This is a genomic window from Vibrio sp. 1F253 (assembly GCF_041439295.1).
In the GTDB taxonomy this organism is placed as follows: Bacteria; Pseudomonadota; Gammaproteobacteria; order Enterobacterales; family Vibrionaceae; genus Vibrio; species Vibrio tasmaniensis_A.
This window is the reverse complement of record NZ_JBGONU010000012.1, coordinates 57,672-107,771: the sequence shown is the minus strand read 5'-3', so window position 1 is coordinate 107,771 and position 50,100 is coordinate 57,672. Positions and strand designations below refer to the sequence as shown.

Genomic DNA, 50,100 nt, shown 5'->3' with positions numbered 1-50,100 from the left:
AATGACTAGGCTACTTCCCCCTCGCCGCGATTAAAACGCTTTTATCTCGAACAAAGTTTAACCGCGAAAGGTCAACACGCCCTAAACAAGTGTTCCTTATTGCTGACCTCTTCGTAATGTCAATTTTAAGTAAAGACGCTTGCGATCACACTTCGTAGGCCCAATAGTAATAATATTCACCATAACTGGAACGCTCTTATGTTTAACTCACTTACCTCGTTATTTAAACAATTAGTTGACGGCTCTGATTTAGGCAAAACGCCCACTGCCTCACCTAACTTAGCCATCGCCAGCTTATTATGCGAAATCGCTGGTGCAGACCACGCGATCAACGAATCAGAGCAACAAGCCAAACTGCACTTACTTCAGCGTTTACTGAACATAACCGAAGAAGAATCAAAAGCTTTATTAACACAAGCTGAGCCTCAAGTTGAACAATCTGTTTCTCTGTACGATTTCACTTCTCAACTGCGAGAGCTTTCGCAGCCGGTTCGCATAGAATTAATCAAAGCTATGTGGGAAGTCGCGCATGCGGATGGAGAGATTGACCCACTTGAAGATTCAGTGATCCGTAAAACCGCAGAACTGCTCTACGTTGACCACAGTGACTTTATCAAAACTAAGCTGAACGTCATCGGTAAAAGCTAACCAAAGGCTCTTTACTAGCATTAAGCCTCTGTATTAGCGTAATCGATCGCCATGCATGATGCCTTTGAGCTCTAACGGCGTGCCCTTCTTAGTGACATAAAGGCCGCGCTGATTTGATACCAACACACTGCGCTTGCCTTGTGTTTGTTGAATGTATAAGTGCTTGATATTGAATGTCTGCTTATCTTGGGCTTGATCCTGGTCCAATTGATAAAGGTAGTAGTGATTCCCCCAGCGCAAGAATACACCAAACATCTGCTTAGTTTGAGCGACATTGCCATCCATGTCATAACCAATGTACTGCATTTTGACTCGACCATTTTCCAATCGGAGAGAGATTCTCTCCCACCCGACCATCGGGTATTCTGCGGAAAATTTATAAGTACTTTTGGTTGCGAGCCCAGAGATCAAGCCTACATTTAGAATCACAAAAAGCGTCAATAAGATAGGCATCCAAAATTTACGATTCATACTTATTGCCCTCGCTCATTGTCATTGTCGCCTTCGCAAGAGACAGTTTTAAACTGATGGCTTATCTCTTTCCAATGTCCATTTATCAAGGCGACGGCTTGGATATTTTGACACCCAACGCCAATGCGATGCAGATAGAGCGAATCAACACCGAGCTCTGACACGGCATCCAACTCTTTTATGACGGCTTCATCAAAATTCAAGCTGTCGTGATAAACATCCATACCTCGGTAGGCACTCTTATCTATAAAAAATGCAAACTGATAAAACAGCATGAGAAGAAGCGCGCTGACTACAATTCCGGCAATACGAGATTGGTGACGAGTGAGAAAACTCTTAACCCTTCGCTGTTTATGAAGTTCCCGTTGTTGGGGTAATACAGACTCGCTTTTACTGTCATCACTGCGATCACTGTCAGTATTAAAAACCTCTAGCTCAACGGTTTCATTAGGAACATTAACTTGAGCTACTTGAGTTTGAATAGCAGAAATGGGTGTTGATAGATAACCACCAAGCTGTTGAGGCCTGCTAAAACTGTACCCTTGCTTCTGAACCGTTAAAATTTTGCACTCACAGTTCAGTTCATTCAACGCTGTACGAATGTTCTTTATCGCTACGTTTAGCGAGCTTCCTGTCACCACCCGCCCAGGCCAGCAATGTTCAAGAAGGAAGTCTCGGCCAATCGCTTTCGGGCTATTCATCACCAAATGTTCAAGGATCAAACTTTCGGATGAAGACAAGGTGACCTGCTTGTTAGAGCTCGAATTAATGAGAGTATTGTTATTCAATTCGATACCCGAAGCGTCTAAGGTGATCTTATCAGGGCTATTGGCGTTCATTTCGGCGAGGCGTTCATAAATAAAAGGTCATCAAAAAGGTGTTTATTTGGTCGAGCTAATACCAAACCATACATGGAAAAGAAGAGTAATAAGTTTAGTCAATAATTAAGCCAAATATAAGCTCAGCAAGTAACAAGATAAAATAACAACAAGGTGAGCCAGTCACGAAAACTCACTCACCTATGAACATAGCCAAGTTTAACTCTAAACTTGTCATGGTCCTATATTAAGACCTCGTCGTTACGCAATCTGAAAACGAGGTCACAATTCTGTTCTAGCGAAATTATAGTTCCAGTTTGAATCCAAGTTCACTAATCATAACTTCAGCGAAGCCTAACTTTACTGCATTCAACTGACTGGCAACTCCGCGAGCTTGTTCTTCGTTTTTAGCCAATATCGCCATTGAGTAAATGGGTCTGATCATCGCTTTTTGGTTTGGCTTCTCTTGAGCTATTTCTTGATGTTTTAAGTAAGCAGAAGTAATCACGCCTTGAGCGCTCCAATCGACAACCATTTGTAAATCTTGGCTGATAATCTCATCGACAATGAATTGATTCTCAGGCTCTGTCCAAGCGAGTTCGACTGCGTAGTTTTTGAAAGCGACGTCAGTGTTTAACCACTTATTACCGATGTCTCTCATTTCAGTCACCTCGACAAGCTCTTTGAATTGGAATGGTAGGTTACCAATCAACTCTCGAACGTGCTGTTCACTGTCCGCTTCAATCACAAACTTAATCATCGGAAATTTCTTGTCTCCGATAAAGCTTTCCGATACGAACATATCGTGTACCAAGCCCGCGTCAATTAAGTTAGCAAATGCTTTTTTCTGATGAGGCATCGCCTCAAATACCGCTTGAGCATCGTCGGTTTTCCAAGCGACTGACACACCGTATGCCGCAGCATGGGCATGGGTTGAAAAAAGAGTCGCTGAAAGTAGAAAGCTAAAAATAGCTAAAAAGGTTCCTAGAGTTGTTTTCATTATGTGGTTTCCTGATTAGTCGCGAATGATTTCATACAAGTTAGGGTCAGCAGAAACCCCTTCGATTTTTAAAGGTGGTAGCTCTTTTCTCATCACTTGTATTGCATCATGGAATTGCTTCTTGCTCTCCCATTCAGCGACATTGATAAAGCGGTATGTCGCGTCCGAGCTTAAAGAGCGGTGCAGTTTGGTCGATAGGTATCCGGGTTGCTTCATCAATACGTCTCGCGCATTTTCCCAATACGTTAATGTAGCGGCCTCATGGGCCGGCTCGACTGAAAAGGTATTTATCAATACAATGGGTTGTGCCGAAACCAACGCACTTACGCTTAGCGCCCCCAGTGCCAATCCATACTTAATAATGTTCTTCATCCTATTCTCCTTGTTTTGGGTGAGCTAACGCTACCACCTAGCCCTCCCCAATCAAGGTCGAGACCTGCGATTTAATATTAATTAAAAAGCTAAATTTCAAACCAATATTATTCACTCGTAAAATAAGCGATGTAGCCATTCACTATTGATAAACCACTTGTTGAAATTAGGTTTCTTGGGATAGTCATTGCCCTTAACGTGAATAGTCATTACCCTCAAATAACAGGCACAAAAAAACCACCTAATAAGTAGGTGGCTCTTCATTTTAATAACTCACAAGATTCAGGCTAACTTTAAGTGTTTAACCTTTCAGTATTTAACCAAGCGCCTCTCTGAAATACAAACGATTACAACATAGTCAGCGCAAGCTTTGCCAAGTTATAAGCGTCAACATAACCAGAGTGCTGACGACCTTCCCACTCAATGTTTTTCGCTTCTTGAGCTGCACGGTGACCAATACGTTTTTCTTTCAATCGATTCTGAACTCGATAAAGCGTGGCGATATTCAAGAACTCGCTGAACGGAGGTTCGATGCCTTTCTCAATACACTCTTTGTGTAAGATAAGGTCGTCACGTCCCCACGCTGCATAGATTTTTTTTGGTCCACCGAAGTTCCTAATCATCGACTTGATGACAGATTCTAATGGACGACCTTGCTTTTCGATTTTACGAGGTGTTATGCCCGTTAGCTCGGCGCAGAACAGAGAGACTTCGTCTTTCTCTGGCTTAACGTAGTATTGTGCTCGCTTGACGATAGTGCCAGATGCTAGATCAATTTCAGCAAGACCAACTTCAATGATCTCGCCTGTTGTTCCCACACCGTCTTCGCTCCAACAGCACATTTCCAAATCGAAACATACCACTCGATTGTGATTCATACGTCGCCTAATTCTCTCGTCAAAAATTTTGTCAAATTGTACATGAGCCCAATACAGAACTCGACCCTAGTTGCATCAAGTGCTCATTTAGCCTGCAATTGTAACGCGATTTCGGCCATTTGACTTACTTAGGTAAAGCATACTATCGGTTTTTTGAAGGAGTTCTTCGATGTCTTCTTTACTGCGGATGGTAGCACCGATACTTAGAGTACAACTCAATAGTTGACCTTTATGCTCACAGTGATACTCGCTCACCGTATCCAAAATGCATTCTAAATAACGAGCCAGTGCGTCGTGTTCAATGACGCTCGAAATGATACCAAACTCATCTCCTCCCATACGGAAGACATGATCGCCCTCTTTCAAACTGCCTGAAATCAACTGAATTACATGAACCAGTAAGGCATCACCAGCCGGGTGGCCAAATTGATCATTAATCCCTTTAAATTTATCGACATCAAATCCAATCAAGCTAAACGGCTTGTCACCTTGTATCGCTTTATCGAGCACCTTATTAAAGGCTCGTCGATTATAAATCTCTGTGAGGCTGTCATGATTGGCAAGAAAACGGAGTTCTTCCGTTCTTTCATCAATCATTTTATACAGGCGTACTTTTTCTTGGACTTGCAGTTTAACGATATAAGAAAGCAACAGTGAAATAGTCGTGCCCACGAGGGCAATCCCGGCCAACACCAGGTAACCATTAAACGAAATGCATGAGTCTATCTTGAAGTCGACAACCCATTCACGGTTAGTGAGTGTGATTTTCTTGGTGATATGTTGTCCAGTCACACCCTCATAACCTTTCGTTTCGAACAAGACAGGTGCATCTTCGGCTTCAAAACCGACATCACTAACGCGGACATAAACATTCATATCCCCAACCGTCGAAGCCAGCAAGTTCTCAAAATAGTATGTGGTGCGAACCACACCAATTACAACGCCGAGTAAGTTGTCCCTCTCTCCCTCAAAGACAGGGTGATACACCAACATGCCACTCTTTTTTGTGCCTTTATCTAGCCCATCTTGTATCAAGCGAACTTTGTCTGAAATATTCGCCTTACGTGTCTGTTTGATATTATCTAGAACGAGATCAAATCGCTCTCTAGAAGAGTAAAAGCCAAGAACTTTGTTGTTTGGTTCTGTGTTGGGGAAAATATCGCTAGCAACGAAAGCTGGCTGACCATCCAAAATGTAGCCATAGGTTTTTGCTTGGTTCTTAGGAATGGTATACAGCTTAAAGAATGGGTACTTTTCTTTCATTTTCGCAGTGTGCTCAGCTATCTCGTCTGCGGGCACTTTTTGCATCCACTGCAAGGCAATTAAACTCTTTGAATCATCTATGGTTTGCTTAGCAAAGCGATCAAACTTATCCCAATTTTCAGGGTCATTTGCGTAGAAAAAATTAGCACCAGACCCAATATATGCCACATCATTATCTATAAAGGCTTCCAAGCTCAATGTCTGGTGAGTAGCAAAACTATCCAAATTCATATTCAGCGCACGCTTTTGATTAAGCATGACTAATACAAAGCACAAAACAGTAATCAAAAAACTGACCGAAAATACGACCAACGGGAGAGTTTGTCTCTTCAACCCTGTTAGTGGGTCAGTAGTTTGGGGCATGCGGGTTCCAAATAGGCTCTATTGAATGAAAAGTATATAACGGACGGAAATAATGCTCCATTCATGTTTAGTCCTAAATGTCACATTAAACGGGCATTTTGTAAATTTTACTGCCCCCCATGACCAATAACCAGACAAATCTCGACTAAATTTCAAGCTAACACACTAAAAAGCCACTTGTTTGAAAACATTAAATACACCTCTTAAGCCTTGAATATGCTAGTATCCACCCATATTTATAGCTTGAAAGCGACCGTTTCAGTCTCGTGCTACCGAGTTTCTTTCCAATCTGTATATTCCTTTAAACCGACGAATATACCGTTAAATCAATTTTAAAGAGAAATCACTATGATCGTTGATTTGAACCTAATCCCACAAACGTTTGATATGCTTCACGCAGGCCTAACTGCATCAAGCGTTTTACTACTGCTTATTGCCGTTTCTCGTAAAACCCAAGTGGTTGAGAAAGTCGTAGAAAAGCCAGTAGAAAAAATCGTTGAAGTTGAAAAGCCAGTTGAGAAAATTGTCGAAGTAGAGAAAGTTGTTGAAGTTGAACGTGTAATCGAAAAAATCGTAGAAGTTGAATCTAAGCTGGCAACAGCACCAACAGATTCTGCAATGCAGCTACTGTCTATCATGCAGCAAGAAGCTCGTTTAATTGACTTCCTAAAAGAAGACCTAACTTCATTCTCTGACGAAGAAGTTGGCGCAGCAGCACGTGTAATTCACACTGGCGGTAAAAAAGTGTTAGCCGATTACGTGACGCTTTCTCACATCCGTACTGAAGATGAAGAAACGCGCATCACGGTTGTTGAAGGTTTCAACCCTCAAGAAATTCGCCTAACAGGCAACGTAACGGGCAATGCACCGTTCAATGGCACATTGGTTCACAAAGGTTGGAAAGCAACTGACATGAACCTGCCTAAGCTTGCTGAGAACTACGATGCATCTGTGATTGCACCGGCAGAGGTGGAGCTATAATGGAACACCAAACTCAGCCATCATCACACGAGTCATTTGCACAGACGCATTCACAAGAGCTATCTTCTCAAGAGCAACAGCAAGCGCCTAAGTTCAGTGTCGGTATCGATTTAGGTACTACACACTGTGTTTTGTCTTTCATCGACACAACAAATGAAGACGCTCGCGTTGAGGTGATGCCAATCCCTCAATTGACGGCTCCAGGTACCGTAGAAACTCGCAGCCAACTTGGCTCGTTCCTATACCAGCCGCACGAACATGAAATGAATGCGGGCTCTCGCGTTCTTCCTTGGTCTTCTGAACCTAAAGCGCTAGTCGGTGCGATTGCTCGTAACCTAGGTTCGAAAACCCCTATCCGTTTGGTCGCAAGTGCAAAATCTTGGCTATGCCACGGTGGTGTTAACCGTCGTGATGCGTTCCTTCCAGCAGGCAGCCCTGAAGAAGTTGAAAAGGTATCTCCGCTTAAGACAACTGAGTTGTACCTTGAGCACCTTAAAGATGCTTGGAACCACGCTAACCCAGAACACAAACTGGCAGACCAAGATGTAACGATCACCGTTCCAGCTTCGTTTGATCCTGCGGCTCGAGACCTAACGGCTGAAGCTGCGCGTAATGTTGGTTTTACTCACCTAACGCTTCTTGAAGAGCCACAAGCAGCTCTTTACAGCTGGATTGATAACAGCAACGATACTTGGCGCGATGAAGTGAACGTTGGTGACATCGTTCTAGTTGTCGATATCGGTGGTGGTACAACCGACCTTTCGTTAGTTGAAGTAACACAAGACGAAGGCAACCTAAGTCTGAACCGCATCGCGGTAGGTGAGCATATCCTACTTGGCGGCGACAATATGGACTTAGCGTTAGCTTACCGTCTGAAAATGAAGTTAGCTCAAGAAGGTAAAGAACTGGCTCCTTGGCAGGTTCAAGCGATGACTCATGCGTGTCGTGATGCGAAAGAAGCATTGCTAAATGATGCTGAACTTCAATCTGTGCCCATCGTTGTTCCAAGCCGCGGCTCTAAGCTACTTGGCGCAACACTGAAAACAGAACTGACTCAGCAAGAAGTACAACAAACATTGGTTGATGGCTTCTTCCCACAAGTCGCTGTAACGGATCACCCGGTACAGAAAACTCGTGGTGCACTGACTCAAATGGGTCTCCCTTACGCTCAAGATGCGGGTATTACTCGTCATATTGCCGCATTCCTTTCTAAGCAAGCCAATGCGCTTTCTGGAAATAGCGAAGCCGCTCAACAAGATTTCAACCCGTTTGCAAACATGCCCGGTATGCCCGGTACAGAAGCGCCAGCGGCAGACTTCATCAAACCAACAGCGGTACTGTTCAATGGTGGTGTTCTAAAATCTAACCTGCTTGCTGATCGTCTTTCAGACACGATCAATGAATGGCTAATTAATGCAGACGCTGAATTCGCTAAACAGCTTTCAGGCTTAGACTTAGACCTAGCGGTTGCAAGTGGCGCTTCTTACTACGGCGCAGTACGTCGTGGTCAAGGCGTTCGTATCCGCGGTGGTATCGCTTCTTCTTACTACGTAGGAATTGAAAGCGCGATGCCAGCTATCCCAGGTATGGCTCCTCCAATGGAAGCACTGTGTGTTGCACCATTTGGTATGGAAGAAGGCTCAAGCGTTCAAGTTCCTAGCCAAGAGTTCGGTCTAGTGATTGGTCAGCCAGTACACTTCCAATTCTTCGGTTCAACAACACGTCGTGAAGACCAAGCAGGTACGCACCTTGATCACTGGGCTCCAGAAGATCTTGATGAGCTTCCTGAAATCCAAGTGACACTGCCTGTTTCTGAAGGTCGTCGCGAAGGTGAAGTGGTTCCGGTGACTTTGGCGTCTCGTGTTACTGAATTAGGCACGTTATACCTAGAAGCGATAGCCACTGACAATGGTCAGAAATGGCATGTTGAGTTCGACGTTCGTGAAGACTCGAATAACGACTCAAACGTAGAAGCATAATGAATCAACGGCACCTTAGCGGGTGCCGTTACTTTATCAATGCGATTCCCTAGCCCTGTATTAAAAGCATTCCAAAGACAATAATAAGACCAAAATTATCCATTAACTGGTCATCACTTTGGCAGAATAAGGTTTTGTATGGCATCTCCTCGTTTTTTAGTCGGCATTGACTTAGGCACAACCAATACTGTTGTCGCTTACTGTGAAATCAACGACGACCTACAACATGCTCCCGTTTCTCTTTTCGATATTGACCAACTCATCGGCCCCGGTGAAGTGGTTCGCAAGCCTCTACTTCCATCATTTCGTTATCATCCCGCACAAGGTCAGATCTCCCCTTCCGATCTCACCATGCCTTGGGAACCGAGCTTAGTTGAAGGCGATATTCAAAATGTCATCGTTGGTGAATGGGCTCGCGAACTGGGCGCAAAAGTCGAAGGCCGCCAAGTATCCAGTGCAAAGAGCTGGTTATCTCACCAAGCGGTTGATCGTAACTCCGACATTCTGCCTTGGGCAGGCGCAACTGACGTCGATAAGGTGTCTCCTGTTGTCGCAAGCGCAAGCTACCTTAACCACATCCGTCAAGCATGGAACTACCGTAACCCAAGCAATAAGCTTGAAGACCAAGACGTTGTAGTCACCGTTCCTGCTTCATTCGATGAGACAGCACGTAAGCTGACACTCGAAGCGGCAGCACTTGCTGGTTTAGGTAAGATTCTATTGCTCGAAGAGCCGCAAGCCGTTTGTTATGACTGGTATGCCCGTCACCAACAAACCGCTACAGACGAACTTCAACAGATCCCGCTGATTCTAGTGTGTGATGTTGGTGGCGGTACTACCGATTTAAGTTTGATCGAAGCGAGCTTCAAATCGGATAACGGTGGCAATCAAGAGCTCGCACTCGACCGTATCGGCGTTGGCGAACACTTGATGCTCGGGGGTGATAACCTCGATTTAGCTCTTGCCCACCTTGCAGAGCAGCGCTTCAATCAAAACAAAAAATTGAATGCTTCGAGCCTAACCAAGCTTATTCAGCAGACTCGCGCCGCAAAAGAGAGCCTGCTTTCTGCTAATGCGCCAGACGATGTGAAGATCACCATGCTGGGCAGCGGTTCAAAACTGCTTGGCGGAACGAAGAGTATTGGTTTAACCAAACAAGAAGTTCATCAGATTGCACTAGAAGGTTTCTTCCCGCTTTCAGAGTTTACGGAAGTACCCGACAAACGACGTAGCGCGGTTGTAGAGTTCGGTCTACCCTACGCAGCAGATCCTGCTGTAAGTAAGCACGTTGCCGAATTCCTAGCGACCCACCAGCAAGTATCTAAAGCCGCATTGGAAAAGTCAGACTCTGTTGAGTTTGACGATACCAAACCTGCAATTCCTGTTGGTGTACTACTCAACGGTGGTGTGTTCAACAGTGAGCTTGTCACCGAACGTATTACTCAGTTACTTGGCAATTGGAACGGTGCACCAATCACCGTCTTAGATAACCCTCACCCTGACTGGTCTGTAGCCCTTGGTGCTGTAGCTTTTGGTAAAGCACGCCGTGGTGCACAACTGAAAATCGGTGGTGGTGCCGCTCGTTCTTACTTCTTGCATTTACAAGAGAAGAACAAGATGGGTAAAGCTCTTTGTCTGCTTGCTAAAGGGACTGAAGAAGGCCAAGAGATACGCTTAAACAGCCGTCGTTTCTCGCTGACTTTAGGTGAGCCAGTACAATTTAATCTACTGACTTCAACCCACGATCAAATTGCTCATGACACCGCTATTCAAAATGGTGTGATGGTCAATGTCGACGCTGACTTGTTCTCCCCTCTTCCACCGTATATTTCAACACTGGAAGGTTCAGGTACTGCAGAGCTCCAAGCCAACCAAAAAGAACGCGTCGAAGTATTGCTCGCGTGTCAATTAACAGAAGTCGGCACACTGAAAATGGAGTGTGTGAGTACAGAAGATGACTCTAAACGTTGGTTGCTCGAGTTTGAAGTCAGAAACAAGCAAGGCGATGAGTCTGATACCGCTAAACTTCACCCAAGGCTGGATGAATGTAAGGAATTGATTTCTCGTCTGTACAGCGGCAACAAGAAGAGTGCTGAATCGAAAGAGATCAAAACACTATCGAAAGATCTTGAGAAACGACTCGGTAAGCGTGATGAATGGGACTTCACGACCCTTCGCCATCTGTTTGATACCTTTTCATTAGGTCGTAAACGCCGTCGTCGTTCAGAAGCACACGAGAAGAACTGGCTGCGTTTGGCGGGTTACTCGCTGCGTCCAGGCTTTGGCGATCCGACTGACTCATGGCGTATCGAACAAATTTGGGGCCTTTACCAACAAAACATTCAGTTCCAGAACCACCAAGGTTGGACGGACTGGTGGGTATTCTGGCGTCGTGTTGCGGGTGGCCTGAATCAAGAACAGCAAGAAACCATCTTGGCTGATATCGCGAAGTACCTTCACCCAGGTGCAATGAAGAACCCTAAGACAGCGAAAGATGCGCAAGACAATGGCTATGAAGCCATGGTGAGATTGGCAGCGTCCCTTGAGCAACTCGAGGTGGAAGATAAAGTTCTATTGGCTACATGGTTCTTGAGCAAAGCAATTAACCATAATCAGTTCGAACAGGCTCACTGGTGGGCTCTGGGTCGCTTAGCGTCTCGTACACCTTTATACGGAAGCCAACACAGCGTCATTCCAAGAGAGCAAGCAGAACAGTGGTTACCAAAGCTGCTTGACCAGAATTGGCAGAAAGAGCAAATGATTGCTTTCGCGGCAGTGATGATTTGCCGCAAGACAGGTGACCGACAGTTCGATATCTCTGATGACTACCGTGCTCAAGTTCTTGATAAATTAAAGCAAAGCAAGGTACCTGATTCATGGCTAACGCTAGTGAGTGAAGTCACTGAACTTTCTGAGAGCGAGTCTAAACGCGTATTTGGTGATGCATTACCAAGCGGGTTAAGCCTGATTAATAACTAGGTTTAAAAACGATTAGCTTTAGTTGTTAATGAGTAAAGAAGCTAACGAGAAAAGAAAAAGCCACTCTCGATTCGTTGAAAGTGGCTTTTTTATTGGTGGCTTAAGGCTGGTATGTTTAGTCGACTTATCGCATCTTGGTTAAGAGCCTTAGCCGTATTGCAGTTCATCATTGTTAATGTTTCGTACCTGTTGGGTTGATAGGAAAATCCGTATTTTCATAAATATCAGATAACTTTTTCGGTTTCTTCTCTTTAGCTCCTTGGTTCAATTGATTATGAGTTTCGCTTAAAAGCCATTCCTCATGCATTTTTGCTGAATCCAAAAACTCTGGATCTTCCATTGCTTCCTTGCGAAGTTTATTTACACGTTCGAGAGTATCCCAAATCATAATACTTCACCTCCACTAAGGCAGTAATATTAAGATAGCTCAAACACACAAAACTTCAACTAACCCAATGAGATAGCGATCTCAATTTCGTAATTTTCCCACTTTAAAAAAGTGGAAGCGCTCATTTTCAATTGAGCTCAGACAGTGGGTATTCCCCATGATCTTCAAAGATCATCAGGTATAAAAAAAGCGAGCTTAATGCTCGCTTCTTGTCTGTCTATCTGTTGATCGGATCGCCAACACTCGCACGATTAAATCAAACCAACTTAAGCACGGTTACCAATTTTAACCGTACCATTTGTAGCAAACCAAAGTGCTTCTGAACGACGGCGACCGAGTAAGATAGGGCCATCATCGTAGAACAAAAAGTTTTTCCAATGCTTCTTGAAAACCGACCATTTGGTTTCAAGAATATTGTATTTTTCGTAGCAAAAATAAACAGTTACGTCATCTTGCCAATCAATGAAGTTAAGGATTTCTTCTGGCATTTCAGGCTCATCGGCTTCCCAATTTGCCATCCAGCTGATCTCTTCATTCCAGTTCGACGCTTTGCTTGGCCAATCTTGCGAACTTAGTCTTTCTGCATCCGGGCTTTGAGGGCTCACGTTTTCTTTCCAAAACTGAGATGCTCTCGCCTGTGTCATTGGTTTTATCTTTTCCAAATCTTCAGCGGGTAGTGGCATTGACTGGTGAGTGAAAATCCATTTTCTTTGGTATTCTTCCAAAGTTGTATATGACATCAAAATTCCTCAAATATCTTCTCAGGCTTATGGGCTTACCATGCCTATATGTTCTTTCGATACAGCGATGACTTCATTTTATTTATGTTCTCCGCTGTATCTAAATTCAATGTTTGACACTCACACGGAGCGTTTATCTTGCCAGTTTGGGTTTACCAGTGCCGTCAACACGTGATCTTCCCATTTACCGTTTATCTGTAGATAATCTTTGGCAAAACCTTCTCGAACAAAACCAAGATGCTCTAATACACCCGCACTTCGTTCGTTGTGAGGCATGTAGCCCGCCATTAAGCGGTGCATGTTCTGCACGTCAAACATGTAGTCTTTAGCCATGCTCAAGCCTCTGCGCATGTAACCGTGGCCCTGTGCACTTTGCGCCAATGAGTAACCGACATTACAAGCGTAGAACGGGAAACGAGACAAATTACTGAACGATATGGTACCTAACATTTCATTTGAATCAGCATTAATCAACAAGCAATAATAGCCTAGCCCCAATTTATGGAGTTCGTTTAACTTAATCAGCCGTTGAGCCCAATCCGCTCTGTCAAAGAACGCATCCTCTCGGGTAGGTTCCCAAGGCTTAAGGTACTCTCTGTTCACCTGAAAGTACTCACTAATCATGCTCGCATCATAGATCTCAGCCGTTCGTAAAATTAGGTTGCCATCACGTTTATCAATACGTTGCTGCGTACTCGAATCTTCCATAGTCTTGTTCTTATTCTTTTGTCTCTTTTTCGTTACCGCCTCACTCTTACCGAATTTAGCAGTCTAATATCATCAGCTCTTTCTGATACCGTAATCACGAAGCTTATTCGCAATTGAGGTGTGAGATACATTCAAACGTTTAGCAAGCTTACGGCTTGATGGGAATGACTGATAAAGCTTCTCTAAAATCTGAGATTCATAGTCTTTCATGATCTCGTCTAGCGAGCCGTCTAAGCTTAAATTCGCCATTCCAGCAGTCATAGTGTCAAGCTGTGGCAGGTGGAATTGCTCAACCGTTAACGTATCTGAATCCAACTCTGTTAGTGCACGTAGAACCATGTTGTCTAACTGACGAATATTGCCTGGCCATTGGTAGTTACCTAATTGGTCGATTAGTTCTTGAGTCAACTTTGGTTTTAACATACCTAACTGCTGTGCGTACTTTGCAACGAATAGCTCCAGTAATGGCGCAACATCGTTTGAACGTTCACGCAAAGCAGGAATCGACAAAGTCAGTACGTTCAAGCGGTAGAACAGATCTTCACGAAACGAGCCCGAGTCGGCTAATTCAGAAAGGCGATGGCGCGTTGATGCGATAATACGAACATCCGCGTGCATCTCTTCTTCTTCACCAACACGACGGAATGAACCATCTTGTAGGAAACGCAGCAGTTTGATTTGTAGATGCGGGCTCATTTCGCCGATTTCATCTAAGAATACCGTACCGCCATTCGCTTGTTCAAAGATGCCTTTATGACCTTGCTCATGGTTGAATGAGCCCGGTGCATGTCCAAACAATTCCGTTTCTGCTACGTCATCAGGCATTGATGCACAACTTAGAATCAAAAATGGAAAAGAAGATCGATTTGAACGGTTATGACACGATTTCGCCAGCATCTCTTTACCCGTACCTGTATCCCCTTCAATAAGCAGAGGTTGATCTAGCATGGCCAGTTTCTTAGCTTGACTGATCAAGGCTTTATGGCGATTAGAGACACCAACAAAGTGTTCAAAACCTAGGTTATTCTGTTCAGGGATGGCGTCTGGCGCGTTCATTTCTTGGTTACAAGAACGAATCGTCATTACTGCACTCGCCAGTACCGCCTCGTTGACATCACCACCTAGATAAATAGGCAGAATTTCAATAGAGAAATCTAGACCATCTAGCACCACGACTTCACGGTGACGCGTTACATCGCCTTCAATCCAACGAGCGAAGTTGAAGCTAGGAACGAACGTCGCTAGTGGCTCACCGATCACTTCTTCTTCTTGTTTGTTGAAAAGGTTCAATGCAGCGTGGTTTGCCATGTCGACTGAGCCTTTAAGGTCAATCGCAATCACAGGATCAGGTAGGTTTGCCAGCAGGGCAATCAGTTCTGTGTTATGCCTTTCGCTTGGCATAAACTGGATTTTACGTACATCCTTCACACCTGAAATTCGGCGAATTTCAGCCATAAGTTCACTAAAAGCATCAAAATTAATATCCGGGCAATTTAGGTAAATAATACCTTTAACATCAATTTCGATTCCTCTTAAATCAATGCTTTTTGAGGCCAAGATATCGAGCAACTCACGCGTTAAGCCGAGTCTGTCTTCACACAATACTTCAAGACGCACAAATAGTCCTATTATAGGTGTCAGGATAAGTTGACAGTAGTGTGAATTAAGCTCTAAGTTCAGTCAAGAAGAAGAGTAAACATATGTTTACTCTTCGCTCGCAAATCACTCAACTTCCTTGTGTATATAGACTTTATAGGAAGGTAATTCGCTTTATTTCCTACATTTCAATTTTAAGCACTTCGCTTTACTTTAAGGTAATGCGCTTTATTTCAGAAAGAACGGCTTTGCGAAGGTCGGAGAGTTTTACTTTTCGCTCATTATGCCAAGGCATAGGACGCAGCAATGTCATGGCTTTTAAGCCCAGTCTCGCAGTGAGGATACCGACACCTAGGCCCTGCCCTGCTCGAGCTGAGACTTTGCCTGCAAGATCCATCGAGACGAGGTCCATACTCGCATCAATCGCGAGTTCACTGGCTCCTGCAGCGGCCATGTTGATTAACACCAGTTTAAATAGCTTTATACGAGACCAGTAGCCAAGCTCAATGCCATACACATCAGAAAGCTTGTCTATCATGGTGAAATTACGCCACGCCACCAGCAACATATCAGCAGCAGCCAATGGACTCACTGCAACCAAAGCCGCCGATTCGGTCGAGAACTTAGTGACGATTTGAGTCGCCACTTTATCTTGCTGAGCAACAACCAACGCATCGTACATATCCAACACTTCTGCATCACTGTGTGCTGGGTTAATGCTGTTTCGCCACTTATCGTACGAAGGTGACTCAGCAATAATACCGCCCTGCTTGGCAATGTTTTCACAGAATGCTTTGCCTTTACCAACACTCTGGCTTTGTAACAGCTCTTCACTCTGCTCTTGTACACTGAAATGATCTTTCAGCGAACGCAGCTTCCACAACTCTTTGCCTATTGCGCCTAAACCTAATGAAGCAATGGCAGCGATGAAACCTGCCCAACCTAAAGCTAGCCAGTCAGCGGTTTGAATAGCTGTAATGACAGAGTCAATCGCCTGCCATCCGACTAGGCCAGAGAAAGCGACAAGTAAGCCCGTTCCAAACCACTTCTTCTTTTTGCTCGGTCGAATCACTTGTTTCAATTGCAGCTCAGCGTCTCCATCAAGGTCGGTTTCCACTTGTGGTGCAACGGGCACAAACTTCTCTTGTTCCGTGAATAACTTTTGAGCACCCAAATCTGGGGTAACTTCATTCTTATCCGGCTCATCGAACGAGGTCTTTAAAGGTTCATCAAAGACCTGTTTCGTTTTTAATTCACTCATTTTGATTACCTCAATTACTTCAACTTGTCGCCAATGAGATACTCTAAAACCTTGTCGACTCTCAGATGCTGACAAGGCTCGTCAGAGTGCTGCTCCATCGGCCTAAAGCTCGTAAAATCAAACTGGTTGGTTTCCCAATACTGTTTGTTTGGCAGTTTACGCGGCACCTCTCCCGGATACATGGTTTGAGGGACATTATCCAAAGTCACACCTTGCAACGCCGGAACATTGTCTGAGCCTGACGAGATATAACCCGCGCTGGTCGCTTGAATAGACGCAATGCTCATGCAACTCATGTCGATGTGTTCAAACGCCGCCTGTTGCCAAGCAGGGTGTACCATCTGCTGTAACAGCGATACCAAGTTCGGATGTTGATCCGGTGTCACATGGTCAGCCTTAGTGGCAGCAAACAAGATCTTGTCAATCTTCGGCGCAAACAAGCGTCTTAGCATATTGCTTCGCCCGTACTTAAAGCTCTTCAATAACTGTTCTAACGCACCACGCATGTCCATGAAAGAGTCATAGCCTGCGTTAAGTGGTTGTAAGCAATCCACCAGCACGATTTGTCTGTCGAACGTCGCAAAGTGATTCTTGTAGAACGCTTTGACGACCTTCTCTTGATACTCTTCATAACGCGCTTTTAAAACCGCATAGTTGCTGGTTTTTGAGAACTTACCCTCGGGAGCAGCGCAGGGAAAAAATTGCAGCACAGGCGCGCCTTCAAGCTCACCCGGCAATACGAATCGACCCGGTTGTACCCAGTGCAATCCGTTATCCTTACAAGTATGAAGGTACTGAGTATAGCTATCGGCAATCGCGACCAGTTTCTTTTCTTCTGCTTCGGCTAGCAAGTCAATGTCGCCACGTATTGTGTTCCACTGTTGCGAATAGGTTTCTCTATCGCCTTTCAACGCGGCAAATTGAGATTGACTCCAAGTATCAAAATCCATGTCCAACAAAGGTAAATCAAGCAGCCATTCGCCCGGATAATCAACAATATCGAGATAAAGGGTGCTGTTTTTACTCAGCAGCTTCTTTGCGCCTTTAGCTGGCTTATATTTAATTGCTAGACGAATCTCACTAACATCTCGCGTTGGCACTGGCCATTCTGGTGGTTGTGCATTCAACGACTCCATCGCTTCATCATAAGAGAAACGTGGGATCATCATGTTTTGTTGCGGGATGCGCTTTGCGCCAATAATTCTGCCATCTCTCGCCGATGCAAGTAGAGGCAGATTTTTGTGGGTAGACGTATGAAGAAGCTGATTAACCAGCGAAGTAATGAATGCTGTCTTACCCGCACGAGAAAGCCCCGTGACCGCTACTCGAATGTGAGAATCCGTTCCTCTGCTTATAAAGTCACTCATTTCTTGAGTTAGGTGTTTCATTTGAACGACTCCATGATAATTAGGCCAGTCGGTTATGATAATAGATAGGCTAGCCTATGTTCTTTCCCTTTTAGGGTTGTTTGTATTCTTTTGCTTGTTCTTTTACTAATAGTGGTGAGTATGCAATACCCATTCTTAATGCTAGATGAATAAAAGCCCCTGACTACATTCATAATCAGGGGCTTTAGAATTTGTCTGCGATATCTGACTCTTAATCGTCTTCAATCAACTTGTAGATAACAAACAGTGCAATCTCTGCGATTAGCCAAAGTGCACAAGTAATCGTCACGTATTTATTATCAAAGATACTGATCCCTTTCAAGATCAGGTCGTAACCAACAAAAGCACCAATCACCACTGCCAAGATAATCTGTAGGATCTGAATAAAACGAGGCATTCCTCTCTCCTATGTTCTTATATCAAACTATGTGTTTATCACTATATCATTGATAATAAGACAAAAGTGCAAATAATGCTGCACTTTTGTCTTCAACTTTCTGTCAAGATTTGCAATTCAAACGCTGAAGCTAGTGTCTATTACGATTTTTTGACTTCGGTAAATTATGCTTTTTCAGCTTCAGCAATTTTCACTTTCCACGTGTCAGGGCCGATCTGATGCGCGTTCACGCCGTTAGAGTCAACCGCAACCGTTACAGGCATATCTTCAACTTCAAACTCGTAAATCGCTTCCATACCGAGATCTTCAAACGCAACCACACGTGCTTTCTTAATTGCTTTTGCAACAAGATAAGCGGCGCCTCCAACAGCCATTAAGTAAACTGACTTATGTTGTTTGATTGATTCAACGGTCGCAGGGCCACGCTCTGCTTTACCAATCATGCCCATAATGCCTGTTTCTTCTAGCATCATGTCGGTGAACTTATCCATACGAGTAGACGTTGTCGGGCCAGCAGGACCTACCGCTTCATCGCCTACTGCATCAACTGGGCCTACGTAGTAAATGAACTTACCTTTCAGGTCGACACCTTCTGGTAAACCTTCACCACTTTCAAGCATGCCTTGAATACGCTTATGCGCTGCATCACGACCGGTTAAGATCTTGCCTGATAGAAGAACCGTTTCGCCGGTCTTCCACTCTTGAACGTCTTCTTTAGTAATTTCATCAAGGTTAACACGGCGTGTATTCGCGCCTGCTTCCCAAGTAATATCTGGCCACTCTTCTAGCTTAGGTGGCGTTAGTTCTGCGGGGCCGCTGCCATCTAGAGTGAAGTGTACGTGACGCGTTGCCGCACAGTTCGGGATCAAGCAAACAGGTTTAGATGCTGCGTGCGTTGGTGCTGTTTTGATTTTCACGTCAACCACAGTCGTTAGACCGCCAAGACCTTGTGCGCCAATACCCAGTTTGTTTACACGGTTGAAGATATCTAAACGAAGCTCTTCTTCTGCGTTCTCTGGGCCTTTGTCGATAAGCTCTTGGATATCGATGTGTTCCATCAGAGATTCTTTAGCGAGTACCGCGGCTTTCTCCGCCGTACCGCCAATACCTATACCTAGCATACCCGGTGGACACCAGCCCGCGCCCATTGTTGGTAGCGTCTTCTCTACCCACTCTGCAATATCATCAGAAGGGTTAAGCATTACCATCTTGGTTTTGTTCTCAGAACCGCCGCCTTTTGCCGCGATTTGAATTTCAACTTTGTTGCCTGGAACCATATTAATGTGAACAACCGCTGGTGTGTTGTCTTTGGTATTAATACGCTTACCTGCAGGGTCCATTAGGACAGATGCACGCAATGGGTTATCTGGACTGTTGTAAGCTTGACGAACGCCTTCATCAACCATCTGTTGTACTGTTTGATCCGTTTCCCACCTAACATCCATACCGATGTTCACGAAACAAGTAACAATACCCGTATCCTGACAAATTGGACGATGGCCTTCCGCAGACATGCGTGAGTTGATAAGAATCTGAGCAATAGCATCTTTAGCTGCTTGGCTCTCTTCTTTCTCGTACGCTTTTTCTAGGGCTTGGACAAAGTCTAAAGGGTGATAATAAGAAATGTACTGAAGTGCGTCAGCGACACTGCTGATCACATCTTGCTTACGAATAACCGTCATTGCATGCCTCTTTATTGTTCTGGTTCCATGTGGGGTCTTGGTTTGACTGTTTTTGTCTAACCGGATTAGTTGGCTTAGCTTTTTATTATGTTGAGCTGTATTTAGTTGCTTTAGCAATCGCTTGCATAGCTGTAAACTAAACCATGTAGTTTGCACCGTTCTAATCAAGAACCCATTTTATTTTCAATTTATGATACTCTTGCTTCCTCTCACACGCCATGCAGTGATCGAACTCTTTGTCACAAATTAAACAAATGAATAACAACGAATTTCGCTCTATCCAAATCAAGCCGCTTGAATATCAATCAACTTTAGCTAAACAGCTGTTTTCTCATATTGAAAGCGTGCCGTGGGCAATGCTATTACGCTCTGCCTCAGAAAGCCACGTCGATAGTCGATACGACATTTTAGTTGCTCAACCCATCGCCACCTTCGAGACAATCGGTGCAAAAACGACCGTCAATGTTAATGAGACGTGCGAGGTTTCAGAGTCAGACCCTTTCGAACTACTCGACCAATATCAGCAGCAATTACTACCCGCAATCAGTGAGCACCCTGAACTGCCTTTCGTTGGTGGTGCTTTAGGGTATTTTAGTTACGATTTAGGGCGACGAGTAGAAGCTCTTCCCTCTCTTGCTAAGCGTGATATTTCTGCACCAGACATGGCGGTTGGATTATATGAATGGGCTGTGATTGTTGATCATAAGCTTAAAGCTGCGTTCCTTGTTGGGCAAAACATTGATACCCATTGGGATTGGTTAACTCAACAACAATCGCCAAGCCAACAAGCAGAACAAGCAGAACGAACTCATCAGAAGTTTGGATTAACCACCCCATGGCAATCCAATATGACTGAACAAAGTTATGCCAATAAATTCGATAGCGTTCAAGAGTACTTGTTGTCGGGTGACTGTTATCAGATAAACCTTGCTCAGCGCTTCAATGCCCAATACCAAGGCAGTGAATGGCTCGCTTATGAAAAGTTAGAGAAGTACAACTCAGCTCCATTCTCTGGTTTTATCCGTTTAGCAGGCTGCACCATTCTCAGTGTCTCACCTGAGCGTTTTTTAGAGCTCAATAGTGGCACCATTGAAACCAAGCCAATCAAAGGGACACGTCCTCGTTCTGAAAATTCCATGATTGATGACGCTAATGCTCAAGACCTGTTGAATGCTGAGAAAGATCAGGCAGAAAACCTGATGATCGTCGACCTGCTTCGTAATGATATTGGCCGAGTCGCAAAGCCGGGATCGGTTCATGTACCAAAGCTATTCGATATAGAGAGTTTCCCTGCTGTGCACCACTTAGTGAGCACGATAAGGGCAGAGCTTGATGTCCATCATTCAGCACATGACCTATTAAGGGCTTGCTTTCCCGGGGGGTCGATTACCGGCGCTCCAAAAGTTCGCGCGATGCAGATCATTGAGGAGCTAGAGCCTCATCGTCGCTCGGCGTATTGCGGTAGCATTGGTTATATCAGCCGTAATGGCAGAATGGACACCAGCATTACGATTCGTACCTTAGTGGCAGAAAACAATACGCTTTATGCTTGGGCTGGAGGAGGTGTAGTATTTGATAGTGATTGTGCTTCTGAGTACCAAGAGACTCTTGATAAGCTGAGTAGAATATTGCCTGTACTGGCTGATAGATAAATTTAATCTAGATTTATTAAGACGGGTTATTAAAAACAGCTAAAAAGCCAATCTGGAAAGTACTTTAATATTAAAAAAGCTAAGTGGGCAATCACCTACTTAGCTTTTCAATAACACTAGCCTAGAAGGTGTATGTTGTAGCCAAATAGAATGAGCCTAGTGTGTGAACGTTAGATAACTCTTTGTTCTTTTCATCTTTCACTTTGATATCAGCTGCTTCCCAATCAATACCTGCACGTAATGCTAGAGCTGGTGCAGCAGGAATTGCATACTCTACGCCCACCCCCATTTTTATACCAGATACGGTTGATGACTTAGTCGCAAAGTATTTATTATTACCACTGTTTTCAATTTCTGAATTTAAAAAGCTATAACCTAAAAGTGCATAAGGTCGAAGACCAATATCGAACGTATAACCAACATTCGCAGCAACGCTAATTGAACTAAAATCTGTTGTGAATGCTTTTGAACTGCCTACTTTTGTTGTAGACGTTCCATATTTAGTATATTGACCTTCGATACCAATAATACGGTTGATCTGATAACCGGCAATGAGTTTATAAGAAGGTGATTCAGTTTCAGTTGTTGTGGTTTTGCGAGTTATGGCCTTACCAAAACCACCATCATCAAGTTCAGTTGAACCAGCTCCTACTCCGATATAGAAACCATTTGGGTCTTTTTGTGCAGCCACTGCAGATAAAGGTGCAATTAGAGCAAGCGTCACTATCATTTTTTTCATATCGAATCCATTTTTATAGTTTTTCAAACCTCCTTAATATAATTAATAAAAGCGACCAATAAAGTAAGTGAACGTATAGCATTGTCAGCTCACTTGTTACATTGACAATATACTCAAGACATTAGAAACAAATCAATAACGTTGCATATTCACTCACTAAAAAGGCAATGATATTTATTAGCCCCACTTATTCAGCATTATCACTAAGTCGTTAGCGGTATAGGGTTTACTCAATATATCGTCCATACCAGATTCAATACACAACTCTCGCTCTTCTTTTGTCGTACCAGCGGTTAATGCAATAATTGGTTGGCTATACCCTGAACTTCGCAGTTTCTTCGTCGCTTCAAAACCATCCATGACTGGCATCCGGCAATCCATAAACACAATGTCATACTCATTATTCGACGCTAATTCCAACCCTTCTATACCATTACCGGCAATCGCTGGCTCTATTTCGTATTTGCGTAGCATTTGTTGGATGATGATCTGGTTCATCTTAATATCATCAACCACCAGCACTTTAAGCAATGTCAATTCAACCTCAGACTCAAAACCTTTGGCGACACTATCGCGCTCAGCCAGTGTATCGACAACTTGAAGAGGGAGTGAAATGGTAAATGTCGTACCCGAACCAACAATACTGCTCACCTCAATGTCTCCCCTCATTAACGCAGCTAGCTTGCGACAAATCGCTAAACCAAGCCCTGTCCCTTCGTAATTTCGGCTACTTGAGTTATCGGCCTGTGTAAAAGGTTCAAACAGTGTCTTAATAGCAGATTGAGCAATACCAACGCCACTATCCTCAACAGAAAAAATAAATTGGTCGTTAAGCCATTTTATCTCTACGCTCACATGGCCTTGATCGGTGAATTTAATTGCATTGCCGATTAAGTTCACGAACAATTGAGTAATACGCTCTAAGTCACCGTAGAAGTGACTGGGTACCCCATCGGTTACATTGACATCAAACTGGATCTGCTTTTCAATCGCTCGATTGGTAAAAATACTATCAATGGTATTTTTCAAATCTTGGAGTGCAAATGTTTTGGGAATTAATTCCAGCATACCCGCATTGATTTTACTGTAATCGAGAAGGTCATTAATGATGGTTCTAAGAAACTCACCGGATTGGCTCAAGTTATTCACGATCTCACGTTGAGAACTGCTCAGTTCGGTGTCGCTTATCAACTCCGCACTACCAAGAAGACCATTGAGTGGGGTTCTCAATTCATGGTTAATCATGGCGACAAAGTCACGCGTTGCCCTTTCGGACTCTTCCGCTCGTTTACGTGATTCTATATTTCGGTTAATCGCAAGTTGATGAGTTAACGCACTGCAGATAAGGTCCGTCACTAACAACAGTTGGCTTTGGATGAATTCGTAGTCTTGATCTAACAACCTGACCTGAACGATTAACGCGCCCACAATCACTTTTTCGACCTCTAATGGCACGGTAAGCAAGCAACCTTGCCAATGAGGTTCTTGAATGTCTTTCTCTATTACCTCGACTGTTTCATCACCATAGTCATGGGTTTGTAACTGAGGGATTAGATTGGGGGGTAACACCAAGCGACTGGCTTCAATTAGATAACTGTTAGTTACACTCGCCGTCAATTGGGACAACATCACGTCATCGAGATCACTCCTCAGAAACGCGCGTCCGAAATCAATCAACAGGTTGTCGATTTGTTCTTGGAATTCGATCCGTCGAATATTCGCATTTGAACGCTTTTCTAATTGGCGCAACGCAAGTTCAAGCTGTTGATTGGCCTCAAACAGTTCGAGACTCTTTTGCTCCAACAAGGCTTCAGCCGCTTCCCGTGCTGCTATTTGACGTTTCAGTTTTTTCTCTTGGGCAGATGCCAGATCCATATCACTTTTCTACTTTGAGATTAAACCTAACCACACTTTGGTCATCATTCTGAGGTGTCATTTCTACCACGATGGTTTCACCATGATAGTCAGCACACCCCTCGATTAATCCCAAACAAACGTGAGACATACATCGTGCGCTTTTATAGTCAAAAACAAGTTGCGCTTCGGTCGTGGTGATAAAGCTAAATTGTGGAGGCTCAGCATCTGGGTAGAGCTTCTTCACTTCTACGTGAATGTAACGCTCTACGTGCTGAATAAATTGAAAAGTGGTGTTGCTATGGGCGAGGCTCGCTTTATTCGGTAATGAGGCCAGTAAGTTCTTAAAAACCGATTGTCCAAAAACACGTTGCAGGCTCGCTGCATCAATATCGGTTTTCTTACTCAAGTTTATAATCAATCGAACAAGATCTTTGTGGTCGTAACTTCCGACTGATGTGTAGATCCCTTCATCTTCTGACATCTCTAGAACTTCTTCCAAAAGCTCTAATCCAAACTTGTCTTCAACAAGCTCTAAAAATTCGGTGAATATGATTCCTTTCATTTCATACCTTTTCTTCTATTTCTTTTTAGAATGGTCCACTAAGTCATTGTTATCAAATTCTTAAACAGAAAATGTACGTTTCATCACCCAATTTATGACATGGATAACGCTTACTAGTAGAAGTACACATATTCAAATATAGCAAAATCCGTCACTCTTAGAAGATTGGGAACATTTACCTTGAAAAACGCCGCTACCCAGTCCCTTCTTATTTCCAGTTATTGCCGGTACTAACGGAGGAAAGTGAAGGCAAATTCGAAATTGGTAATCAACGCACGGTTATGACTATACTTAAAATCATAATAATCAATATATTGGCTTTATATGAACAAAGATAACTTCCTTCAACAATTCCAGCTCAATTCTACCGTTGGCTATCACCCAGAATCCGTTGAGCGCGTTTCACATATCAATGACGATCAATTGCGTAAAGCAGCAGTGGTAGTCGGCTTAGTGGAACGAGAGGATGGTTTACATGTTATTTTTACGAAAAGAGCCGCTCATTTAAAACATCACCCTGGTCAAATCAGCTTTCCAGGAGGGAAACACGAACTCTCCGATCCTTCTATGCAATTCACCGCACTTAGAGAACTTCACGAAGAGGTCGGAATTCGATCGGATCAGGTTAAAATTGTTGGGCAATTACCTACTTTGAGTACCATTAGTAAATTTTTAGTTACACCGATTGTTGTAGTGGTCGATTCGGACTATAAACCCATCATCGATGAGAACGAAGTTGCTTCGATTTTTGAGGTGCCCGCCACCTATGTTTTAGACCAAGCCAAGTTACACAGCCACACTGTTAACTTAAAAAAAATCAAGCATCGTGTTTTTGCCATGCCCTTCCAAGAGCACCTAATTTGGGGCGTTACAGCTCAAATCATCCAATCACTGCAGCAACACGTAGTGCAACAAATTACATAGCAACTACGTTTTGTTTAATCCTTGTTAACAAACACAGCCTTTTCCATGGAACAGATTTATTAATCCAATTTTACGCAAACGTTTCCCTGGTATAATTCTGTACAACCCCGCATTTCGCATAAGATAAACTAATAGCAAGCATGAGCACAAATCACCTGTGGCACGCTATTTTCGTGATCAAAAATCCGTTTTTCGCATATCATGTGACACGCCGTTTCATTACATGATTTAGATCTATTTTTTGTAGAAGAAAATTCTGCAGAATTAGCCCCGACTTATTTCCTGTTCCCAAAAAATGAGTAATTTAACATGAACACAACAACTTCTTCGGCAAATGCCGTTACAGATACAAGCAAGTTTAACTATAAAGATTTTACCTGGTGTCTATCACTATTCGGTACAGCAGTTGGCGCTGGTGTACTATTCCTTCCAATCAAAGCTGGTGCGGGTGGTTTTTGGCCACTAGTTATCCTAGCTTTAATCGCGGCACCAATGACTTGGTTCGCACACAAATCTCTAGCTCGTTTCGTACTGTCTTCTAAGAACCCTGAAGCAGATATTACAGACACAGTTGAAGAACACTTCGGTAAGACTGGCGCGAACCTTATTACTTTCGCTTACTTTTTCGCTATCTACCCAATCGTTCTTATCTACGGTGTTGGTATTACAAACACAGTTGACTCTTTCCTAGTAAACCAAATGGGCATGGAATCTATTCCTCGTCCTCTTCTTTCTGGTGCACTTATCCTTGCTATGACCGCAGGTGTTGTATTCGGTAAAGAGCTGATGCTTAAAGCAACTTCAGCAATGGTTTACCCACTAGTATTCATCCTACTAGCATTGTCTTTCTACCTAGTTCCTGATTGGAACACTTCAATGATGGAAACAAGCCCAGAATGGTCAGCAATGCCTTCTATTATCTGGCTTGCGATTCCAATCATCGTGTTCTCTTTCAACCACAGCCCAATCATTTCACAGTTCTCTAAAGAGCAACGTCGTGTATACGGTGAAGACGCGGTTAAGAAAACTGACGCGATCACTGGTGGCGCAGCAATGATGCTGATGGGTTTTGTAATGTTCTTCGTTTTCTCTGTAGTACTTTCTCTATCTCCAGAGCAACTAGCAACAGCGCAATCTCAAAACATCTCTGTACTTTCTTACCTAGCTAACGTTCACGAGTCTCCACTTATCTCTTACATGGGTCCTCTAGTAGCGTTCGCAGCAATCACTTCTAGCTACTTCGGTCACTTCCTAGGTGCTCATGAAGGTCTTGTTGGTCTAATCAAGTCTCGCTCTGGTTCTTCAATCAGCACGATTGAGAAAGCTTCTCTAGCGTTCATCGTTGTTACAACTTGGATTGTTGCGGTAGTTAACCCAAGCATCCTAGGCATGATTGAAACAATGGGTGCTCCAATGATTGCAGCTATCCTGTTCCTAATGCCTGTATTCGCAATGAACAAAGTACCAGCTATGGCTAAGTACAAAACTTCAGCACCTGTGCAAATCTTTACAGCTTTATGTGGTCTAGCGGCTATTAGTTCTGTAATCTACGGCGCTCTTTAATCTCAAGCCCTTTTTATAAGATGACATTCATCTTATATGGCGAGGTTAGACAAAAAATATAATGATAATAAATGAGCCTCCCTACTCCCCTTGGGAGGCTCTCTTTTTGAGGTAATCGCTATGATTAGTGTATTTGATATCTATAAAATCGGTGTTGGTCCATCGAGCTCACATACAGTTGGACCAATGAAAGCGGGTAAAGAATTTATTGATGACCTACGTTCAATGGGAAAATTGCGCGACATCACTAAAATCACCGTGGACGTATATGGATCACTATCACTGACAGGGAAAGGTCACCACACAGATATCGCAATCATCATGGGTCTTGCTGGCAATACTCCTGAGCGTGTTGATATCGATTCTATTGCAGGCTTCATTGCTCGAGTAGAAGAAACTGAACGTCTACCTGTCGGTATGCACTGTCATACTGTTTCGTTCCCTCGCGACGGCGGAATGAACTTCCACACTAGCAACCTTTCTCTACACGAGAATGGCATGAGCATTCATGCTTGGGTTGATGACGAAGTCGCATATTCAAAAACGTATTACTCAATTGGTGGTGGTTTCATCGTTGACGAAGAGAACTTCGGCAAAGAAGAAGAAAACCCAATTAAAGCACCTTACGAATTCACAACAGCGGAAGAGCTGGTTAATCAGTGTAAAGAAAGTGGTCTTTCTATCAGTACACTGGTTATGAAAAACCAAGCGGCTTTCCACTCAGACGAAGAGTCTCGCACTTACTTCGCTAACATCTGGAAAACGATGCGTGAGTGTATGGATCGCGGTATGAATACTGAAGGTATCCTGCCTGGTCCACTGCGTGTACCTCGTCGTGCAGCAGCACTTCGCCAACAGCTGATCACGTCAGAAAAAACAACTAACGATCCAATGACGGTTGTTGACTGGGTGAACATGTTTGCTTTCGCAGTAAACGAAGAAAACGCAGCGGGCGGTCGTGTAGTAACGGCACCAACAAACGGCGCGTGTGGCATCATCCCTGCTGTATTGGCTTACTACGATAAGTTCATCCAAACAGTGACAGAGAAAGATTACATCCGTTACTTCGCAGCGTCTGGCGCGATCGGTGGTCTTTACAAGCGTAACGCTTCTATCTCTGGTGCTGAAGTTGGCTGTCAGGGTGAAGTTGGTGTGGCATGTTCTATGGCTGCTGCTGGTCTTGCTGAGCTTATGGGTGGTAGCCCAGAGCAAGTATGTATGGCTGCAGAAATCGGCATGGAGCACAACCTAGGTCTAACGTGTGACCCAGTTGCTGGCCAAGTACAAGTTCCATGTATCGAGCGTAACGGTATTGCTGCAGTTAAAGCAATCAACTCGACTCGTATGGCACTTCGTCGTTCTTCTGCTCCGACTGTTTCTCTAGATAAAGTTATCGAAACAATGCTAGAAACAGGTAAAGACATGAACGCTAAATACCGTGAGACTTCTCAAGGTGGTTTGGCTGTTAAGGTTGTTTGTTAATCATTTCTGAATTAATAAACCGATAATAAAAAAGGAACGCCGATGCGTTCCTTTTTTTGTATCTTAAGCTTTTGTCGCTAAAGCTTGGTGACTGATTGATTCAACCACTAAATTGTTCTGCTAAATCACTTGTGAGATTAGCAAGAAGCAACCAAACAGCAATGAGAAAAGCATCATTGGTCGGCCACCTTCAGCACTGTATCTGTCTTCCGCTACCTTCATAAAGCGTTGCTTATGAACCATCACCAGAGGAACAAACACAGCTAGGAACACTAAGATGATACCTGCGTAGTTCAACACTTGTAGGAACTTATCTGCAGCAAGCAGTGAACCCGCCAGAGGCAAGATGAAACTAATGCAGTAAGTGACCGCTGTATTTTGGTTGAACATGTCTTTGTTTTGGTTGAACAACGCCATCGCTACACCAAAGAAAGAAGTCAACAACGCCAAGCCGGTGAAGGTAGACAGAACGTTACCCACCCAAGGAGACTGAGCCTCAAAAGCCGCCATCAAATCTGATACGTTCTTGAAGCTTCTAAATTGCTCTTCGCTCAAGTTACCGACCACAGCAAACAACCAGCACAAGTAGCACACTAATGGAATCAGAGAACCGATAATAACCATGTTACGCAGCTGTTTGTCTGTCGCTTCGTGGTTGTAAGAAACCAAGGTTGGAATCACAACCATAAAGCCAAAGCTCGTAAACAGGATGGCACTGGTTTTGATTAGATCGACGTGGTCGTGGCTGGTTACCTGCATCAAGTTTTCTTGCGTCATACTTGGTGCCAAAAACACCATGGTTGCAAACAAGCTTGCTAGCATCACAAAGAACAATGCGCGGTTGAGCTTATCAATCACTCCGGTGCCACTTGCGACTACAGCACCAGCAAGTAAAGTAAACGTGATTTGGCTCGTCGTTGCGCTAATGTCTACACCTAAGTTAGACAGTAACTTACTCAGCAAATCACCCGCACCCAGAATGTAGGCCATCAATAGGCAAATCAATAACGCGTAAAGTAGGCCGTTGGTAATCAACTGCCCTTGTTTGCCCAAGGTTTTTCGGGCAATAGAGTTTAATCCTAGACCGCCACCCGCTTTGATGGCCGCTTCTAGAAGTAGTAATGCTGCATAAGTCGTACCGAAGCAGATCAGTACCATAAGCAGTGTGCCGTAAAGCAATCCGAATTGAGCTAATACCATTGGGATCGCAAGCATACCAGCACCGAGAGCGGTACCAGCGATAATTAGGGAGCTACCCATCATTTTAATATTCATTGTTTTTAACTTATTTGTTTAGTTTTTATAGATGTGAGTCTTCGTTCATCGAGCGGATGACAAAGGAGTTCAGATAGAAATAAAGTTATAAAACGAATAACAATAGGAGCGATAAGCGGTAAAGAAGCGTGCAGAGACGTTGTCGAACAGGGCGTTCAAAGGGGAGCTTGTCTTAAAAGAGGCAAAACGAGAAGCGTGAGTTAGCATTAACTGATGTGGTGAACCTTCCGTAGGTTCAATAATCGGCGATGTAATCTTGAATTTCATGTATGTGTCCAATAATTAAGTCACATTCCATAGTATTTGAAGCAGCGTATCCATTGCTGCCCTACCTCTGTCATTAGAGGTATTTTCATCTTATCGAATGAGCTTTGAAACACAACGCTATAACCACATTTTTTGCTATTAAATTGAACAAAATAGCCATTTGGATACAAATCGACCACCAAACCGCGTAAAACAATAATCATTATTAATAAAAAGCGGAACTATAACCCCCCCACCCCATTAACAACAAAGCTTGTATAAAGAGCACCCAAACATATATGACAGCTACAAAAAAGGCGCTCTTGTAAGCGCCTTTCGTTCGATTATAGCTTTTAAGGCTATAACCTTGAAAGCTATAGTATTGAAGACTGTTGTCTTGATAGCTGTATCTTTGATAGCTGTATCTTTGAAATCTACAGCATCGAAGACTTTAGCATCACAAACTACAGCATCGAAACCTTATTCACCGCGGTAGATACAACCCGCTGTACATGTTTCTTTAATCTCAACCTTGCTCAAAAGTGGCAAGCTTGGTTTAAGTTCATTCCAGATCCACTTAGCCAATACTTCACTTGTCGGGTTTTCTAAACCTTCAATGTCGTTTAGGTAGTAGTGGTCTAAACGGTCGTAAATTGGTTTGAATACAGCTTTAATTTCAGAAAAGTCGATTACCCAACCTGTATGCGGGTCAACTTCGCCTTCTACGTACAAACGAACAAGAAAAGAGTGACCATGCAAACGACCGCACTTATGCCCTTCTGGCACGTGTGGAAGATGGTGGGCTGCTTCAAACATAAACTCTTTGTATAACTCAGTTCTCATTGTGTTTCTCAGGCTAAAAAAATGACACGCAATATTACGTAAAACCAATACACACTACAAGTTCTATCACCACTGTACGGCCTTATTAGCGGCAAGCGGGGAGCTTGTTGCTAGCCACTCACTTGAGTCACAATAAAACACATATAAAGATGGCTTGAAAATCACCATACGCTTAACCTTCTCGCCCAACGAGAAACAAACCCGCTACATCACAGAAACATAACCACAACCGGAGTGTGGTCACACAATCGGTTATACCCCATAGGTGGTAGAGCCGCTTACACGTAAAGTATGCATGTCATTATACTTAATAAAAACAAACACCTTATGCGCTCAACAATCACCTTTAAAATCCTAGTAGCCCTCGCCATTGTGTTCACTTTCTTGCTTGCAATATCGACTTACTTTCAATATTCGCAGCAAAAGCAACTTGTAAACTCGGTGTTAAGTGAGCAGCTTCACGATAAGGCAAGCAACTATTTCGATAGCCTTAATATGATGATGCTGACTGGCACCATGGCACAAAAAGAGACCCTTCGTCAGAAAGCGTTAGCGCAAGAAGGCATTGAAAATGTTCGTGTACTGCGCGCCGATGCAGTGAGCAAATTGTACGGACCTGGCAATGACAACCAAACACCTATTGATGATATCGATAAACGAGCGCTAGCAGGCGAAACTGTTATCGAACCCTTTTCTGCCGATTGGGGTAAAGGCTTGGTTATTGCTCTGCCAATGAAGTCGAGCGAGAACTATCGCGGCACCAATTGTGTGGCATGTCATATGGCACCAGAAGGTGAAGTATTAGGCGCGATTCGCCTAGAATATAACCTCAGCCACGTTAACGCGCTGATCAACACTCAAACCATGGCTGCTATAGGCATTATGGCGGTTATCTCCTTCGCCGGGTTTGTTCTTACGATGGGATTAATTCGTAAGATTATCGTTCGCCCTCTTCAACAGACTTCGCGGTTTATGACCCAAGTAAGCAGCGATAAAAACCTGTCCACTCGTTTGCCCGAACAAAGTAAAGATGAGATTGGCACGCTGGCTAACGCCATCAACTCGTTCATGGGAACCGTTTCTAACAGCTTAGAAAAGGTACAAGATACTTCGCACAAACTGAATGCGTCAGCCAATCAACTGACTAGCGTTGCTCAAATTACCGAGCAAGCCGCCAGCGATCAACAAAACGAAACCACAGAAGTGCAAAACAATGTCGAAGGAATACAAGCACAACAGGTCAATGTAGAACAAGCCACTTTAACCGCGTCAGAACTCATCAATCACACCTCAGATGTGGCTTGTAAGAGTGCTAACCAAGCACATGATGCAAGTAGTGAGATTAAGAATCTAGTGAGCAGTATCGAAGAAGTGAAACACAAGATACAAACACTTAATGAGCAAACTGGAGAAGTCTCTTCAATATTGAGTGTGATTCGTGGCATTGCCGACCAAACCAACCTTCTAGCCTTGAATGCAGCGATTGAAGCGGCTCGAGCGGGAGAACAAGGTCGCGGCTTTGCGGTAGTGGCAGATGAAGTTCGTAATCTTGCATCACGAACGGCAGAGGCTACTGGCAGTATTGAGTCTATCATTCAGCAGTTCCAACAAGGCAGTGAAGAATCGCTGAATTCTGCTGACCGCGTTTGCGAACAAGCACATCAAAGCTCGACAGATATCGACGCACTGTCCGTTGAAATGAATGGTGTCGTTGAAGAAATGAAACAAGTGCTGGCTCATGCGAAAAATATTCAAAAACAGACGCAATCCACTACACACGCGACCGAAGATGTTCAACAAAAGGTTGAAACCATCACTTCTCACGCCGACAACACATCGCAGTCTGCGGCTGAGACTCGTGGAATCAGTAATGATTTAGAAGAGCTGTCGGATCACCTTGAATCTCTTATCAACCAATTCACCTTATCGAACTCAAAGACCAACGACAAAGGTCAGTCATAGGTCGTTAGAACTCCCCTACCGACATCAACAAAAAAGCGCTCAATGATGAGCGCTTTATCTTCATAACAATGTCTAGTTCAGGCTTTTAAGCTTTTAAGCTTTTAAGCTTTTAAAGTACCTTAAACCATGATTAGTGCGTAATGGAAACCGCGGTTAAATCTTTATGCTTGTGGTACATCGCGTGCTTGAATATTAGATTCGCACTCACGGTATCCATTCCTGCGACCTCTACATAAGCACCCTTTTTACGGAACTTAAATACTACCTTATCAAGCGCCTCAACCGACGTGTTATCTAGGAAAGACGCATCCGAAATATCGATGGTCACTAAAGAGGTCGCATTGTCATAATCAAATAGATCGATAAACGCATCTGAAGAAGCAAAGAAGACATGGCCTTTTACTCGATGGGTGGTGTGCAGTTCGTTAGTCACCACTTCATCAGATATAAAGACCATCGACTTGCTGGCATGCGCATAAAACAAAGCCGATAGCACCACGCCAACCGCAACACCTATTGCGAGATTGTGAGTAAACACCACCACCGCCACGGTTGCTAACATGGTTACATTGGTTGGGAGTGTGTGGTCTTTAAGCTCAACAACAGAGCGCCATGAAAACGTGCCGATTGAAACCATGATCATCACAGACACTAAAGCGGCCATCGGTATCAGCTTCAACCAATCAGAAACAAACACCACCATTAGCAGTAAAACAACCCCGGCGATCAAGCTGGATAATCGGGTTAAGCCGCCTGATTTGATGTTAATGATCGACTGGCCAATCATCGCACACCCCGCCATACCACCAAATAGTGAAGCCACGATGTTCGCAACGCCCTGCCCTTTGCATTCATTGTTCTTATTACTTTCAGTATCGGTCAGGTCATCCACGATCGTCGCCGTCATCAAGGATTCCAGTAAGCCAACCAGAGATAGAGCGATAGAATATGGCAGGATGGTTGCAAGCGTATCGAACGTGAATGGGATATTAGGAATCAAGAATACCGGCAGTGAATCCGGAAGCTTGCCCATATCGCCAATCGTTCTGACATCTAAACCAAATAACAAACTAATGATTGTCAGGGCAACAATAGCGACCAATGGAGAAGGTATTGCACGACCAAACTTGGGAAAATATGGAAGCAAGTAGATGAGCGCCAAACCCAAAGCGACTAACACGTACACACTTGAAGGAACGTTGATCAACTCAGGAAGCTGGGCCATGAAAATGAGAATCGCGAGCGCGTTAACAAATCCAGTAATCACCGATTTGGAAACGAAATTCATTAGGTTACCAAGCTTAAGATACCCGGCTGCGATTTGAATGACGCCAGCTAAAGATGAAGCAGCGAGTAGATATTCTAGTCCGTGCTCTCTCACCAAGGTGACCATTAATAGCGCCATAGCGCCTGTTGCACCGGAAATCATTCCCGGACGACTGCCAACCAAAGCAGTGACGACACAAATACAGAACGAGGCATAGGGCCCTACTTTAGGGTCAACGCCTGCAATAATTGAAAATGCGATGGCTTCAGGGATCAATGCGAGTGCAACCACAATCCCAGATAATGAATCTCCTTTAACGTTTGATAACCAGTGTTTTTTTAAATAATTAAGCATGTAATTCTCTTTTACTTGTACAGCCAGCCCTGCCTTGTTGAGACATAATTTGATCGACTGTTTTTCTTGAATGAGCGAGCGCTCGAAAAGTGCGGGTGTAGAGAGAATGCAGGGGTTAAGGCGGCGTAATTAACACGTGAACATTAAACTCCTTTAGTGGGTGATTGTTTAGTAGGACGAAATCAACACCTGTGCTTTTTTTTATCGCGTTTGTCCTACACAGGTCAGAATGGCTGACAATATAGAGTGAGTGCCACTTTAATCACACGACCAATATTGCAAACAAAGGTTTCGAATATTAACGCTTCTTAATCCGGCCAAAAACCGCTAGCGGACTCGATTTCAGCCAGCTCTATGTTGTAATCAACTTCAGTTCATGTCATTTCAATCACTCTGCTCACATCGATTTACAAGGTATTGAAGAATACTTAACCATTAGCGCTAGCGCACCTCCTTAGCACTCAAACAAATACCAAACAGAAAGCCAAATCGAACAAAAAACACACCCTAAAAGGTATTTCTGCTCAGTAGACACAATATTTCTTTCACCAAGCAAGAATAAAGGTTGAAGCTGTCGGTATGACAGGTAATATGTTCTATCGATTTAAAAAGTTTATACAACTTAATGTTTCGGCTAATTATTGTGCAAATGTATGTTTATTTGCAGCAATGCCAGAGACTTTGAGTTGAATTTGTCCCTCAATGGAGAATGAAATCAACATGACTTACGCGCCTGTAACAGACGTACTTGGCGGCAAGCTAGCGGTAGACAGTGAAGTAACTGTTCGCGGCTGGATCCGTTCACGTCGTGATTCCAAAGCTGGAATCTCTTTCCTTGCCATTTATGACGGCTCTTGTTTCGACCCGATTCAGGCCGTGGTTCCTAATAATCTTAATAATTACGAAGACGAAGTATTAAAGCTAACTACTGGCTGCTCTGTTGAAGTAACAGGTAAGATTGTTGAGTCTCCTGCGAAAGGTCAAGACTTCGAACTAGCAGCAACTGACGTTAAAGTTGTAGGCTGGGTTGAAGACGCTGACACTTACCCAATGGCTAAGACACGTCACTCTATCGAATACCTTCGTGAAGTTGCTCACCTACGCCCACGTACGAACGTGATCGGCGCAGTAGCACGTGTACGTAACTGTTTATCTCAAGCGATTCACCGTTTCTACCACGAGCAAGGTTTCTTCTGGACTTCAGCTCCGCTTATCACTGCATCTGATGCAGAAGGCGCTGGTGAAATGTTCCGCGTATCGACGCTAGACATGGAAAACCTACCTCGCACTGACGAAGGCAAAGTTGACTTCAACGAAGATTTCTTCGGTAAAGAAACTTTCCTAACAGTATCTGGCCAACTTAATGCTGAAGCTTACGCTTGTGCACTAAGCAAAGTTTACACGTTCGGTCCTACGTTCCGTGCTGAAAACTCAAACACAAGCCGCCACCTAGCTGAATTCTGGATGGTTGAGCCTGAAGTTGCGTTTGCAGACCTTGACGATGTAGCAAAACTGGCTGAAGACATGCTTAAGTACGTTTTCGCTGCTGTTCTTGAAGAGCGCCGCGACGACCTTGAGTTCTTCGCTTCTCGCATCGACAAAGAAGCAATCACTCGTCTAGAGCAATTCGTAGACGCTGATTTCGCACAAGTTGACTACACTGACGCAATCCAAATCCTACTAGATTCTGGTAAGAAATTTGAATTCGACGTTGAGTGGGGCATCGACATGTCTTCAGAGCATGAGCGTTACCTAGCTGAAGAGCACTTCAAAGCACCTGTTATCGTTAAGAACTACCCGAAAGACATCAAAGCTTTCTACATGCGCTTAAACGACGACGGCAAGACAGTTGCAGCAATGGACGTACTTGCACCAGGCATCGGTGAAATCATCGGTGGTGCACAACGTGAAGAGCGTCTAGACATTCTAGACGAGCGCATGATTGGTATGGGTATCGACCCTGAGCACATGAGCTGGTACCGCGACCTACGTAAATACGGCACAGTGCCTCACGCTGGCTTCGGTCTTGGCTTTGAGCGTCTAGTGTCTTACGTAACAGGTATGGGCAACGTTCGTGACGTTATCCCGTTCCCACGTACACCACGCTCTGCGAACTTCTAATATCGGCTTGCTTCTTCTTTAACGAAGTCAGTATCAGATAAATAAAAACCTCCGTATATACGGAGGTTTTTTTATTCCCCGAGATTATTTCCGTTGCCCACAACCTCCCTTCCCCACCCACAAATTCTCCTGCGTATTCTCGATTCAAAAGCGGTTAGACGCGAAGATAACAAATCAACAAATCAAAATCATATAGTTAAGCACTGTAATTTTATGTAATGAACACCTGACAAAGTCATACAGTATTGATGTCCTGTATAAATTATTCTTCTTACTAATTAATTTGTGAATATAAATTTTTAGGGACCCCAATGAAAACAAGCATTTTATCTGCAGCTCTACTAATCACTTTAACCGGATGTGGCGGAGGAGGCTCATCGACTCCCGCGAAAAAACCAACAGTTAAGCCAACGCAAAAGCCAGTGGTATTTATCTCTAAATGTTCGCAACCCTTACAAGGGGATACAGCCTTAACCTTCAAGATTAAGGGTACAATAGCGAATGTCAATGGCGTTGCATGTAGTGGTAGCCCCAAAGCATTTGACGATATGATCAAAGCTCACCCGAATACAAAAACGCTGAACTTCATCGATATGGGTGGCTCTATGAATGATGATGCCAACATTCAACTAGCGTACAAAGTAAGAGCGAAAAAATTAGACACGTACATTAGCTCTATTGGACATGTCGCTTCGGGGGGAACTGACCTTTTCGCTGCGGGTGTGAAAAGAACGATTGAACCAGGTGCTCGATTAGGCGTTCACTCATGGGCACAAGGGTCTTTACAAGGGGCTTCATTGCCTGTTGGTCATAGTGAGCATAAACCCTACATTGATTATTATAAAAAGATGGGATTACCAGATCCGAGCGGCTTCTACTGGTTTACACTGAAAGCTGCTCCGGCTCAAGGAATGCATTATATGACTCCTGCTGAAGTATCTACGTATGGTTTGGCGTCTGTAATGACGGGTGTTACAAAAGACCTACGAGCAAATTACACTCCTAAAAACAGCCTTTTGAACAACAACCTGCTGGACGTTGTGAGCGATAGCCTGAAAGCTGTAGCGGTTGAAAACCACGTGAGAAAAAGTGTATATGCACTTGATCATGTCTCTTCACTATTATTCAAGCAATTTAATGTATCAAACCGAGATGAGTTAATAACCTACTTAAAGGGTAATGGTAAACTAGATCCTGTTACCAAATCGTATGTATTCAAAGCTACATCAACTCAGCCGACGACTGTCTATAACTCAAAAACGGACACAATAAATACAGCATATAGGTCCGATGATAAGTACCGTGTCGCTCCTAAGCCCTTAATTGAAACGGGTTTGATGATCGAAAATTATGGCATTGAAACATCACACACATCTGTTCAGGTTGAATTGAACAAAAGCGCGATCCAAGTTGAGATTGCAGATGAACAATTTACCCTAGTTAAAGACCCATCAGTCAACACAATTAACTACTGTAAAAAAATCAAGTTCAAAGTCGCATCAGGGAAACTGGTCACTGTTGCTAACTGCTTAGAGAGCACTCTCAAAGGTGACCAAGTTCAACTTGTCAATTACGAAAGAACGACAAAGAGAGATATGCTAGGTAGCGTAGCTCCGACCGTAACCAAATCGGTAACCAAGACTTCGAACTTTGAATTCAATGCTAAGCAAAGTACGCTAATTACTAAGTAATTTTACACATTGCAAAAAGAAGCCCTACTTAACACTGTAGGGCTTCATCTTTATTTATTCTGCTTAAGTTTCATTTAAGCTGTCCAGACTAAATTAGTCAGCCTTGCGCACCAAAAAGTGATCGAGCATAATTTTTTCACCTGTACTTTGAAGAGGCTTAAATTCAATGACTAACTGATCGCCTTTCTGTTCAAATGCATTCACTTTCAAAAACAGACTTTCTTTGTCCGCTTTAATGTTATGAGCGACCTGACGACCATTAACAAACACATCAAATGCAGGCGCTTTAGAATTTACAGGTATCACTGTTTCAAAAGTGTACTTTTCCCCTTCTATCGCATAAGCGGTGTTATAAATACCACCATCCGCCGTCCAGTAAGTCGCATTGAAGTCCATACTTCCCGCTTTCCAGTAGCTGTAAAACGCGTGAAGATCTTCAATGTCATTCTGGGTCGTCGGTGTCCATTTTACATCAGCAAGATTTACAGGTTTCGTATAGCTAAAACCATGCTCTTGCATGTCACTTTGTAATGAATCCAATCTTCCCAAAACATCATCGAAGGTATCTTGCCAACCAAGCTCACCATAATATTGAAGCCCTATCTCCCCAATAATATAAAACTCACCATCTCTCTCAATCGTGATACCAGAGCCTGAATCCCCATGGATAATTAACCACTGCAAGTTACTTTGAGGCATGATCACTGGGTCATATTTGTACTCAGCTAACCATTTTTTGTCTGTGTCGTTGTACTTAACAAACTTTTTGCCGCCATTACGTCCGTTATAGTTGCCAAAGCCAACGCTATTTACTTCATAGACTTCTGAATGATCAAACATCCCTTTCTCGGGCAACTTCGCCGGCTTGATACCGGTGATAGGCGTATCTAAGCGCACCAAAGCGAAGTCGTAAATACCATCGGTAAATTCATACTCCCCCCACTCACCATCAGGGTCAGTAGTCGCACGTGACGTATGAACAACATTGTACTTACCATTCTTATCTTTTTCATAAGAAGAACAAGTTACCGCATTTTCATATCCTTCACTTTTTGAACCTGACACATGATTTGCTGTGATAACCCAATACGGGTCGATTAAAGTGGCCGACCCTGCATTCATGTGGCAAGCAAAATCAAATTGAGTTTGTAAGGCAAACGCTTTGTGTTGAGTAACCGAGCGATCCATCTTGCCTATGCCCGCCTGCGCTGAAAAAGTAGCAACGATCGCTGATGCCAAAATAATTTTTTTCATGTTACTGAGCCTCTCTCAATTGGATAGCTTCAATAGCGTGGTAACCCTGTCTAGCTTCAAAGTCGAACTGTCTATGTTGACGTGTATAAGTGATTTCGACGATATCATCAGGAGATTGGGATTCGAAAACTATCGTATTTTTGACACTGGTCATGTGAAAGGAGATATCATTTTTAATAGTGATACATTGCTTTTTAACACATGCGGTTACATCAGCAGAAGAGAGCCAATTGTGTGTATAAAGCTCTACAGAAAATCGCCCGCCTTTACCTGGTTGAACGTCAAAAGAGAAACCACTAGTGCCGACAAGTAAACCAGAAAAAGCTAGCTCTTGGTTGTAATCTGTAGAATCACCACCCTGCCAGTAATAACGGTTACCAATTGCGTTTTTGGTCTCTGAATTAGAAACTTGTCGTAATTCACCAATAACGTTTACGTCACCAATTAAAGCACTATTGGGTTTATCTTTTCTTTGATGCTCTCCATACAAGAAAACCCAATCTAAACCGTTCAAGTCAACGTCTCTTGCGTAACGATACTTGCCATCATTAAGTTCATAACCGATGAACTCACTAGCGATCGACAAAGTATCTGTACCAATTTCTGAAACATTACTTAATTTATTTAAATCGACCTCAACCTCACTGGCCGCTGCATTGGTTGTTAGCAATGCCAACATGCAGAGGTTCAATTTTGCACATTTTAATCTCATTTTTTCGCCTCAGTATTAGTTCCAAGTAATTGTAGGCTAAAGATAAGTTGAAAATGTAAGGTGCTGTAAGGGCTTTGTTCATCACGATTCAAACCTCACCGACTGATAGTTGGCACGAATAACTATAAACCCAACCATACCAATAGTTAATGATGATAAATGGCGTTTGCCAAGCTTTTGACTAAAGGTGATTTACTTTCCAAGTAGTGACTCGACGCTCCTTACATATGCTTACAATAGGTATGGATAGTAATTGTATGTCATTAAGAATTTTTATTTCACGACGATAACAGCGATACCTATGCAAGTTCGTTTCATGTATACAACGAAAAAGCCCCACCAAATCATGGAGGGGCTCTGAAAGATCATTTTTGTGTACTCAAAAACTTAGTCGACATCTTGGTCGATAGCGTATTTTATCGCGAGACCGCAGATTGCCATCATAACAAATGGGATGGCGGCAGTCGTGTATTCTGCCCATGCCATATCAGCGAATGCTTTTGCCAGTAGTACGTGGCCGAGGATTAACAGAAGTGCACACACAATAGCAACGATAATCAACTTAACTTCGTTACCCATAGTCATTTTCAACATAACGGTATCTCCAATATTTGGTCTATCGATATTGAATCACAACTCGTTGGTCAAGAAGGCGTACAGTTGCATCGGAATCAGTCCGTACAGTTGGAATCATTGTCTTTTTTATGAGTGACTTACGGTTTTACGAGTGCGTAAGTTGATGCGCAAGTTTACCAAGTAAGAGCAGCGCTTGCTCTTTCTCTGCTGTGAGTTCATAAGAGAAGTTCAATCTGATCGCGTTATCTACTCTGCCCTGCTCACTAAACAGATCGCCTGAAGCGACGCTGATCCCCTGAGCAATTGCGAGTTGATGGAATTGTTGGCTATCGAAGTGAGGAGAGAACCGTACCCACACGAAGTAACCACCAGCAGGGTCTTCTATCTCGATGGAATGTGGGAAATATTGCTTAATGACCTCTATAAATCGCTTTTTTCTCATTAGAAGATTTTTACGCAATTTACGAAGGTGATTGTCGTAGCTTTCGTGTGTCAAGAAGTGCGCGACGCCAAGCTGCACAGGAGCACTACTCGACAGCGTAGAAAGAAGCTGAAGTTTTTGAATCGCATAATTAAAACGCGAACTCACCACCCAACCAACACGATAGCCAGGACATAAACTCTTAGAGTAAGAGCCGCATAGCAACACTGAGTCTGTTTTATCAAATGCTTTTAGCGGTTTAGGTTTATGCCCTTCGAAATATAGGTCGCCGTAAACATCATCTTCGATAATATAAGTCTTGTATTGTTCAGCAACCTCAACCACTCGGCGCTTCGCATCTTCAGACAAACTTGTCCCTGTCGGGTTTTGAAACGTCGTCATCAGCCAACACGCTTTCACATCCTGGTTTTGTAGTGCGCTTTCAAACTGCTCAATATTCAATCCATTGATTGGACAAACATCCACTTCGATAGGGTTGAGTCCTAACCTCTCGACAGCTTGCAGAGCACCATAGAAAGCGGGAGATTCAATCACAACGTAGTCTCCGGGCTTGGTTACAGTTTGAAGGCTCAAGTTAAGCGCTTCCATCGCACCAGAAGTAATCACGATATCTTGATGGTTAACGGTAATACCTTGCTGCAGGTAACGTTGAGCGATTTGTCTTCTTAGGGACTCGCTGCCCGGTGGCAGATTATTGATCACACTAGCACCTGTCATCTTCCTTCCCGCACTGGCGAGGTTTCGAGTCAAGGTAGGCAAAGGAAAAAGGCCAGGATCTGGGAATGCTGATCCAAAAGGAATAACCCCCTCTGCCGAACTCGATTTCAAAAAGTCGAATAAGCGATCATTAATGGCTTTCTTTTTGTGTACTAACGGCAGTTCATAATCAACGCCGTCCACACGTGGTGCAACAAAGTAGCCCGACTGAGGCTTAGCGATGATCCACCCTTCGCTTTCTAACAATTGGTAGGCTTGTAAGACAGTACTATTGCTGACGCTGTAATTGCGACAACTCATGCGGACGGAAGGGATCTTTTCTCCTGAACGCCACGTGTTGTTCGCTATCTGAGTTCGAATATCCTTTGCAAGCTCTTCATAACGCGCCATCTAATTGTACTACCTAGAGAAATTCTAATAAGCCTGAGATTTTATCACTAACGTTAACAACTATTGCTGCTATCCATATGATTGAGCCTAATTTCTATAATAGTGTGAATTGGTTCACAGATAACTTTGTATGCTTTGCTAAGTTTGTAACCAAGGCGAGAGCCAAGTTCGTTCTACGCCTCTATAATTTGATGTAATCCAAAAAACATGCGAGATAAAAATGAAAAAAATAGAAGCAGACCAGTTAAGTTATAAAGGAGAGTCAAACGGTGTTCATAGTTGGACAACACCGAGTGGCCAGCCATATTACTGGCACCCAGACTGGCTCCATATCGCTGAAGATGCAACAGGCTCACATCCAAAGCAGGAGATCGATGTCGATCAAGACCAAGCACCAACTGAGAAACACGCGGTGTCTGCTATTCTGAAACACCTAAACCAATGGGCATCAGACAAACTAGCATCTCACCCAGACATTGAAACCAACTCAATTGAATCTGAAATCAATCTGAAAAAGTAATTTGATTAGAGGTAAGTAGTCGTCAATCACTCTCGACTTCACTCAAATATATCGACTGAATAGTCTCGTATTTCAACCGGGACTATTCAAGTGTCTTCATAAAAACTGCCGTAATAACACCCATCTAGCTAACAATTATCTAACACAAACCAATTTTTTGTATCATTCAACAAAAGCTATCGATAGAATCCCCGACCTTATTCACACTCGCTATACTAGCCATACATACCTACCAACCTCGTGAATTAATACACAAAATACGTATTCGTAAACTTAGGAATAGTTGCGAGACCTTAAGATGAAAATGAACAAAGGCTTATCGATGGATACTTCAAATTACAATCAATCGCTAACGACTCAATTATACGTCATCGCTGGCGTGCTATTTGGCACCTACGGCAGTCGGGTATGCCCGATGCTCGAAAGCTTAACGACGTTAGAAATTTTCACCCAAGTCAGTAGTGTCTTTATCTTATTGTGGCTAGCGCGTCATTATTTGCTATCGCAACACACCTTAGTCAAACAAGGTCGATTTGCACAACTCGATACTATGTTGTTCTTTGCCGCGAGTATTCCTTTCGCGCTCTACTACAACCTAAGCTACGACTTCACGATAGACAGTAACTTGAAAGTGCTGTTCGGCATGAGCCTATTTGGTTTCTTTACCGGTACCATTATTCAACTGAAAGCGAAGCTTAGCCAAATAGATGAAATGGAGATGACTGGGCAATTTGACTTCCACCTGATAGGTGAAAGAAGTTCACTGGTTAAACAAATGATTGGTTTGGTCATCGTGCTTCTGGTAACACTGACCACCATGCTGACTATGGTGGCCGTCAAAGACATCTTCTGGCTAGAACACAACCCCGGCCGTTTGCTAGATGGTACGGGCAAGATCAGCGTGATCAAAGAGTTCATTTATTTGGCGGTTGTACTAGGAGGATACGCGATAACCATCATGACTCTATGGAGCCAGCTGATTAGACGTATTCTTCTAAGCCAAGAGCACGCATTAAGTAAAGTAACTAATGGTGAGCCAGGCGTTCGCTTACCTATATTTAGCTACAACGAGCTTGGGTCAATAGCATCTATGACCAATACCATGCTTGATAGCCTCGAAAACGCTCAAGACGAAGTAAAAACCACACGTGACGTCGCGATTGTTAGCTTATCTGCACTAGCTGAATCTCGAGACAATGAAACTGGCGCCCATATTTTACGAACTCAAGAATACGTAAAGGTACTCGCACTGGAGCTTAGCAAATCAGAAGCTCATGCAAGCTTGCTGACCCCCAACTACATCGAGCTACTTTATAAGTCAGCTCCACTGCATGACGTAGGCAAAGTAGGCGTTCCTGATAGTGTTTTATTGAAGCCGGGTAAATTGACTGACGAAGAGTTTGAGATAATGAAAGGTCACCCTGCTATTGGCGCCGAAGCGTTATCTATTGCAGAAAAGCAATTGGGAAGCAGTTCTTTCTTAAGAGTCGCGAAAGAGATTTCTCTCACTCACCACGAGAAATGGAATGGCAGCGGTTATCCAAATCAGTTGTCTGGTGAAGAGATCCCATTATCCGGTCGCTTAATGGCATTGGCCGATGTTTATGACGCGTTAATATCGAAGCGAGTCTACAAGCCAGCCTTTACTCATGAGCAAGCGAAACAGATTATCTTGGAGGGCAATGGGACCCATTTTGACCCGCAAGTTGTCCAAGCTTTTCTGGCCGTCGAACAAGAGTTCGTTTCAATTGCCGCGACCTACAAGGATGGAAAAAACATGCAAAGTGAACTTGAACGAGAAAGCTTTGTTGCTCAACCTGCTTAGTCTTTTCGAAAACCACTAACTATACAGGTTACAGTAAGTTATGGGGTGTTATACAGGCTACAATAGTTATATAGGTTAGATCGCAGAGTGATTTTCTGAGTCAGCTTCATTCGAGTGTTAAGTTAAGCGAAACAGGAATAGTGACTGAGTAAGATTCTATAAAAAACCAGCATATATATGCTGGTTTTTTTTGGTTTAGAAGAAACACTATCTTAGTAGTTGTACACCACCAAGAGCTACACCTGGGTTCTTCCCTTTGCTATCCAGATTTTCTACTTCATATACCCATTTTAGGGTCGTGGTATCGCCTGGTAAATCAACTTGGTGAATACCGTAGCGGCCTACCTTAGTGCCTCTAGGTACACTGACTGAAGAAGAACCGATAGAAGGTAAGCTAGACCACTAATTCCCTGATTTTGCTAACGCGCCATCAATAATATTGTCACCAACGCTATATGCCTTCCATACTTCAGTGCCATTCGCGAATAATTTAAGCGTACCTTTTGGTACGTCTTGAGCACCAGTCCAGCCTTTTCCAATAACAGCGGCTCTAAAACGAATGGCCTTCCAGCTTTGTCCGCTTTCAGCTGTAACTGACACTTCAGGCTTTTTATCTTCACCACCAAGGTAGAGGTGACCTTCCCAGTTAGTGATATCGGCAGGGTTTTGTGTCCAACTATGATTAAATTGGTCAGTTGTATTGCCATCATCCCAACCAAACAGACAATCCCCATTCTTAGTGACTGTACATTGAGGGTACTTAGCACCAGAGTTTGCTTCAGCATAACTGAAAGATAAGTTCTGAATACCCGTTTTGAGTGAGTTACGAACAGACCATACTTTTCCGGTTTTACCATCAAAATCAATGCGCCAATATAAAACATCGCTTGCTGGGTCTAGATTGACAGTGTGTGAACCTGAAGCAGCAGAACTAGCACCTGATTGAACTTCTAACCAAGTGCTATTATCTGTACTGGTATACACTTTGTAAGCACTTGATTTAGATACTTTCCAAGTGAACTTATGGTTACCCTTGAATGGGAACGATTGTCCATTATATGGTCGCGGTGTATACGCATACTTTAAGCTATCATTAGCAAGTGCCACCATGTCACCATCAGACAAAGCAAATGAGCGCATCTCGATATTATCAACCAAGATATTACCTGCTTTTTGCTCAGACTTTATATTAGCTGTAGCATCTTTGCCAGCATCCATCCAAGGCTTAGAAATGATCAACCCTTGGCTTGTGCCCGCAGACAAACGGCTACCCGCCCCCCCAAACACCCGCATAACCATCAGCCAACTCCATGTCATCGCTTTCTTCTTTACTGCGACTGTAGTTGTTAACTAGCGTAGCTTGCTTTCCATTAACCCAAATAGAAACTTTTTGAGTGGTACGATCAACACGCACTGCGACAGTATTCCATTGACTGAGGTTAAGTGCCTCTTTGGTTGTAACAGACACCTTTCTAAGGTCACTTCCACCCGCATAAGCAGCAAGTTGACGCGAAATCATGAACCACTCTAGTGTTCCTTCGTTCGTTAACTTAAGTTGGAACCCATCAACCCAAATGCCCTTACTAACGAGATCAATTGGATGTTCTAGCTTGACTTTAGGTTTCACTTTGAGTGACAAAGTAAAATCGTCTTCACCGAAATCGAAATCATGTCCGTAGTGGAACTTATACTTATAAGATTCCTGAACATCGTTCTCTAGTAAGTTAGATTTTACTGACTCGTAAGCACCTAGTTTTAGTGTTTTCGAATTCGCGTAACCTTGGTTAACCCAAACTTCAGAAACTTCCTGCTTACTCGACTCTTTTACAACAGCAACTTGTCCTGCCAATCCTGTTTGAGCGTTCACCATCCATAAGTCATCAACAGGTGCGTCTTCAAAATCGAAACGAGCATATAGATCTGGAGTCGTAATCTTGACATGAACAACGTCACGATCGAACAGTTTCTTGCCATCAGTAATGATGTAGTGGAACTCATCCTCACCAATAAAGCCTTTTGGTGCTTTATAGGTGACTTTCCCATTTGTGATACTGAGCTCAGCACCTTGTGCCGAGTATTTATCAACGTTGTGGATAGAAATCTTATCGCCATTAGCATCTACGTCATTTTTCATGACATCTAATGCCGTCGTGCTATCACGTTTTACACTAAAGTGGTCAATTTTAGCCGAAGGAGGCAGAGGGTAATCCGCAGGTCCAACAAGATTTCTTCTTAGACGGTTATTTTTATAAATATTGAAATTGATATCGTCAACGTGCGCTTCACCACCTTGAATTCCGTGGCCTTCAGCAGAAGTACTATGCCCTGTGCCTAAGTAGTGCGCGGTTTCATGCAATACAACGCCATCAGCACCAATGATGTCACCTGGAGAGCGAACAATACTTCCGAAGTTTACACCTAGAATCCAGTTACCTTTCAGCCACAACATTCTATGTTTAAGGTCCCAACCTCGCGTTTTTCTTTGTTCATCCCACCATTTTATAGCAGCGACTCTAATGGGTTCATTCTCGTGTTGGTACCCCGAAGTCTTACAAGCGTCATGAGAAGCGCTTTTTTTACAAGTTTGGTAATGGTCGTCCAGATAGCCCCAAGTTTCTATCAACACATCATTGACAGAGAAACGTAACAAAGCATCTCGACTCAAAACATAATCAACCAAGTTAATGTAGTAGTCGACGAGCACCATCGCATCATCCAAGTTGCTATCCGCTTCTTGAACAAACGCTTGGTAAGAGACATGAACTGCCACTTTTACTTGGTGCAGCTGAACTTGCGTTTTGTCTTTAGCAATTAAGTTATCTAAACCCGATGTTGGTGCACTCGGGTGCTCATCTACGGTTTTAATTGCTTTTTGCATGTTGTCTAAAATTGCAGACTGCGGCGTAACCGAAGCTAAGTTTTGAGCTGTTGCTGTTAGCTTCTTAGCGGAAAGACCGCTTATGATGTCCGCTTTTTCAATTGTCCATACTCTTTGACTACCACGGAACGCTGTCACATAGAGTTTATTTTTACTGGTCAGTGCGGCAATAACTTGCGTATTCTCGTCACTGGTATCAACACCACGATAAACACGGATATCAGGGGTATTAATTGTACTTGCTGGAGCATGCCCATTAATACGGTGATCCCAAAGATATACTTTCATATCGGGCTCTCGGATCGAGTAACGATGGAGCTCTAAAGTACGCTTTTTACCATTAACCGTAATGGCTACTGAAAGATCCGGGGGTGATGCTTTCGTAGGCTTATAGACCATAGGTTTATGGCCTTCGTTTTTGCTATCTTTGCACCCACCAGCCATGACTACCGCTAGTACCACAAAACATAGACTTAGTATTTTCTTCATTCTATGTGGTTCCTTTATATCGACCAGTCTAAACATGAATAAAAACCATAGTAATAGCAATGAATTACGTTGAACAAAACAACGCCAACGTACAGTCGTTTCAAATGGAAATGCCGAAAAATCCCTTAAATCAAATTTTCGAAACTGTTAGTTATAAATCGTTTTAATAAATTCTAGGTTTTGAGTTGTATCAACCTTATATGAAAGGTATAAATACTGGAGTTATTATTACCTCCCTCTCAATTGACATGGATGAAGATTATGTTTGAAAAAGTGTTAGCAGCTCCCGCCGATCCTATTCTCGGCCTTACTGAAGAATTTAAAAAAGACTCTCGTGAAGAGAAAATTAACCTTGGTGTTGGCATCTACAAAAATGAAGATGGTCAAACGCCAGTACTTAAAACAGTAAAGAAAGCAGAAGCTGCACTTCTTGAAAACGAAAAAACCAAATCTTACCTAACGATTGAAGGTACCGCTGAATACGGTCTAGCGGTTCAGAAACTGCTTTTCGGTTCAGATGCAGAGATCGTAACGTCTCAACGCGCTAAAACAGCACAAGCTCCAGGTGGTACAGGTGCACTTCGCGTAGCGGGTGAATTCATCAAGCGCCAACTGGGTGACGTGAAAATCTGGATCAGTAACCCAACTTGGGCTAACCACAACGGCGTTTTCGCTGCTGCCGGAATCGAAACAGCTCAATACAGCTACTACAACGCAGAAACAAAAGACAAAGACTTCGCAGGCATGGTTGCTGACCTAGAGAAAGCTTCTGAAGGCGACATCGTTCTTCTTCACGGCTGCTGTCATAACCCAACAGGCATCGACCCAACAACTGAAGAGTGGGAAGTACTGGCTAAGTTAGTTGCTGAGAAGAAACTGCTTCCTCTATTCGATTTTGCCTACCAAGGTTTTGCTAAAGGTGTTGAAGAAGATGCAGCTGGCCTGCGCATTTTTGCTAAATACAACAAAGAGATTCTTGTTGCTAGCTCGTTCTCTAAGAGCTTCGGTTTGTACAACGAGCGTGTTGGTGCATTCACATTGGTTGCAGAGTCTGTAGATGTTGCAACAACAGCATTCTCTCAAGTTAAGAGCATCATCCGCTCTATCTACTCTAACCCACCAGCGCACGGCAGTGCTGTCGTTACTCACATCCTTGGTGATGCTGATCTACGTGCAGAATGGGAAGCAGAAGTAGCAGAAATGCGTGACCGTATCCAAGAGATGCGCGAGCTATTCGTAACGACACTGAAATCTGAAGGTGTTGATGCAGACTTCACATTCATCGAGCGCCAAAACGGCATGTTCTCTTTCTCTGGTTTAAGCAAAGAGCAAGTAACTCGCCTGAAAGACGAATTCGCTATCTACATTGTCGGTTCTGGCCGTATCAGCGTAGCGGGCATGACGAAGTCAAATATGGGTCCTCTATGTAAAGGTATCGCTGCGGTTCTTTAATCGAAAAGCGAAACCTGCACTTGCAGACCAATAGATATCCAAAAGCCAGCAATTAAGCTGGCTTTTTCGTGTCTCGACTTTCAGTTTTAGATACTTTGTAAGTTAATATTCTAAGAAAAATTCCACGCCCAGCTCATTGGTTCGTTCACTACGAATCTTACCTTCGCCATTTCTGTGTTGGTAAGAGCCACCAATCGCAAATTTGTTGGTCACTAAATAGCGTAAACCTAGGTGGTAGACTTCCTCGTCAAACAAGTCACTGCGATTCACTTGTACACTGCCGTTCGCTATCCAACGTTTCGCAAAGCCATAGTTGAGTTCCGCTTTTATTCCTTGGATAAACTCCGTGTCAGACGAGCGAGTAATGTTAGTTCCATTATCTTCGACTTCCCCCT

The 50,100-nt window shown here is 43.4% G+C and carries 42 protein-coding genes (1 of these 42 cut by a window edge); 14 read left to right on the top strand and 28 right to left on the bottom strand.

What is annotated here, in order from left to right; translation table 11 throughout:
• The first annotated feature begins 198 nt into the window (after positions 1-198).
• On the top strand, positions 199-648 hold the full coding sequence (locus tag ACED28_RS08750) for a TerB family tellurite resistance protein (RefSeq protein WP_371709669.1): 450 nt from the start codon (positions 199-201) through the stop codon (positions 646-648).
• A gap of 33 nt (positions 649-681) precedes the next feature.
• Here the strand turns inward: ACED28_RS08750 and ACED28_RS08745 are convergent, their stop codons facing one another.
• The 6 genes from ACED28_RS08745 to ACED28_RS08720 form a co-directional block, all read right to left on the bottom strand.
• On the bottom strand, positions 682-1,119 hold the full coding sequence (locus ACED28_RS08745) for a hypothetical protein (RefSeq protein WP_371709668.1): 438 nt from the start codon (positions 1,117-1,119) through the stop codon (positions 682-684).
• Between the two features lie 2 nt (positions 1,120-1,121).
• On the bottom strand, positions 1,122-1,823 hold the full coding sequence (locus ACED28_RS08740) for a transcriptional regulator (protein ID WP_371709671.1): 702 nt from the start codon (positions 1,821-1,823) through the stop codon (positions 1,122-1,124).
• 418 nt (positions 1,824-2,241) lie between these two features.
• A complete protein-coding gene (locus ACED28_RS08735; RefSeq protein WP_371709667.1) occupies positions 2,242-2,937 on the bottom strand; it encodes a hypothetical protein in 696 nt (231 codons plus the stop codon).
• 15 nt (positions 2,938-2,952) lie between these two features.
• Positions 2,953-3,309, bottom strand: coding sequence for an antibiotic biosynthesis monooxygenase (locus ACED28_RS08730; protein WP_371709666.1), 357 nt, complete (start codon positions 3,307-3,309; stop codon positions 2,953-2,955).
• Between the two features lie 347 nt (positions 3,310-3,656).
• On the bottom strand, positions 3,657-4,187 hold the full coding sequence (locus tag ACED28_RS08725) for an exonuclease domain-containing protein (protein WP_371709665.1): 531 nt from the start codon (positions 4,185-4,187) through the stop codon (positions 3,657-3,659).
• An 87-nt stretch (positions 4,188-4,274) separates the two neighbouring features.
• Positions 4,275-5,813 carry a diguanylate cyclase domain-containing protein gene (locus ACED28_RS08720; RefSeq protein WP_371709664.1) on the bottom strand — a complete coding sequence of 513 codons (1,539 nt, stop codon included), beginning with the start codon at positions 5,811-5,813 and terminating at the stop codon, positions 4,275-4,277.
• 348 nt (positions 5,814-6,161) lie between these two features.
• Between ACED28_RS08720 and ACED28_RS08715 the strand changes: the two genes are divergently transcribed.
• The 3 genes from ACED28_RS08715 (at position 6,162) to ACED28_RS08705 (ending at position 11,752) form a co-directional block, all read left to right on the top strand.
• A complete protein-coding gene (locus ACED28_RS08715; RefSeq protein WP_009847020.1) occupies positions 6,162-6,794 on the top strand; it encodes a DUF2760 domain-containing protein in 633 nt (210 codons plus the stop codon).
• Positions 6,794-8,773, top strand: coding sequence for an Hsp70 family protein (locus ACED28_RS08710; protein WP_371709663.1), 1,980 nt, complete (start codon positions 6,794-6,796; stop codon positions 8,771-8,773). The genes ACED28_RS08715 and ACED28_RS08710 overlap by 1 nt, the downstream gene beginning before the upstream one ends.
• 138 nt (positions 8,774-8,911) lie before the next feature.
• Entirely contained in the window at positions 8,912-11,752 is a 2,841-nt protein-coding gene (locus ACED28_RS08705; protein WP_371709662.1) for an Hsp70 family protein, read from the top strand.
• A 172-nt stretch (positions 11,753-11,924) separates the two neighbouring features.
• On the opposite strand, the gene ACED28_RS08700 is transcribed toward ACED28_RS08705, so the two are convergent.
• The 8 genes from ACED28_RS08700 to ACED28_RS08665 form a co-directional block, all read right to left on the bottom strand.
• Positions 11,925-12,140, bottom strand: coding sequence for a hypothetical protein (locus tag ACED28_RS08700; RefSeq protein WP_009847023.1), 216 nt, complete (start codon positions 12,138-12,140; stop codon positions 11,925-11,927).
• A gap of 266 nt (positions 12,141-12,406) precedes the next feature.
• Complete coding sequence (locus tag ACED28_RS08695) at positions 12,407-12,880, bottom strand: DUF2947 domain-containing protein (RefSeq protein WP_029222863.1); 474 nt, start codon at positions 12,878-12,880, stop codon at positions 12,407-12,409.
• Between the two features lie 120 nt (positions 12,881-13,000).
• Positions 13,001-13,588 (bottom strand): ribosomal protein S5-alanine N-acetyltransferase, encoded by a 588-nt coding sequence (gene rimJ, locus ACED28_RS08690; RefSeq protein ID WP_009847025.1) that lies wholly within the window; start codon positions 13,586-13,588, stop codon positions 13,001-13,003.
• Between the two features lie 72 nt (positions 13,589-13,660).
• The gene (gene tyrR / locus ACED28_RS08685; protein WP_102249796.1) at positions 13,661-15,205 is read right to left on the bottom strand and encodes a transcriptional regulator TyrR; all 1,545 of its coding nucleotides are present in this window, start codon (positions 15,203-15,205) and stop codon (positions 13,661-13,663) included.
• 187 nt (positions 15,206-15,392) lie between these two features.
• Entirely contained in the window at positions 15,393-16,445 is a 1,053-nt protein-coding gene (locus ACED28_RS08680) for a YcjF family protein (RefSeq protein ID WP_371709661.1), read from the bottom strand.
• A 14-nt stretch (positions 16,446-16,459) separates the two neighbouring features.
• Positions 16,460-17,833: a YcjX family protein gene (locus ACED28_RS08675; RefSeq protein ID WP_371709660.1), complete on the bottom strand. Its 1,374-nt coding sequence runs from the start codon at positions 17,831-17,833 to the stop codon at positions 16,460-16,462.
• A gap of 211 nt (positions 17,834-18,044) precedes the next feature.
• The gene (locus tag ACED28_RS08670; RefSeq protein ID WP_004734731.1) at positions 18,045-18,230 is read right to left on the bottom strand and encodes a hypothetical protein; all 186 of its coding nucleotides are present in this window, start codon (positions 18,228-18,230) and stop codon (positions 18,045-18,047) included.
• A 164-nt stretch (positions 18,231-18,394) separates the two neighbouring features.
• Positions 18,395-19,912 (bottom strand): fumarate hydratase, encoded by a 1,518-nt coding sequence (locus ACED28_RS08665; protein ID WP_371709659.1) that lies wholly within the window; start codon positions 19,910-19,912, stop codon positions 18,395-18,397.
• Between the two features lie 254 nt (positions 19,913-20,166).
• Here ACED28_RS08665 and pabB point away from each other — a divergent pair, with 254 nt between their 5' ends.
• Complete coding sequence (gene pabB, locus ACED28_RS08660) at positions 20,167-21,564, top strand: aminodeoxychorismate synthase component I (RefSeq protein WP_102249792.1); 1,398 nt, start codon at positions 20,167-20,169, stop codon at positions 21,562-21,564.
• Between the two features lie 121 nt (positions 21,565-21,685).
• On the opposite strand, the gene ACED28_RS08655 is transcribed toward pabB, so the two are convergent.
• The 3 genes from ACED28_RS08655 to ACED28_RS08645 form a co-directional block, all read right to left on the bottom strand.
• On the bottom strand, positions 21,686-22,303 hold the full coding sequence (locus tag ACED28_RS08655) for a porin family protein (protein ID WP_009847031.1): 618 nt from the start codon (positions 22,301-22,303) through the stop codon (positions 21,686-21,688).
• 177 nt (positions 22,304-22,480) lie between these two features.
• A complete protein-coding gene (locus ACED28_RS08650; RefSeq protein ID WP_371709658.1) occupies positions 22,481-24,178 on the bottom strand; it encodes an ATP-binding protein in 1,698 nt (565 codons plus the stop codon).
• 1 nt (position 24,179) lies between these two features.
• Positions 24,180-24,722 (bottom strand): heme NO-binding domain-containing protein, encoded by a 543-nt coding sequence (locus tag ACED28_RS08645; RefSeq protein WP_017096742.1) that lies wholly within the window; start codon positions 24,720-24,722, stop codon positions 24,180-24,182.
• A gap of 324 nt (positions 24,723-25,046) precedes the next feature.
• Between ACED28_RS08645 and ACED28_RS08640 the strand changes: the two genes are divergently transcribed.
• The 3 genes from ACED28_RS08640 (at position 25,047) to ACED28_RS08630 (ending at position 28,691) form a co-directional block, all read left to right on the top strand.
• Positions 25,047-25,646, top strand: coding sequence for a CoA pyrophosphatase (locus tag ACED28_RS08640; protein WP_009847034.1), 600 nt, complete (start codon positions 25,047-25,049; stop codon positions 25,644-25,646).
• Between the two features lie 309 nt (positions 25,647-25,955).
• Complete coding sequence (locus ACED28_RS08635) at positions 25,956-27,209, top strand: aromatic amino acid transport family protein (RefSeq protein WP_009847035.1); 1,254 nt, start codon at positions 25,956-25,958, stop codon at positions 27,207-27,209.
• Positions 27,210-27,329: 120 nt separating this feature from the next.
• The gene (locus tag ACED28_RS08630; RefSeq protein WP_009847036.1) at positions 27,330-28,691 is read left to right on the top strand and encodes an L-serine ammonia-lyase; all 1,362 of its coding nucleotides are present in this window, start codon (positions 27,330-27,332) and stop codon (positions 28,689-28,691) included.
• 120 nt (positions 28,692-28,811) lie between these two features.
• Here ACED28_RS08630 and ACED28_RS08625 read toward each other — a convergent pair whose 3' ends face one another.
• The 3 genes from ACED28_RS08625 to queD form a co-directional block, all read right to left on the bottom strand.
• Positions 28,812-29,954 carry an amino acid permease gene (locus tag ACED28_RS08625; protein WP_371709670.1) on the bottom strand — a complete coding sequence of 381 codons (1,143 nt, stop codon included), beginning with the start codon at positions 29,952-29,954 and terminating at the stop codon, positions 28,812-28,814.
• An 81-nt stretch (positions 29,955-30,035) separates the two neighbouring features.
• Entirely contained in the window at positions 30,036-30,233 is a 198-nt protein-coding gene (locus ACED28_RS08620) for a hypothetical protein (protein WP_371709657.1), read from the bottom strand.
• Between the two features lie 459 nt (positions 30,234-30,692).
• On the bottom strand, positions 30,693-31,055 hold the full coding sequence (gene queD, locus ACED28_RS08615) for a 6-carboxytetrahydropterin synthase QueD (protein WP_009847038.1): 363 nt from the start codon (positions 31,053-31,055) through the stop codon (positions 30,693-30,695).
• Between the two features lie 327 nt (positions 31,056-31,382).
• Between queD and ACED28_RS08610 the strand changes: the two genes are divergently transcribed.
• Positions 31,383-33,017, top strand: coding sequence for a methyl-accepting chemotaxis protein (locus ACED28_RS08610; protein WP_371709656.1), 1,635 nt, complete (start codon positions 31,383-31,385; stop codon positions 33,015-33,017).
• Positions 33,018-33,147: 130 nt separating this feature from the next.
• On the opposite strand, the gene ACED28_RS08605 is transcribed toward ACED28_RS08610, so the two are convergent.
• Entirely contained in the window at positions 33,148-34,638 is a 1,491-nt protein-coding gene (locus ACED28_RS08605) for a SulP family inorganic anion transporter (protein ID WP_371709655.1), read from the bottom strand.
• Between the two features lie 720 nt (positions 34,639-35,358).
• On the opposite strand from ACED28_RS08605, the gene asnS reads away from it, so the two are divergent.
• On the top strand, positions 35,359-36,759 hold the full coding sequence (gene asnS, locus ACED28_RS08600) for an asparagine--tRNA ligase (RefSeq protein WP_004734710.1): 1,401 nt from the start codon (positions 35,359-35,361) through the stop codon (positions 36,757-36,759).
• A gap of 311 nt (positions 36,760-37,070) precedes the next feature.
• Positions 37,071-38,450, top strand: a complete 1,380-nt coding sequence (locus tag ACED28_RS08595) for a hypothetical protein (protein WP_371709654.1) — start codon at positions 37,071-37,073, stop codon at positions 38,448-38,450.
• Positions 38,451-38,543: 93 nt separating this feature from the next.
• On the opposite strand, the gene ACED28_RS08590 is transcribed toward ACED28_RS08595, so the two are convergent.
• From ACED28_RS08590 to ACED28_RS08575, 4 genes are all read right to left on the bottom strand, one after another.
• The gene (locus ACED28_RS08590; protein WP_009847045.1) at positions 38,544-39,704 is read right to left on the bottom strand and encodes a serine protease; all 1,161 of its coding nucleotides are present in this window, start codon (positions 39,702-39,704) and stop codon (positions 38,544-38,546) included.
• A gap of 1 nt (position 39,705) precedes the next feature.
• Positions 39,706-40,383, bottom strand: a complete 678-nt coding sequence (locus tag ACED28_RS08585; RefSeq protein WP_017096733.1) for a hypothetical protein — start codon at positions 40,381-40,383, stop codon at positions 39,706-39,708.
• 420 nt (positions 40,384-40,803) lie between these two features.
• The gene (locus ACED28_RS08580; protein ID WP_004734707.1) at positions 40,804-41,010 is read right to left on the bottom strand and encodes a hypothetical protein; all 207 of its coding nucleotides are present in this window, start codon (positions 41,008-41,010) and stop codon (positions 40,804-40,806) included.
• A gap of 127 nt (positions 41,011-41,137) precedes the next feature.
• Positions 41,138-42,541, bottom strand: coding sequence for a PLP-dependent aminotransferase family protein (locus ACED28_RS08575; protein ID WP_371709653.1), 1,404 nt, complete (start codon positions 42,539-42,541; stop codon positions 41,138-41,140).
• Positions 42,542-42,761: 220 nt separating this feature from the next.
• Between ACED28_RS08575 and ACED28_RS08570 the strand changes: the two genes are divergently transcribed.
• Together ACED28_RS08570 and ACED28_RS08565 are read left to right on the top strand one after the other, a co-directional pair.
• On the top strand, positions 42,762-43,061 hold the full coding sequence (locus tag ACED28_RS08570) for a hypothetical protein (RefSeq protein WP_009847048.1): 300 nt from the start codon (positions 42,762-42,764) through the stop codon (positions 43,059-43,061).
• A gap of 298 nt (positions 43,062-43,359) precedes the next feature.
• Complete coding sequence (locus tag ACED28_RS08565; RefSeq protein WP_371709652.1) at positions 43,360-44,886, top strand: HD-GYP domain-containing protein; 1,527 nt, start codon at positions 43,360-43,362, stop codon at positions 44,884-44,886.
• A gap of 402 nt (positions 44,887-45,288) precedes the next feature.
• Here the strand turns inward: ACED28_RS08565 and ACED28_RS08560 are convergent, their stop codons facing one another.
• Positions 45,289-46,203, bottom strand: coding sequence for a hypothetical protein (locus ACED28_RS08560; protein ID WP_371709651.1), 915 nt, complete (start codon positions 46,201-46,203; stop codon positions 45,289-45,291).
• Positions 46,154-48,253: an Ig-like domain-containing protein gene (locus ACED28_RS08555; RefSeq protein ID WP_371709650.1), complete on the bottom strand. Its 2,100-nt coding sequence runs from the start codon at positions 48,251-48,253 to the stop codon at positions 46,154-46,156. Before ACED28_RS08555 ends, ACED28_RS08560 begins: the two co-directional genes overlap by 50 nt.
• A 261-nt stretch (positions 48,254-48,514) precedes the next feature.
• Between ACED28_RS08555 and ACED28_RS08550 the strand changes: the two genes are divergently transcribed.
• Positions 48,515-49,705 carry an amino acid aminotransferase gene (locus tag ACED28_RS08550; RefSeq protein ID WP_371709649.1) on the top strand — a complete coding sequence of 397 codons (1,191 nt, stop codon included), beginning with the start codon at positions 48,515-48,517 and terminating at the stop codon, positions 49,703-49,705.
• A 102-nt stretch (positions 49,706-49,807) separates the two neighbouring features.
• Here the strand turns inward: ACED28_RS08550 and ACED28_RS08545 are convergent, their stop codons facing one another.
• A protein-coding gene (locus ACED28_RS08545; RefSeq protein ID WP_029223784.1) for an outer membrane beta-barrel protein crosses the window boundary here: on the bottom strand, positions 49,808-50,100 show its end. The gene runs 349 nt beyond the window's last position; the window shows 293 of its 642 coding nt (coding positions 350-642); its start codon lies beyond the right edge, outside the window — the gene reads right to left on this strand; it ends in the stop codon at positions 49,808-49,810.

Coding starts and splice junctions, on each gene's coding strand:
- ACED28_RS08550 (WP_371709649.1), top strand. CDS start 48,515: ATGTTTGAAAAAGTGTTAGCAGCTCCCGCCGATCCTATTCTCGGCCTT.
- ACED28_RS08590 (WP_009847045.1), bottom strand. CDS start 39,704: ATGAAAAAAATTATTTTGGCATCAGCGATCGTTGCTACTTTTTCAGCG.
- asnS (WP_004734710.1), top strand. CDS start 35,359: ATGACTTACGCGCCTGTAACAGACGTACTTGGCGGCAAGCTAGCGGTA.
- ACED28_RS08715 (WP_009847020.1), top strand. CDS start 6,162: ATGATCGTTGATTTGAACCTAATCCCACAAACGTTTGATATGCTTCAC.
- ACED28_RS08735 (WP_371709667.1), bottom strand. CDS start 2,937: ATGAAAACAACTCTAGGAACCTTTTTAGCTATTTTTAGCTTTCTACTT.
- ACED28_RS08655 (WP_009847031.1), bottom strand. CDS start 22,303: ATGAAAAAAATGATAGTGACGCTTGCTCTAATTGCACCTTTATCTGCA.
- ACED28_RS08745 (WP_371709668.1), bottom strand. CDS start 1,119: ATGAATCGTAAATTTTGGATGCCTATCTTATTGACGCTTTTTGTGATT.
- ACED28_RS08555 (WP_371709650.1), bottom strand. CDS start 48,253: ATGAAGAAAATACTAAGTCTATGTTTTGTGGTACTAGCGGTAGTCATG.
- ACED28_RS08640 (WP_009847034.1), top strand. CDS start 25,047: ATGAACAAAGATAACTTCCTTCAACAATTCCAGCTCAATTCTACCGTT.
- ACED28_RS08695 (WP_029222863.1), bottom strand. CDS start 12,880: ATGTCATATACAACTTTGGAAGAATACCAAAGAAAATGGATTTTCACT.
- ACED28_RS08605 (WP_371709655.1), bottom strand. CDS start 34,638: ATGCTTAATTATTTAAAAAAACACTGGTTATCAAACGTTAAAGGAGAT.
- ACED28_RS08750 (WP_371709669.1), top strand. CDS start 199: ATGTTTAACTCACTTACCTCGTTATTTAAACAATTAGTTGACGGCTCT.
- ACED28_RS08635 (WP_009847035.1), top strand. CDS start 25,956: ATGAACACAACAACTTCTTCGGCAAATGCCGTTACAGATACAAGCAAG.
- ACED28_RS08580 (WP_004734707.1), bottom strand. CDS start 41,010: ATGTTGAAAATGACTATGGGTAACGAAGTTAAGTTGATTATCGTTGCT.
- ACED28_RS08670 (WP_004734731.1), bottom strand. CDS start 18,230: ATGCCTCGTTTTATTCAGATCCTACAGATTATCTTGGCAGTGGTGATT.
- queD (WP_009847038.1), bottom strand. CDS start 31,055: ATGAGAACTGAGTTATACAAAGAGTTTATGTTTGAAGCAGCCCACCAT.
- rimJ (WP_009847025.1), bottom strand. CDS start 13,588: ATGGAAGATTCGAGTACGCAGCAACGTATTGATAAACGTGATGGCAAC.
- ACED28_RS08680 (WP_371709661.1), bottom strand. CDS start 16,445: ATGAGTGAATTAAAAACGAAACAGGTCTTTGATGAACCTTTAAAGACC.
- ACED28_RS08620 (WP_371709657.1), bottom strand. CDS start 30,233: ATGAAATTCAAGATTACATCGCCGATTATTGAACCTACGGAAGGTTCA.
- ACED28_RS08560 (WP_371709651.1), bottom strand. CDS start 46,203: ATGACATGGAGTTGGCTGATGGTTATGCGGGTGTTTGGGGGGGCGGGT.
- ACED28_RS08645 (WP_017096742.1), bottom strand. CDS start 24,722: ATGAAAGGAATCATATTCACCGAATTTTTAGAGCTTGTTGAAGACAAG.
- pabB (WP_102249792.1), top strand. CDS start 20,167: ATGAATAACAACGAATTTCGCTCTATCCAAATCAAGCCGCTTGAATAT.
- ACED28_RS08700 (WP_009847023.1), bottom strand. CDS start 12,140: ATGATTTGGGATACTCTCGAACGTGTAAATAAACTTCGCAAGGAAGCA.
- ACED28_RS08705 (WP_371709662.1), top strand. CDS start 8,912: ATGGCATCTCCTCGTTTTTTAGTCGGCATTGACTTAGGCACAACCAAT.
- ACED28_RS08630 (WP_009847036.1), top strand. CDS start 27,330: ATGATTAGTGTATTTGATATCTATAAAATCGGTGTTGGTCCATCGAGC.
- ACED28_RS08665 (WP_371709659.1), bottom strand. CDS start 19,912: ATGACGGTTATTCGTAAGCAAGATGTGATCAGCAGTGTCGCTGACGCA.
- ACED28_RS08575 (WP_371709653.1), bottom strand. CDS start 42,541: ATGGCGCGTTATGAAGAGCTTGCAAAGGATATTCGAACTCAGATAGCG.
- ACED28_RS08585 (WP_017096733.1), bottom strand. CDS start 40,383: ATGTTGGCATTGCTAACAACCAATGCAGCGGCCAGTGAGGTTGAGGTC.
- ACED28_RS08710 (WP_371709663.1), top strand. CDS start 6,794: ATGGAACACCAAACTCAGCCATCATCACACGAGTCATTTGCACAGACG.
- ACED28_RS08625 (WP_371709670.1), bottom strand. CDS start 29,954: ATGATGGGTAGCTCCCTAATTATCGCTGGTACCGCTCTCGGTGCTGGT.
- ACED28_RS08675 (WP_371709660.1), bottom strand. CDS start 17,833: ATGAAACACCTAACTCAAGAAATGAGTGACTTTATAAGCAGAGGAACG.
- ACED28_RS08595 (WP_371709654.1), top strand. CDS start 37,071: ATGAAAACAAGCATTTTATCTGCAGCTCTACTAATCACTTTAACCGGA.
- ACED28_RS08725 (WP_371709665.1), bottom strand. CDS start 4,187: ATGAATCACAATCGAGTGGTATGTTTCGATTTGGAAATGTGCTGTTGG.
- ACED28_RS08570 (WP_009847048.1), top strand. CDS start 42,762: ATGAAAAAAATAGAAGCAGACCAGTTAAGTTATAAAGGAGAGTCAAAC.
- ACED28_RS08565 (WP_371709652.1), top strand. CDS start 43,360: ATGAAAATGAACAAAGGCTTATCGATGGATACTTCAAATTACAATCAA.
- ACED28_RS08720 (WP_371709664.1), bottom strand. CDS start 5,813: ATGCCCCAAACTACTGACCCACTAACAGGGTTGAAGAGACAAACTCTC.
- ACED28_RS08730 (WP_371709666.1), bottom strand. CDS start 3,309: ATGAAGAACATTATTAAGTATGGATTGGCACTGGGGGCGCTAAGCGTA.
- ACED28_RS08610 (WP_371709656.1), top strand. CDS start 31,383: ATGCGCTCAACAATCACCTTTAAAATCCTAGTAGCCCTCGCCATTGTG.
- ACED28_RS08650 (WP_371709658.1), bottom strand. CDS start 24,178: ATGGATCTGGCATCTGCCCAAGAGAAAAAACTGAAACGTCAAATAGCA.